Here is a 54,176-nt window from a genome sequence, read left to right as displayed (position 1 = left end):
CGAAGCCGAGGAGCAGCACTACGCCATGCTGGACGAACCAGCCATGGCCGCATAACTTAAACCAAACGGCCTCCGGCAAACCCGGCGCGGTTCAGCTCCTCGTTCGCGGATCTCATCAAGGCCAGCGGCCATGTGCGGCGCGCAAAGGCCGGACATATGACCGCACCGTTCCAATGTATGAAATCGACTGAAAAAGCTCTTGCCATGCGGGCCGTTCCACGTATGGGGGCAAGGTCAGTCGCTCTGGCGAATAAAATGGCGCGCATCGCATGGGCGATCATGACCAGAGCCGGGAGCTATGAAGCAAACCTGGCAACGCAATAAGCAAGACGTTGTTCGAATTGCCCTTGGGCACAAAAGTTAGCGGCGTGACGAAGGAGTGATGTGAAGGCACAAGCGGAATGGACCGTACGAACCGAAGTACCCGTGGCATCGTATAGCGCGGCAAAGCGCGGTAAGTTGATAGGGATCGGTTTGAGCGCAAAACATCAGGGCCAGCGGCCATATCAAACCGCGCTTACAGGCCGGAGACATGACTGCACGCGACCCGCCAAGCTCAAACATCGCCTAAATCACCTTGCCAAGCGGGCGCCATCCAGACACGACACCACCACATTACTTATGGCGTCACGACCTCTATCCTTCAAACCCTAAACGTGGGTGCCACAGATCGCGGTAACCACCACCTTCTTGTGGGTGGTCTGCATTGCCATCTTGCGATGGCTAGGTCGGTGCAAGTTTCATCTGCCATAAACGCGGTAACGCCGTCAGGAGGCTTCCATGACTACGATTGCATCTTCCTTTTATCCCGTTAGCGCTAGCTATACCGGCACGAGCAATTCAAGCCAGCCTAGAAACGATAGTACATTTATCGAGGAGCCGCGAAAGGGAACCGCCGCGGACGCGACATCGGCAAATTCGTATGGTTCCCAATCGGCCGCCGATGCGGGACCATCTGCAGCTATTCTGAATTTCCAGTCGAAGATCGCTGAGGGAGCAGTTCTCGATCGCTCTGCCCTCAAGAGTCTTGGAAATACCTGGGAACTGTCGGATGATGTTTACGGAAATATCGTCAGCGGCATGCAAATGAGCCTTGAAGCGAATTACCGTACAATGCCTGAAGAGCCGGGCTTGTCCAGTGATCCACGCACAGACGCGTATGCAACCGTTGTTGTCGATGGCAAGGTGGTTGCGACGATCGACAATCAGGGTGTCGCCGGAACCGATAACGATGTGTTAGGCGCTAAGCTTAGCGATGCCCTGCTAGGTAGCATAAATGGTACCAATGGTCCGGATCTGGCTCAGGCACGGGCTGAGCAACTTGCGAGATTGCTTGGCGGTAAGATCGTCAAATCCGACAGCGCTATAGCTCAAAGTGCATTTAATTCACTACCTCCATCAGAGGCTGCGATGCCCTCGCTCGACTACGAAGCGATGAAGAAGGATCCTTTGTATGCTCAGGTTGAGACTCTGAAACAAAAAAGGGCTGATTACCTAACTCAGCAAAATTAGCCAGATGCCAGGCGATCTACGTGTATCGGCTACGCGTAGGTTACGCCTTGGTAGTTCCGATCTTATTTACTTCACTAGGGGAGGCTCATTGAAGAGCCTCCGCTACTCGTTCCTGCCTAACAATTTAGATGTGCCATGGCTCCGCTTATGCTGCCAAAAGCGAGGTCAAATCGTATATTGGACCGGTGCCGTTTGCTACAGCAAGGTTCTCGACGACATAATGTCCGCCAAGGAAAAAGTTCTCGATAACGACGGAGCTGCTGAGTGTTCCGTCAGCTGCGTCTGCCTGTGAGAAAATCCGAAGATTATCCCCGACTCGGTCTAGATTCCAATCGGCATCTGTGTAGCTGACGATAAGAAGATCCGTATCGTAAGTAGTCTCGGCGCGAGCTGAACCGGTATCGGTCACACCATCGTTGATAACGTCAAACCCCTGGGCGTTGAACTGGTATTGATCGTTCCCGGCTCCTCCCCACATTCGATCACTGCCTGCTCCTCCATCCATCACATCACCGCCGGCATCTCCGAAGAAGATATCGTCGCCAGCTTGTCCAAACATCCTGTCGTTGCCCGCTCCGCCGACGAAAGTGTCGTTCCCAGCTCCACCTTCCGCATAATCATTGCCGTCATCACCCCATAACCAGTCATTTCCAGCTTCGCCGTAGAGATTATCGTTTTCGGTTCCTCCGTGCAGAGTATCGTTGCCGTCTCCTCCGTAGAGGTTATCGATTCCAGCTCCGCCGGTCAGCGAGTCGTTTCCGGCGTAACCATAAAGTGTGTCTGCACCGTCTCCACCATCAATGCCATCATTATAGGCGCTGCCACGGATGGTATCATTTCCTGCCAATCCGTTCAGGTTCAGCCAAATCTGGGTGTCTGGCCAACCAGCCGGCGGCGCGTTCGAATAGGTCCGATAGTCCATAGTGTCGTTGCCGGTGGTTCCGCTAAATGTAGGCATGCTACTCTCCTCGGGTTGTCGGCGAACCACTCGCCGGTTTCGGTCGGGCACAGCGGGTCGGAGGTCGGAAAACCAAGCCTGCTGTGTCCGGTTCTTTCTGGCCCCTTACAAAGCCAGGAATCTTTACTCCTCCCGGAACACACGTTGCATGTGGTCACGGATCGGTTTGGTAAAGTACGAAATAACCTTGCGATCACCGGTGCGGATGAACGTCTCGACGGGCATGCCGGGCACCAGCGCCAGATCGCCAAGACGGTGGGCCTCGCTTTCTGGAATGGCAACGCCTGCCCGGTAAAAGCTTGCCCCAGTTGTCTTATCTGTTTCAAGATCTGCGGATACGCGGCTAACCGATCCTTGTAATTCCGGTGTCGTGTTGCGGTTGAAGGCCGTCAGCCGCAAGGTTGCAGGCTGAGCGAGTGCGATCTGGTCGATGTCCTGCGGTGATATTCGCGCTTCAACCGTCAGCGCACCGCCCTGCGGCACGAGTTCCATCAAGGTTTCGGCCGGTGTGATGACGCCGCCAACGGTATGGATTGACAGCAGATGAACCGCACCGGAGATTGGGGCCTTAATCTCCGCATGTCTCAATTTGTCGCGGGCGGTAACCTCATCCTCAGCAAGCGTTGCAAGCTTATTTTCGGTGTCGCGAAGTTCGCCGGCGACTTCCGTTCGCAAGTCCTGATCGACCTGGATGCGCCGAAGCTCCAGTTCCGCGATCTGTCCACGGGCGGATGCGATCAATGCGACCACCTGGCCGCGCTCACCACGCAGCCGCGCCGCATTGCGATCGAGCGTGTTAACTTGGCTGAGGGTCATGGCGCCCATGGCATAAAGCCGTCTCTTCCCCTCCAGCTCTTTTTCGATGAAGCCGATTTCATCATCCTTGGCTTGCTGCTGTGCAGCCAGACCCTTGATCTGTTCACGCAGCTGTTCGACCTGCTCCCCAATCTGGCTTTTTTGACCATCCCGCGATGATCGGCGATCGTCAAACAGCCGTCGCTCGCTGGCCATGGCTGCTTCAGCCGCCACGTCCAGCCGTGCTTTCAAGGCCGCCGGCGTGGCGACATAGTCCAGACCATCCCGCTCCGCCTCAAGCCGAGCTTGTCGCGCGTGGAGCTGCTGAATGTTTTTTTCGGTTGCCGCCAAAGTCGCCCCGACGGCCGTTGTATCGAGTCGGATGATCGTTTCACCTGCCCTGACCATCTGGCCTTCCTGGACCAGTAATTCGGAAACGGTCCCGCCATCCGGATGCTGCACCTTCTTGACGTATCCATCCACGGCCATGGTGCTCGAGGCAACGACGGCGCTGGATAATTCTGTCGTCGCTGCCCATCCCCCAACGCCGGCAAACAGGAATAGAATGATTGCGGTACCGCCGAGCAGATTTCGTGTCAGTGAGCGAGACAGCTTCTTTTGGAGAACGGCGGTCAAGCGCTCTCTCCCTCAACCACGGTCAGCGCAGGGGCCGTCGGGATTCGGGGGCGGCCTTGGTTCTGCTGCAGGCCTCTCAAAACCCTATCTCGCGATCCGAACGCCTTGGCAACGCCATTCTCCATCACCAGCAACATGTCGATCTGCGCAAGCACGCTGTTGCGATGAGCAACGACAATGACAATGCCGCCACGCGCCTTGACGCCCGCGATCGCTTGGGCGAGCGCCCTGTCTCCGTCCATATCGAGGTTGGAGTTGGGCTCATCGAGGACCACGAGGAAAGGATCGCCATAAAGGGCGCGTGCAAGCGCCACACGCTGGCGTTGCCCTGCCGACAGATTAACCCCATTGTCGCCAACTTGCGTTTCGTACCCGTCTGGCAATGCGACGATCATGTCATGCACGCCCGCGGCCTGCGCTGCGGCAATGATGGCATCGTGAGACGCATCGCGATTTAGGCGAGCGATATTGAGGGCAATCGTGCTCGGAAACAGATCCGAGCTTTGCGGCATGTAGCCTATATGACGGCCGCGCAGATCGGACGGCCATTGATCCAGAGCCGCGCCGTCGAGGCATATCTTGCCTCGTGCATGAGGCCATACCCCTGTAATGGCCCTTACTAGAGAGGACTTGCCGGAAGCACTCGGTCCGATAACGCCGATTGCCATACCCGCTTCGGCACGAAAGCTGACATTTTGCACTGTCATTCGCTGACGTTCACCGGGCGGAGCGGCGAAGACCCCTTCGATGGACAACGACTTTGAAGGAGCTGGCAGCGCGGTTCGTTCAGCCTCCGGCGGAAAGAGCTTGAAGACTTCCTCCAGACGTCGCCATGATTGGCGGGCAGCGACCATGGCACGCCAGTTGCCAATCACCTGTTCGATCGGCTGAAGGGCGCGAGCCAGAACCGTCGTTCCCGCGACGATCGCACCACCGCTCAGATCGCCTTCGATCACCAGCCAGGCACCCAGACCGAGAGCTCCCGATTGCACCATTTGCCGTATAGTCCGTGAGAGGCCGGAGGTGAGGCCGGCAATATCGCCTGTCTTGCGCTGCAACTCGGCACTGCGCTCATGCGCTTCATTCCACTGCGCCCCTGCCTGTGACAGCAGACCCATAGCCGCAATGGCTTCGGCATTGCGATGCAGGGCCTCGCCAAAGCGGTTCCGCACCGAGACCGCATCACTGATCTGCCTTGTCCGTCGGCGGGTCACTAGGTCGGTAGAGAGCGTTATGACGACAAGGACGACCATCGCCCCGACGGCAAGCCAGCCGATCAGTGGATGCAGGAAAAAGCAGATGGCAAGATAAACCGGCATCCATGGCAAATCGAAGAGTGCCATCGGGCCAGAGCTGGATAAGAACGATCGGATCTGGTCAGCATCCTGGGCAGGTTTGAGAATATCGTTGGTCATCCTCGTACGAAGTGACGCGCCGGCGATAACAGCAGCCACCCGAGTCGAAATCTTGGCGTCCATCACGCCCGCGATACGGCTCATAACCCGACCGCGAGCCAGTTCCAGAAGCCCCGAAAAGCCATAGAGAGTTGCGATCAAGATCAGGAGTGCAACTAGTGTCTCGACGCTCTTGCTTGGTATGACCCTGTCATAGATCTCCAGCATGAATAAAGGGCCGGATAGTGCCAGGAGATTGATGACACCGGAGAACGTCAGAGTTCCGATGAATGGCATAAGGTATTGTATCGATACAGGATTTTCTATCTGCGACTTGCCCAGATCCATTAATCAGCCCCCGGTAAACGTGGAACGGAGACTGAAGGATTTAGTCAATTGACGCAACCCTGGGGAAAGTTATGGTAGAATCGCACAACTATTTGATTCAACCGAGAAAAGCTCAGAATCTTGCGTGTTCGCAATTTAAAGTTTCATCAAAAATTCATTAATTGCGCTCGGCTTAATGTAAGAGTTGTTTCAATTTGACCTTCAGTGGAGCCTCTGCTCAGATCTTGTTCATTCCGGGTCATATCCAGCGGCCCTGAAGTAGTTTGCGCATTCCGCCGGAGTAAAGCAGGGTAGCAGAGCGCCGACTGCGTCCCACAGGGCGTCGATCTTTCGCTCTGCCCGGCCTCGCAACATGGCTTTCAGTTTGGAGAATGCACTCTCGATGGAGCTAAGGTCTGGGCTATACGGCGACAGGAACATGAGTTTGGCGCCGGCGCGCTCGATGGCATCGCGCGCACCGGATGTCTTATGGGCCGGCAGGTTGGGGTAGTTTAAATGTGTCCGGAAAACCTAAATCGCTCATGAGCATAGGATTTCGCCCCCCCTCCCGCAAACGACCCCTACAAGACTGACAACTTGACATCAATCTCGACGTAAAGCCTATTCTCCCCCCATTAGAGTCCATCAGAACGCTCGGACAACCAGGTCGGAAATAGACCGCGCAGCCTGTTAATTTCGGAGGTGCGGACAAATTCTTGAACTGCTTATGCTGCAATTCCGAGATTCCGGCGGTATTCGGCGGGGCTAATGCCGCCCAGTGAGAGTTTTATGCGATGCTGATTGTACCACTGGATGTAGGAATCTAGCTGCTGCATGAAGTCGTTAGCGGTCGTATTGATCCAGGTGCGATTATAGTACATCTCGTTTTTCAGCCGCCCAAAAAATCCTTCACAGGCGGAGTTATCCGGCGAGCACCCTTTGCGTGACATGGAGCGGGCCAACTGAGCACTTTGCATGCGTGACAACCAGCCAGGCCAGCGATAATGGGCGCCCCGATCAGAGTGCACAACAGGGCGCTCCGAGCTGTCGGCGATTGTTTCGATTGCGGCATCAAGCATCGTGTTCACGAGTTCTGCGTCTGGACGCGTGCTCACAGACCAACTGACTACCAGGCCGTCGAAGCAATCGATTATGGGCGACAGGTACACCTTACCTGCTGGCAGTTGGAATTCAGTGACATCGGTCAGCCATTTCTCGTTCGGCTTCGCTGCGTGGAAATCACGATTGACCAAATTTTCCGGCGCAGGATCTAATTCGCCTTGGTAAGACGTGTATCGACGCCGCCTAGCCGTGGTCACGACGAGTTGCTCCTGCTTCATCAAGCGGCGCACCACCTTTTCGGAGACCTGTTCTCCGCCTCTGGCCAGTGCCGCATGAATGCGTCTGTAGCCGTAGCAGTTTCGGTTGGTCTCGAAGAGCACCACAATGGTCTGGCGAAGATCTGCGTATCGGTCCTCGAGAGAAAGCAAAGACCGATGATAAAAATAGGAGCTGCGGGCGAACTCAAGCCGCGTGAGGAGTTCGGGTAAGGCATATGTGTTTCGCAGGGCATCAACCAGCAGTGTCTTTTCCCGGTTTCCCAGGAGCCGCAGATCGATGCCCAGATCTTTTTTTATGAGTTCGTTAGCCTTCGTAAGCAGGTCATGTTCGAGTTGAAGGCGCTTCACATCACTGCGCAGTGCCTCAAGTTCACGCTCGAGTTCGTCTCGGCTGGCAGTCGGTGGTAACTCGCGATTGCGTGTCATGGATGCAGGGACCTCACGACCAAGTTTCTGGTTCTTCCAGTCGTACAACGTCTGCCGGCTCACGCCTACCTTCTGAGCCACCGAGCGGGCGCTCGCACGCCTGGAGGACAAATCGATCACGGCCGTTCGCTTCTGTTGCTCCGATCTGATGGTACCGCTTGAGTTGCCGGTGTGGACTCGCCGCCTACCGCCTGGCTCATATTCATCAATCCAAGCCGAAAGCTTCTGACGGCTAGGGTAGCCAAGCGCCTTCATGGTCCATGCCAGGCAACGGCCGTGGTCCAGATAGTGCTCAACAGCAGTTCTCTTTTGCTCATCCGAATACCGATGTCTGGTGCGCACGTAGCCTGCCGACAAATCGTTGCCACGTGCGAGTTCGCGATGCCAATGCTTCAGAGCATTCTTCGTCGGATAACCCAACTGACGGATGGCGGCATTCGCCCGTTTGCCGAGCTTGATATAGAGCTGCACGGCCCTCATGCGGTCTTCGTACGAATACATGAACTATCTCCTGTTAGTCCAAGTTTTCGTCCGCACCTCCTCAGAGCCAATTTTGGACGCCGATTGACACTCACTTTGTGTGGAGGTGGAATTTGCGGTGGGCGAAATGCTCGATGCCGTACGGACGAAGGCGAATTTGAGTGAAGTAGCGGCCATGCAGAGATCAAATCAGCCGATTGGAGACGATCAAGCGGGCGTTTTAGCGGAATTGGCAGGAAGCATACTCGGACAACGCATGCTGCCGCTCAATTGACGGGGTTGTTCGTCGGCCCTCAGGCGGATGCTGAGCGGGTCCCGATATGCGCTCCGCAGAGATCGACCGACTAGCTGTCAAGAGAGCAAAGCAACTGCGATGCGCCCGATACTCAATTCGGGTGGTCATTTAATACTTTTTGCCGCGGAATCCATCCGTGCTGAACATAAATCAGCGTGACGTTCGCCGCCCGCAATGCGATAAATTCGAAGATATGTTTACTCGTTCGAGTTTTACTCTTGCATAATAGCAATCTCGATGCATGATCATATGCGAATGTTGTTTCGACACCTTCGGATAGTCTTGTAGAGGGGCAGCGACAATCCGATGAGAAAGCATGTCAGGCTTGCGCGTTTGGTCGCACGGCCTGATACTATCTGCTAATTTCCCTCAGCGCATTTTTAGAATGACGGCAAATCCGCGACCGCGTCAGACCCGTTCGAAGGGCAGGAAGTAGACATGATCGGGGCTCGAACCGAGCGAGTAGTTTTTTCGAGGCCCGACTGACATCAGCATTCTCGATACGCTTGGCGCGGGATAGCCTACCGGACCGCCACCGAACAAAGCCGGCAATAGCAGCATCGATCGCCCCGTCCGGGCGCATCTCAATACAACTCGATTATCGGCGCAGATCAATTTGGGGGGAAGCCATGAGAGTACGCGTTGAAAAAGACGGTATCGTGGTCAATGCGATCGCCGGGTGTCACGTGGTGACGCTTGGCCTCAATATCAGCACCTCGATGAGGCCGGGCCTTCGTGGCTTCGCCGTGCGACGGACCGACCATACGGAGGGCGAGGTCTACTGGATGAAGGGAACCAAGACCTTCAAGTCCGTGGAGCCAAATCCGGCGCCGGGGGAGCAGTTCTCCAGCCTTGAGCACCCGTTCCAGACGTTTCAGTGGGCCGACTATTCCGCCAAGCCGGAACATGACTATAGCTACGAAATCGTCGCGCTCTACGGGGAGCCTTCGGCCCTCGGGTCGAAAGGGTCGGTCATCGTTTCGGTGCGCACCGAGCCGGTCGTCGGAGCGCAGCACGTCATCCTCTTCAATCGCGGCGCGGTGGCGACACAGGAATACGCTCGCCGCTTCCTGAACAAGAAGCCGAAAGATGCAGGCCCGGGCGCCTATCGTTGGCTTTCCCGCGGCCTGCTCGAGGGCATCCTTGCCTTCATCGATCGCGCGACTGACGGCTCCTTTGGGTTGAAGGGAGCATTCTACGAGTTCCAATGGCCTGCTGTCCTTGAGGCCCTGCGCGCGGCCAAGCAGCGCGGTGCGGACGTGTCCATTGTCTTCGATGATATAGAGGGTGAGACCGGTCCATGGGACGATAATGAAAAGGCGGTCAAGACGGCAGGTATAGGGAGCATATGCTTGCCACGTCGCAACGGAAATCTGATGCACAACAAGTTCCTGGTTCTGACAAGGAACGGTGAGCCCGTTGCCCTGATGACGGGCTCCACGAACCTTACCGAGAATGGGATTTTTGGCCATGCAAACTGTGTCCATATCGTCGAGGACACGGATGTCGCGAAAAAGTACCTCACCTACTTTGACATGCTCAAGACAGATCCGGAAACCAAGGCTCCATCGACATACAAATCATGGACAATCGAGGAGACGCCGGCCCCGGTCGTTCTTGATGCGCAGGGGATCACAACGGTGTTTTCGCCCCGCGCCAAGCTCGATGCACTGGACTGGTATGCAGATCTCGGGAGAGGTGCCAAAGGCGGACTGTTCATGACCTTCGCCTTCGGTATGAACGAGCGGTTTCGGCAGGTTTTTGGTCAGGAAGACGGCGTCTTGCGCATGGCCCTCATGGAAAAGGAGTGGACCGGCCGCAACAAGGAGGCGCAGATCGCCGGCATTCGCGCCTTGCAGCGCTTGCCCAATGTTGTGATCGCTGTTGGCAACCGCATCCCGCTCTCGGGTTTCGACCAATGGCTCGGCGAATTGGAGCGCATCACTTCTAAGGTCAACATCCACTGGATTCACACGAAGTTCCTGCTTGCGGATCCGCTGTCCAGCGATCCTATCGTCATTTCCGGCTCCGCCAATTTCAGCGGCAGCAGTACGACTGATAACGATGAGAACATGCTGGTGATCCGGGGTAATACCCGGGTCGCGGACATCTATTTCGGGGAATTCATGCGACTGCATTCGCACTATGCCTTCCGCCAGGCTGTCGGCATCTTCCTTGCCAAGAATCCGGATAAGACGCCCGATGATTTCACTGTGCGCTTCCTCGAGGAAGGCGGAGACTGGACGCGTGACTATTTCGATCCGCAACACTCCAGTGGGCGATTTGCGCGAAGGGTTTATTTCTCAGGCGGTGGGAATTTTGGCGCGTCTGCTTCGGAAGACTCCGCGACGCCGGCGTCCGAAGTCCCATTCGCGGTCGAACGCGGTAAGAGAACTGCAGCCAATATCCTGTTGGGACCGCTTGGCGGACCTGCACCGACATATCGACGGGACGAGAGATCATCGACCGAGCGTCACCGAAGGCAGGAATGGAGCGATGACGATCTCTCCGGCCTGCCTGGAGATCCCAGCACGCCTTTTCCGGATGATGTTCGGCATCCCTATGACCATGGAGAGGCGAGTGAATCCATATCGGGACTGCCGGGAGATACCACGACGCCCGTTCCCGATGATGATTCCAGTGAAAACAACCAGGGCCGATAGCAGGGGAGGCCATCGTGGCGCCGAAAGATATTCAGTTTTCACAGCCTGCCCGCGACAACCTGCTTCGTGGCGTCGACATTCTCGCTGACGCCGTGAAGGTCACACTCGGCCCGAAGGGTCGCAACGTCGTTATCGACAAGTCCTTCGGCGCTCCGCGCATCACCAAGGACGGCGTCACCGTCGCCAAGGAAATCGAACTCGAAGACAAGTTCGAAAACATGGGCGCCCAGATGGTCCGCGAAGTTGCTTCGAAGACCAACGACATCGCCGGCGATGGCACGACGACTGCAACCGTTCTCGCCCAGGCCATCGTTCGCGAAGGTGCCAAGGCAGTTGCAGCCGGCATGAACCCGATGGACCTGAAGCGCGGCATCGATCTCGCCGTTGCAGACGCTCTCAAGGATCTCCAGGCGAGCGCGAAGAAGGTCCATACCTCGGCAGAGGTGGCGCAGATCGGGACAATCGCGGCGAACGGCGACAGGCAGATCGGTCTCGATATTGCTGAAGCCATGCAGAAGGTCGGCAACGAAGGCGTCATCACGGTTGAAGAAGCCAAGACCGCCGAAACCGAACTCGAAGTCGTCGAAGGCATGCAGTTCGACCGCGGCTACCTCAGCCCCTACTTCGTGACCAACCCGGAAAAGATGGTGGTCGACCTCGAAGCTCCCTTCATCCTGCTCCACGAGAAGAAGCTTTCGAACCTGCAGGCCATGCTTCCGGTTCTCGAAGCCGTCGTTCAGACCAGCAAGCCGCTCCTCATCATCGCTGAAGACGTCGAAGGCGAAGCTCTTGCAACGCTCGTCGTCAACAAGCTGCGCGCCGGCCTGAAGATTGCTGCCGTCAAGGCTCCGGGCTTCGGCGATCGCCGCAAGGCCATGCTGGAAGACATCGCCATCCTCACGGGCGGCACTGTCATCTCCGAAGACCTCGGCATCAAGCTCGAGTCGGTCACCCTCGACATGCTCGGCCGTTCCAAGAAGGTTTCGATCTCCAAGGAAAACACCACGATCGTCGACGGCGCTGGCCAGAAGTCCGACATCGAAGGCCGCGTTGCCCAGATCAAGGCTCAGATCGAAGAAACCTCTTCCGATTACGACCGCGAAAAGCTGCAGGAACGTCTTGCCAAGCTCGCTGGCGGCGTTGCCGTGATCCGCGTTGGCGGCTCGACGGAAGTTGAAGTGAAGGAAAAGAAGGACCGCATCGACGACGCTCTCAACGCGACGCGCGCTGCTGTTCAGGAAGGCATCGTACCGGGCGGTGGTATCGCTCTCCTGCGTTCCTCCACGAAGATCACCGCCAAGGGTGAGAACCAGGATCAGGAAGCCGGCATCAACATCGTTCGCCGCGCTCTGCAGGCTCCTTGCCGCCAGATCGCTGAAAACGCTGGTGACGAAGCCTCCATCGTTGTCGGCAAGATCCTCGACAAGAACGAAGACAACTACGGCTACAACGCTCAGACGTCTGAATATGGCGACATGATCGCCATGGGCATCGTCGACCCGGTCAAGGTCGTTCGCACGGCTCTGCAGAATGCAGCTTCAGTCGCGGGCCTGCTGCTCAGCACCGAGGTCACCTTGGTCGAGGGCGTGCCGGGAAAGTCTCGAAGCGTGCTTTTGGACGAGCCGTCGACCTCATTGCACTCCGTCCGATCTCCCTACCTAGGTGCCTCGCTGTCCGGTCTTCCGGGCGACCCAACCACGCCTGTTCCAGACAGTGATGACGAGAATGGGTCTTCTAACGGTCGGACGTCAGGCGTGACAACACCTCGATCCGAGCAAAGCGAAACCTAGGATTCGGCGGAAAAGGTTACCATTCGATGTTTGGATCACTGACACAACTGGCAAGTCGACCCTTCATGGTTGGGTTTGTGCTACCTGTCCTGATTGCCTGCGTAATCGGATACTATCTTTTCTCCGATGTGGAATTCGTAGCTACCCTCAAGCCCTTCGTGATGCAGTCGGAATCGTGGGACAAGCTCGCCTACCTTGCTGTCACGGTTTGGGCGATTGCTCTATTTCTGTCGATGACCAGCAATGCGCAGTATCGGCTTCTGGAGGGGTATTCCTGGCCCGTCAATCGCTTTCAGCACTGGAAAGAAAAGGAAAGACGGCGCTATTGCGAAGACGAGGCGCGGGTGGCGGCATACAAAGCGAAACGCAAGAAGGCCACACCAGAGGAGGTGGCGGGCGTAGACGCCGGGCACACCAAATCCTTCGCAAAGCTCCGCCAGGAGTTTCCGCGGAAAGACAGTGCCCTTATGCCGACGCGCTTCGGAAATCAAATCCGGGCTTTTGAGTACTACTCCTCGACGGTCTATGGCGCTGATGCGGTGATGCTTTGGTTCTCGCTGAGCGCCGTCTTGCCCAAGGACTATCAGGAAGCACTCAACAATGCCCGCTCAAATGTCGATTTTCTCGTCAACATTATCTTCCTGTTTGTCGGGCTTGCGATCCTGGCGGCTGCCCGTATCGGTGACTTCATCTATCTGGAGACCACCCCAATTGATGGAGCGTTCCTGCTGAAGCACGTCTGGCTGTTTGTCGGCTTTGTCACATTGCTGGTGGCGGCCCGATGCGCCTATCTGTTTTCGCTGAGTGTACTGTTCCCGTGGGGAGAGCTGGTGAAGGGCGCGTTCGACAATTACCTCCCTGCCCTCGCAAAGCAATGGGGTTATGACGTGCCGAAAACCTGGGCAGAACGGAAAACTTTCTGGACGCAGGTATCCCAGCAACTGACGTACCATGAACCCCTCAAGCCAGAGAATTGGCTGCCCAAGCCTTTCCGTGAGCACCCACGCTCGTTTCGTATCCGCACTTGAAGCTGAATGTGTCGTTTTGCATTTAACCGGGTTCTTCCTCAATTCTTTAGAAGGGGCACACCTCCGTCACAAAGGGTCCACAATGGCGGTCTTGAAGGGATAATAACGCGCGACCCCGTTCGGATAGTGTGGCACATCGTTCAACTATGGAACAAATGAGCGCGTCTGCGACCATGGCCGGGCTCATCAGCTGCAGCCAGCGGTCGTCGCGCTAGAACCAATCGCGCGACAACACCTAAGCAATGTCTCCTGCTTCAAAGCATCACCACCTTCAATTTAAATCGCGCACATCTCCCACGCTGAAGAGACCTCGCTGCGAGCGGCCTGCCAGGCCGCTCCAATCGGTCGCAGCAATATCTATTCTGCCGCCACCACATGCCTGCTCTTTAGCACTGCGATCGAAAGGAGGAACACGATAGCCGAGCAGGTAGCGATGATGACCACCATCGGTCTTGCCGTACCGTCCATAAACATACCGCTGACGCCAACCACCAGCGCCGATGTCATGAACTGGACCGTGCCCATCATCGCCGAGGCCGTGCCAGCGATACGACCATGGTGCTCCAGTGCCAGTACCGCCGCATTCGGCACGATCATTCCAAGGAAAGCGTAGCCCGCAAACAGGAAGGCCGCCATGATGTCGAGGCGATCGACTCCACCGGCCATTATGACAGCCAGCGCCAGCATCGTCAGCGCGTAACCAGAAACCGCACCGCGAATGACCTTGCGCAAACCAATCCGGCGGGCAAGCCAGCCGTTCATCTGCGACATGCCGATGAAGCCAATCGCATTCATGGAAAAGACCAGGCTGTAAAAGGTCGGAGAGAGCCCGTAATGGCCGATTAGTACGAAGGAAGAGTTGGCGACATAGATCATGTAGCTTGACATGCCGAAGGAGGCCATCAGCACCAGACCGAGATAGTACGGGTCCTTAAGGAGTGTTCCATAGGCTTTTAATGCCCCGCCGAGGCTGCTTTCACTGCGAGCCGCAACCGGACGGGTCTCCTCAAGGAAAAAGCGGCCCGCGACGAAGCCGACAACACCGGCGAAGACCATGACCCAAAAGATCAGTCGCCAGTTCCCGAACGCTGTCACGATGCTGCCCGCAAGCGGCGCCAGAATGGGTGAGATACTGAAGACCAGCATAAGCCGCGACATCAGTTGCGCGGCGGCGGCACCCGTATGCAGGTCGCGCACGATGGCGCGGGCAATCACGACGCCGGCACAGGCGCCGGTGCCCTGAATGAAACGGAAGGCGACCAGCCAGCTAATATCGGTAGAGAGCGCGCAGCCGATCGCGCCGAGGATGTAGAGCACCAGACCGACATACAGAGGCCGCTTGCGGCCAAACATGTCCGACAGGGGACCATAGATAATCTGCGACACAGCCATGGCGGCGAAGAAGGAGATCAGGCTTGCCTGAACTGCATGGCTGTCAGCGTGAAGATCCAGACTGATCGTCGGCAGCGCGGGTAGATACATGTCGAGGGCAAAGAGACCGACGGCTGAAAGAAGGCCAAGGACGATGGCATGGTGGGAGCCGCCGGCCCCGGGGGATGAAACGGAATCCTTGCTCTGCACGGCAAAAACCTTTCCCGCACACCATTCCCCGGACGAAGCAAAGCCTCATACAAAAAGCATGTGACGGGGATTGAGTGGGCGATTATAGATGGGACAGCGGAAAGACGACGATGGTTCCAACGCATAGCCCGTCATTCCTGTAAAATATTTTGGACAGCATTGTCCAATTGGTCAAGCCCTATATGGTAGTGTCATGAAAACTTCGCCCGCAGCGGTTTCTTCCGAGACAGAGAGTTGCCCACCCGCCACCAGCAAACGTCAGGCAATCCTGAACGCGGCCGCAGACGTTTTTGCCGAGGACGGGTTTGCAGCAGCGAGCATCGATGCCATCGCAGCAAGAGCCGGCGTGTCACGTCAGACGGTGTACAATCAACTCGGCGACAAGGATAATCTATTCAAGGTTGTGGTCGCGGAGATCACCGAGAAGTCGAGCGCCGGCTTCTTCCGGGTGCTGGATACATTTCCCGTGGCGCCCGTCGACCTGGAAAAAGAACTGACCGAATTTTCAGCGCTTCTCCTGCGCAAGGCGGTCTGCGATCCGAATGGTCGCTGGCTACGCAAGCTCCTCGAGACCGAAGGCGGCAGATTTCCCGAACTATTCGAAACCTGGAAGGAATATGGACCGGGAAAGAAATACCCTGCCATTGCAGCTCGCTTGGCGCAGCTTGCGCTGGCTGGCCATCTCGACATAGAGGATCCGGCACTTGCCGCGCGCCAGTACATGGCGCTGCTCGCAACAGATCTGCGGATCAACCAACAGATCGGACGTGCAACTCCGGATGAAGAGGTCGACCGCATGGCAGGAGAGGCAACGAAGACCTTTCTACGCGCATTCGGCAAGCGCTGATGGCATCGCGGCCGTAACTGTAATAGAAAATATGACGCTCTCGCAGGCAAACTTCTCGTCTCTGCTGCGCGCTAGATATGACCCCTGGTTACGGGCATAACTGCGTCCGATCGAAGACATTCAGCGGAATGTACTGGTTATCGATGGTAGATCGACAGAGCTCGCAAATCACCCTGTCCGTCGCCTTGGGTGACCTTAAACGCCTGGTTTTCCGGCCTTTCGAGCAGATTTCGGCGAGGTTCGGTGGAACGGTCTCGCTCTGCAGGACACTCACAGCAGCCCTCTCCTGCCGAGCGAATGGAAATTTCTCGACAATCTTTCTCTCAGGCGACACCTCTTGCCCCTCCCCTCCTCTAAACGCCTTAGTTTCCGGCATTTCCGCCAAAGATGGCCATCAGAGCGCGTTTCCCACTGGCTGCGGCCGGATGCCCTTTCGGCGTCGCTTTTCGAGTCTGGCGGGGCTGCATTTAGGCCATAAAACAGGCTTGCAACTGAACGTTTGCTAGCACCTTCTGCATTTGTACAGACCGCTTACGAGACATATAGTGTGTCGATATATTGCGATTCTATCGACATGATTTGACGACATATCCGCTCGGCATGTCGATCACACGAGGATGTGGAAACAAAGGTCGCTAGTCGCATCAAATGCTGCCATAACCGCTTCGGCAACTGGCAATTCTAAGAGCAGTTATTCGACCCACTTTGATGGGTTGAATAATTTAAAGAAATGCATTATTTGAACCATTCAAAGGGTCAATTAATGCGCCTAACGCTCCAAATCCATTTCAATGGTGAGTGGCATCGCGCCGCGACGCTAGAACTGAAGGACGACGCGGCCGGCTTTCAGGGTGCGTCCATCGTCGATTACGATCTCGACTATTTCGTCACCGTGGCGTCGGCGGAATTCGCGGCCGGAACAACGGTCCGCGACCATCGTGCCTTGTCCGTCCGTTATCCCGTTGATCTCGAAAATAGATATAGCAGCAGCTGGCCGCCCTTCCTCTTGGATCTTATGCCACAGGGGCATGCAAGGCGAAAGCTTGCCGAGCACCTCGGCCTTGCTGAAGGCTCGCGCGTTTCCGATCTGCCGCTGCTGCTGCGATCGGCAGCGGGCGGCATAGGCAATATCCGCATCAAAGAAGCGGCGGACGCCGAAGCGGAACGGCTGCGCGGTGTTGAGCGCCAAGGGGTTACAGAAGCGGAAATCCTTGATCGCTCGGATCGGTTCATGGAAGTCGCCGATCGCTTTGGAATGCTTGCCTCCGGCTCAAGCGGCCTGCAAGGCGAATGGCCGAAGGTCTCGATGACCCAGGCGAGTGACGGGTTATATTACCCCGACAGCTTCGTGACCGATGATGAGGCCGTGCGCCACATCATCGTCAAGCTGGTCCGCAGCAACGAGCCTGTGGACCGCCTGATTCTCGAAGGCGAAGCCCTCTACTCGCGGATCGCTCAAGGGATCGGTCTAAATGTCAGCGAACCATCGACCTATGCCGAAGGCGTCCTGATCATTCCCCGTCTCGATCGGAAGACTAAAGAAGGCGGCGGAACCGTGCGGCTGGGTCAAGAAAGCCTGGTGTCAGCGATCGGCGTTGCCGATTTCGGCCATGTCGGCACGCATGAGGCCTATATCGACGTTCTGCGCCAATATTCAGCCGATCCCTTCGCGGACGTTGTGGAATACCTGAAGCGCGACATCGCCAATCTGGCGCTCGGTAATCCCGACAATCACGGCCGGAATTCGGCACTCAGCAAGCATCAGGACGGCACGATCCGCCTGTCTCCGCTCTTTGATTTCGCACCAATGCGGCTCGCCAAAGAGGGGATCGTTCGCTCCACCCGTTGGGCCATGATGCGTGACGGAGGTCGCGATCATCTTCCCGATTGGAAGCGGATTTGCACTGAACTGATGCCAAATCCGGAAGAGCAGAAAGTTCTCGCGGCTGCGCTTTCCGCGTTTGCCGAACATCTGCGTCAGGGTCCGGCCATGGCGAAGAATATGGCTGCGGCCCCGGAGGTTCTGGAGCGTGCAATGGGACGCTGCATTGAGATAGCAGACAGCGTTCTGGCGGCGTGCCACTGATGACGAAGGACCGCTAATGGCTCGATGGAAGAAACCGACGAAAGATGAGATTCTGGAAAACCGGCGAACACTGGCGGAACGTGCTCGAACTGGGGACCTGAGGCTGCCCGGTGCTGTGGCGGAGATCCGTAAAGGGTTCGGCATGACGCAGGAGGAATTTGCCAAGACGCTGTCGCTTACTAGGCGACAAGTTGCGGAGATCGAAGCCGGCACCGCGAACCCAACGCTCGAAACATTGGAAAAGATAGGCCGGTTGTTCGGATTCCGAGTTGGTTTTGTGGCCAAATAGCTCTGCGTGGCGTGAAACGCGGACAACACAGACATTGGAATATTCGGATTTTCAGGGGTCTGTATTGTGGGCACCAGACGGGAATTTGTAACGCAGCTTTTCATTCAGACATTACATCAATCCGGCTCTGCTTGCTCTTTTCAGCGACCGTCGGCCTCCGGTGGCAGCCGAGCGATGAAGCGCCCGGACACCAGACAGCGCCTGATCGGCTAACGGATACATCATTTGTCGCTAAGCGGATTCTCCGGCGCGGCGCTATCATGCCGGTCGGTCCGCCTTCACCTCAGGCGCCGGTCGGACAGTAGCCGCAACCGCGCAGGAAAAATGATGCCGCTTCGCGCGCATGATTTTCCATCTCCGTCTTGACCGGCGTCAGGTCGGCATGAAACAGCGAGGACATCATCATCGGCAGCAAGACCAAGTCGATGAAGCGGCGGGTCGTCGCCGGAAGATTGTCTGGTGCAAAGGCCGGGAGAGATCTGATTTCCTCCGCCTCCGCCAGTTCTGCGACGAGCTTCATCACCGTGGCCGTCCCATGCGCACGGATGGCATAGTGGATGGTAGTTGCCAGCTCCGGATGGCGCGTTGCCTCTCCCATCACGCTACGCATGAGCCCTACGGTCTCGTCCTTGATAGCGCGCTGCACAATCAGGACACCCGCAGTCTGGAAACGTTCCTGAATATTGCCCGAAGTGGCAGAGGCAGCCATCTCGCCGGACTTCTGCACCCAGCGCAAAACCACCTCTCTGAACAAGGTTTCCTTGCTGGTAAAGCGCGTATAGATGCTCGGCTTGCCGGCCCTGGCTACCTCGGCGATTTCGTCAATGCTGGCCCCTTCGTAACCGCGGGCGACGAAAACCTGAAGAGCGGCCTGCAAGATCCTGTCTTCGACTTCTCCAGCCATTTCTCGCGGCGGTCGCCCGCGCCGGGGCATGCCTGCCTTCGGCTCTATATTTTTCAGTTTTGTCGTTTCTCTCGCCAAAACGCGCCTCACCGATTTTTGATTGGCATGGATGGGGTCCCTGCCCTCTCCGCCTCTTGACTAACATCCCGATCAGTTCTAGGTCAATATTTAAATGAAACGTTTCGTTTCAATTTAATGCATCGAGCAAAGAGGTAAAACATGAGCGCGCCTCAAGATGAGACCTTTGGAAAGCTGATCGTGCTGGAGCCTAAAAAAGGCAGTGCGGCGGCAGACAATGAGCAGGATAACATCACGGCAAAACAGGAGCAGGCAGAAGCGCCGCACACCAGCGAGCAAGCCCGCATACGTGAGGATGAACGACAGGCTCCGGACAATTCCGATGAGGAGAAAGCCAAAAGTGGGCGCTCGCGACGCACGACGATGCTTTTGATCGGCGGGACCGCGCTGGCTGTGGCAGCTGCTGCAACCTATGTCTATTGGGATAATGGCTCGCACTACGAAAGCACGGACGATGCCTTTATCGCCGCCCGTCAATATGCCGTTACCTCCAGGGTCGCCGGTTACATTTCTTCCGTTGCGGTTACCGATAACCAGCATGTGACGGCAGGCGAAGTGATCGCCCGGATCGATGACCGCGATTTCCAGACATCTCTGGAACAGGCGCAGGCGCAGGTTGCCGCCGCAGAGGCCAATATCCGGAATACCGAAGCGCAGAAGCAGGTCCAGGAGGCGAATGTGGACCAGGCCAAGGCTCAGATTGAGCAGGCCAAGGCCAACCTCGTCTTTGCCCAACAGCAATATGACCGCTACGAAACGCTGATGAAGAGCGGTTCCGGCACCATTCAGGAAGCACAGCAATATCAGTCGCAATTGCATCAGCAACAGGCTGCCCTGAATACGGACGAAGCCTCTTTGACCGCCGCGCAGCGCCAGCTTGCTGCCTACGATTCTCAGATCGCCAGCGCCCAGGCCACCCAAAAACAGGATCAAGCGCAGCTCGACCAGGCAAAGCTAAATTTCTCCTATACGACCATAACGGCGGCGCAGCCCGGACGGGTCGTGCAGCTTTCGGCTGGCGATGGCCAATATGTCCAGACGGGGTCGAATCTTGCCATGTTCGTGCCGGACAAGCTTTGGGTGACGGCCAATTTCAAAGAAACGCAGCTCGACCATATGCGTCCGGGCCAGCCTGTCACGCTGACCATCGACGCCTATGGGGGACGCTTAATCGATGGCCATATCGCAAGCGTACAGCCGGGATCGGGGACCGCTTTTTCGCTGCTTCCGGCGGAAAATGCCACCGGCAACTACGTAAAAATCGTACAGCGAGTGCCGGTGAAAATCGTGCTTGACGATGTGCCGAGCGATGTGGCGCTGGGACCGGGCATGTCGGTCGTACCAACCGTGCGGACCGATGCAAGCCTATCCCTGTGGGAAAGCTTGAGGAGCCTGCTGTGAGCACGAACGCTGTTGCCAAACCATCGGCAACCCCGTGGATCATCGCCATTGTCGTAGCACTCGCCAGCTTCATGGAAGTGCTTGATACGACGATCGCCAATGTCGCCCTGAATTACATTTCCGGCGGCCTCGGCGTCAGTCAGGACGAGGCATCCTGGGTTGTCACAACCTATCTCGTCTCCAATGCGGTGATCGTGACGGCGACGAGCTATCTCGTGCGCATTCTGGGACGTAAGACCTTTTTCCTTGGCTGCCTGGCATTGTTTACAATTAGTTCGGTCATGTGTGGCTTTGCACCCAACCTGCAATTCCTGCTCTTAGCCCGGGTATTGCAAGGCATCGGCGGCGGCGGGATGGTGCCTGTCGCGCAGTCCATTCTAGCCGACAGCTTTCCGCCCGAAAAACGCGGGCAAGGCTTTGCCCTGTTCGGGGTCGCGGTTGTTGTTGCTCCTGTGGTCGGACCGACCCTGGGCGGTTGGCTTTCCGATAATTTTTCCTGGCACTGGTGCTTCCTGATCAACGGGCCGGTCGGCATTCTGACGCTGGCAGCCGTTGCCATGCTGATCAAGGAGCCCGAAGGCAGCGCCGAGGAGCGCGTGCGGCTGCGGAAGGAAAAGATTGGCTTCGACTGGATCGGCTTCGGCCTTGTTGCGACCTTTCTCGGAGCGCTGGAGCTGATGCTTGATCGTGGCCTTGAAGACGATTGGTTTGGATCGAACTTCATCATCATGGCCGCCGCGATCTGCGCTTTGGCCTTTGTTTTAATGGTCCCCTGGGAACTGAAGCACAAGAATCCAGCCGTTGATATCAGGATGCTCGTTAGCCGGCAGTTCGGCACCTGCTTCCTGGTGATGATGGCGACGGGCGCGCTGCTTCTGGCGACAACTCAATATCTGCCGCAGCTGGTTCAAGCAAATCTCGGCTATACGGCAACTTGGGCTGGCCTGATGCTGTCTCCCGGCGGCCTCGTGACGATGATCATGATGTTCGTCGTCGGCGTCCTGTCGTCAAAAGTGCAGCCGAAATATCTGATCGCGGTCGGTGCCGGCTTTGTTGCCTTTTCCATGTATCAGGTAACCAGCGCCTATAGTGGCATCGGCTTCTGGTATCTTGCCGAAGCACGCATGCTGCAAGGAATTGGCCTGCCCTTCATATTCCTGCCGATTACCGCGGCCTCCTATGACGGCATCCCCTCCAGCAAGACAGACCAGGCGTCGGCCTTGCTCAACGCCGCGCGCAACACCGGCGGATCGATTGGCGTGTCGCTGATATCGAACATCATTACCCATCGGGAGCAGTTTCACCAGAGCCGTATGGTCGAGCATGTCATTCCTTCGAACGGCGTCTATCAGGATACGCTCAACCAGGTGACAAATTACTTCACTAGCCAGGGCAGTTCACTGGTGACGGCAAATCAGCAGGCGCTTGCCTGGATCAACGAGCAGGTGCAAAGTCAGGCTTCGTTCCTGGCTTACATCGATGCGTTCTGGGTTTTGACGCTGATTTCCCTGGCCGCAATTCCGCTGGCCCTTACCCTACGCAACGTAACACTCGGCAAAAAGGCATCCATGGGACATTAGAGCCTATCGAAAACCAGCAGCCCCAACTTTGTTCAGATGTGTTCCGGTTCTTCAGAGGAGCATTTAGGAGACGGAGAAAGCCACCGCCTCAATGCCCATCCGGTGCGACAGCTTCCTTCGGGATAGTGTCGGTCAGATTCTTCCGGTGGAAGATGAAAAGACCGGCAAGCACGATGATGGCGGCTCCGAGGAAGACCTGGATATCCGGAATGTCGCCGAAGAAGAAGAAACCGAGCGCTATCGCCCAGATAAGCAGCGTATATTGCAGAGGTGCGAGCAGCGACGCGGGCGCAAGTTTCAGCGATCGCGTTATCAGCATATGGGCGCTGCCGGCGACAACGCCGAGCGCCAACATGGCCGCAAAATCGAGCGTCGAGGCGGAACGCCAGTTGCCGATGCTGAGTACCAGTCCTGCGACAAGTGCGCCGACAGTCTGCCAGGCGACGAGCGTCGCATCGTTCGTCTGTCGCAGCCGCCGGCCAAGCACAAGTGTCATCGCGAACGCGAGGCTGCCGCAAAGGCCGAAAAGCGACGGCCAGGAGAACATTGCCGTCGAAGGTTTAAGCGCGATCAGTACGCCGGCAAAACCGACGAAGACGGCCAGCCACCGCCGCCAACCGATCCTCTCGCCAAGGAAGAAATGCGAGATCGCGGCGACATAGATAGGACCGGCCATGTAGAAGGTCATGACATCTGCAAGCGGCAGATAGGCGACAGCCGCATAGAAGAGACCAACGTCGGTGGTCGTCATCACTATGCGCAGAAGCTGCAACGGCGGCCGCTCGATGCGGAACAGTGCATCGCTTCCCTGCCGCGCGATCATGGGCGCGAGAATGACAAAGGAGCCGAGCGAGCGTATCACCAGAATTTGGCCGACGGAAAAGCTCGCGACCAACCACTTGCCCATGGCATCGTTCAGTGAAAACAGAAAATCGCCGAGAAGCATCAAAAGCACGCCGGCAAGCACGAGATTACCGTCCGTGCCGGCTTTGCGAACATCCATGATGCTTCTCCCGACGATTCTCATGTTTCTTTCACATGGCTGTAGCCGCTTTTGCCCCTACCCCGCAAGGCGGCCGCGAGCGGGTCGCCTGGCTCGCGGCCTATATCCCGATCAGCCATTTTGAGGCGCAGACCATCTGTTTGCGGGATCAGGTCACGCCTGTTACCTTTTGCCTTGATGAGCACTTGGTGCTTCGCAAAGCGAAGAAGGGTGACAAGAGCGGCAGAGGCCGACCAGTTCGATCGTTTATCCGATCATGCGGGAAGAAATGCGCTTGGTTGGTCGCAAGTTGAGATCTATGCCCTCGCGTCCAACGACCAAAATGCATCCTGTGTTTTTGTGGTTGCATAACCCGTTGCCAATATTATTCGTTAGCCAAGCAAGAGAGCAGTGATGACGCAGCAGCCGGGAAATCCGTCAAAGTCAACCATAGAAGATCAGAACGACGCCGACCGGCAGCCCCGCGTCTCGCTCGAATTGCTCCAAGCTCAGCTTCTGTCGCTCACCGAGCGATACGAATGGCTCGAGGCGATGATCAACTACGTGCCCGACTTCATCTACGCCAAGGACAGAGACGGCCGTTTCCTCTTTGCCAACCGTGCGATCGTCCTCAACAACGGCTTCACGCATGTCGACGAATTGATCGGCCTTACCGATGCCGAAATTCACCCGGTGGCCGACGCTCATAAGATTGACGAAGTCGAACGGCGGGTCATGGAGAAGGGTGAGCCCGATCTCGGCGTGGAGGAACGACGGCTGAAGGGCGAAGGCTGGCTGATGATGTCGCGTGTGCCGTTGCGGGACCGGAATGGCAATATCATCGGCGTCGTCGGAGCCTCCCGCGATATCTCGGCCCGCAAGCGCGCAGAGGAGTTGATGAGCGCGCAAACGAAGCTTCTCCATGACGTTGCGCGAGGCGTCGACCTCGGTTCGTTTCTCAAGGATGCCCAAGCCCTGCTTGAGCGCCTCCTCAACGGAAGACGGGTCAGCTTCATTCTGGACGGCCAGCAACGCGAGACCCAGGCGAATGAAGTGATTGAGTTTCCCATTTTCTCGCGAGATGGAGGCAAGCACGGGACATTGACAGCATCGAAGACCGAGAATGACGAAAGCGGCCTCGTGGAATTCCTCGCAGGCATCGCTCAAACCGTCGGCATCGCGATCGATCGGCATCGTGACATCGCTCACATCGCCTATCTTGCCGAGCATGATGCGCTGACCGGGTTGCCAAATCGCACGCTCCTTAATCGAAAGGTCGTCGTTCTCCTGGAAAAAGCATCGCAGGCGGGGAAATCCTTGGCCGTAGCCTTTGTGGATCTTGATAATTTCAAGCTGGTGAATGACAGCCTTGGACATGCCGCCGGAGACGAATTGCTCAAGGTGGTTGCCCAGAGGATATCGGCGCAAATTAAAAGCAGCGGCATCGTGTCGAGGATCGGCGGCGATGAGTTCATCATTGTTCTGGAAGAGAACCAGAACCCTTTCCATGAAAGACTCAAGGCTATTCTCGAAGGCATATCCGAGCCGCTGACCATCGATGGCGTCGAAATTCGAGTCAGTTGCAGCATCGGCGTAGCGTGCTCCAGAAAGCACGGCGATACCGCGTCGGAGCTATTCGCAAACGCCGATATGGCGCTTTATCGCGTGAAGGAATCCGGTCGCAACGGTATTCAGCTGTTCACGCCCGCAATGGGGGAAGAAGCCCGCAGCAAGCTGAGCCGTATTGAGGAGCTGCGGCGGGCGGTGGAGCGGAACGAGTTCGTGCTTCACTATCAACCGCAGAAGAATATCAGTAGCGGTCAAGTGATCGGCGTCGAAGCGCTCGTACGATGGCAGCATCCTGTCGAAGGCTTGCTATTGCCGGGAACGTTCATCCCGCTGGCCGAAGAAACGGGGCTGGTGGTCTTGATCGGCGATATGGTTTTGCGCGAGGCTTGCCGCCAAGCTCGGGCCTGGCAGGACCAGGGTCTGCCACCATTGCGTATAGCGGTGAATGTATCCGCCAGACAGTTTCTCGAGAATTCGCTGATAGACCAGGTTGCATCGGCGCTTCAGGCTGCCGGCCTCGATCCACAATGGCTCGAGCTGGAACTGACCGAAAGCTTGATCATGCGGGATGTGGAGGGGGCCATAGAGCGCATGCATGCATTGAAAGAGCTCGGTGTCAGCATCGCGATCGACGATTTCGGCACGGGATATTCGAGCCTAAGTACCCTCAGACGCTTCCCCCTCTCCCGGTTGAAGATCGACAGGTCGTTCATTGCGGACATTCCCGAGAAAGCTGGCGACATGGCGATCACCTCCGCCATCGTGTCACTTGGCAGAACTCTCGAATTGGAGGTCGTCGCCGAGGGTGTGGAGACCGAGGAGCAAGCCCAATTCCTCGAGGGGGCCGGATGCGAAATGTTTCAGGGCTTTTTGTTTGCAAAACCCCTTCCCGCTTCCGAGGTCGGAAACCTTATTGCCAAGCTGGTTGCCCAAACCGGATAGCCCAACCGCCGCACCTTACGCACCAGCGTAACCGCTCCTCTTCGGCTGTCCGAGTTCAAGGCAACGTCACGATTTCGATCCAGTTCGCGCCGGCGTCGACCGGATACCTGCCGACGGAACCGAGCGTGCCGCTCGTCTGGTCGATGGCATAAACAGACAGTTTGTCGGATTTCTCACCGGATGCCACAAGGAATCGGCCCGACGGATCTACGCGAATGCCACGCGGTTGCTGCTCGGTCGGGTAATTCGTGACATAGGTCAGCGTCCCGTCCCCACCAGCCACATGGAAGAGCGCAATTTTGCTGGTGGTTCGCTCGGTCGTATACAGGAATTTACCGTTGGGCGTGATGCCGATGTCGGCAGCCCAAACCTTCGGTTTGCCGTCATCCACTGGGGCCGCGGCGGGCGTGATTGCATTGAATGGTGGAGGAGCCGGTGGGGTGGCGCCCGGAGACAACCCCGCGTCGTCAGGCACGGACGCCACACTTTCGATTTCGCTCAACGTACCCCTGCCGGGATCGAGAGCGTAGTGGATGACGTGGCCGGTCAATTCGGTCAGGACATAAACGGACTTATTGTCCGGAGACAGAATGATATGACGCGGACCGTATCCCGGCCTGGTCGCGACGTGCGGCGGATCGTTCGCCTCCAGCATGCCGGCCTCCGGATCGAGGACGAACTGCTGCACGACATCGGAACCGAGATTGGTTGCGAAGACGAATTTGCCGGTCCGATCGCTGACGATCGAATGGGCATTGCGGCCGGTGAGGACCGTCTGTCGCGCGCCGTCGGTGACAAGCCCGTCCCTGTTAATAGGCAGTACGGCGATCTTGTTGCCGCCATAGGAGGCGGTGAAAAGCAACCTGCCCGATGGGTCGGTGGAGACGTAAGCCATACTATCGGGCAAAGCAGCAACAGCTTCGTGCGTCAGCTTGCCGGTTTCCGGGTTGATCGCCAGCGTCAGCACCCGATATGGTTGCGAGCGAATGACGGCATAGAGATGCTTCCTGTCGGGGCTGACGGTCATCGGCATGATCATCTTGCCCGCATCGAAAGTCGAAACCTGCGTGAGCGCGCCTGTCGTTTCATCCATACTGTATATGTCGATCGTCCCCGCCGTCGTTGCGGCGACATAGACGAACGTCCGGGTAGCTGCACGGAACGAAGCTTCAATCATTGGTCACCTCACCCGAGCGTTGACTGCCGGCCCGGCTTGACGATCAGACGAGCCTTCTAGCAAAAATTATCCAGCTGCGGCGACGATCTTTTCCAGCACGGTCATTTCTTCCGCCGTCAGATCGGTCAAAGGTGGTCTCACTGGACCTGGATCCTTGCCGAGCACGCGCAGGCCCGCCTTGATGATCGAGACTGCATAACCTTTCCTGCGATTGCGCAGGGTGACCAACGGGAAGAAGAAGCCTTTGAGGATATTGTCCACCGTTGTCTGCTCGCCGGCACGCAACGCTGCATAGAAGCGCTGTGCCAAGGCGGGCACGAAATTGAAGACGGCGGAAGAATAGGTCGTTACTCCAGCGCCGAAATAGGCCTGAGCATAGACTTCGTGGGTCGGCATACCGCCTACATAGACCAGGCGGTCCTTGAGCAGCGTCGTGATCTCGATCACCTTGTCGACGTCACCCACGCCATCCTTGAAGCCGATGAGGTTCGGACATTCGTCGGCAAGGCGCGCCAGGCTCTCGGCGTTGAGCACGGCATTGTCGCGATTGTAGACAATGACGCCGATGCCGACGGCCTGGCAGACGGCCTTCACATGGGCAATCAGACCTGCCTGCTCCGCAAACATCAGATAGGGCGGCAGCAGCAGCAGACCGTCCGCGCCGGCTTTTTCCGCGGCCCTGGCGATTTCGACGGCAAGCGACGTTCCGTAGCCGGTTCCCGAAATGATCGGCGTATTGCCTGCCGCGGCCTTGGCGGCACGAACGACCTGAGGGATTTCGGCAGGGTTGAGGGAGAAGAACTCGCCGGTGCCACCGGCTGCAAAAAGTGCCGCTGCATCGTAGCCTGCCAGCCACTCGACGTGACTGCGATATTTGGCTTCGTCGAATGTCAGATCCTGATTAAAATGCGTGACGGGGAACGACAGAAGACCGCTGCCAACTGCCTTTTTTAGGTCATTCGGGTTCATCGTGAAATCCTTTTGTCGATCGATGGAGCGACGATGCTTCAGGCGTGTTCGAGCGTCTGGACGAGAGCGGCGATGTACCCGTAGCAGAAGGCGAAGGCGACGCCTGTGGGATCGCGGCCGCTGATCGTCGGCACATGGTCCGGCATCAGCATGTATTGATAGCCGACCTCCTTATAGATCCGGGCCGAGCGAATCATGTCCATATCACCCTCGTCCGGGAAGGTTTCCATGAAGGACAGCTTGCCGCCCCTGATGTTGCGGAAGTGGACGTTGAGGATTTTGCCGCGCGTGCCGAACCAACGGATGATGTCGTCGATCTCCGCGCGCGGATTGTCGAGCATTTCGCCGATCGAGCCCTGGCAGAAGTTCAGCCCGTGATAAGGGCTTTCGCGCATAAGCACGAATTTCTTCAGGCCCTCCACCGTGCCGAGGACGCGCGTGACGCCGCGGTAACCTGGCGGCGTATAGGGATCATGCGGATGGCAGGCGAGACGGACGCGATTGCTTTCCGCCACAGGAACGACGCGCTCCAGGAAATAGTCGATCCGCTCCCAGTTCTCGTCTTCCGACAGCACACCGGCCAGGCCGGGGGTTGCCTGGTGGTCCGCCTTGTCCCAGCGGAAGCTCGCATTCATCGAGCCACCTCGCCCCGCCTCCTCGGGCGTGCGCGGGATGCCGATGAGATTGAGATTGTATTTCGCCGATGGGATGCCAGCGGCCGCAATATCTTCGATCAGCTTGCAAACCGCGTCGATCTGCCGGTCGCGATCGGGTCCGGCAAGTAGGATATCGGGATAAGAAGCCTTCTCGATCGGCTGGGACGGCAGAGGCAGCTGGATCATGTCCAGGATCAGCCCGAAGCTTTCGATCTTGTCGCGGTGACGTTCGAGATCGGGCAGCGTCCAACTGTCAGGTCTTCCCGGCGGATCCGCGCAGATATGCTTCAGCCCTAGTTGCCTGAAAACCCGGTAGTCATCATCGTCCCGTGCCTCGACCTGCGTCCCTGCATACACCTGGTGTATCTCCCATGAGATTCATATCATATGACATAATATGACTTTTGTCGGGAGTCGAGCCCTATTGCGGTTGCTGTTCTGCAAGGAAGCGATACCGTCGCTGGCTCGCCATCATGTGAGCACGCATCGCTTGCCGCGCACGCTCCGGATCCTGATCTGCGATCGCCGCCAAAATCTCGACATGCTCCGCATGAACCTTTTCCAGATAGGCGCGATCATTCGCCTCCGGCAATGTCGGAAACTGCCCGCGCGGGATGGTGCGAGTACCGAAATGCCTGAGCACATCCACGTAGAATCGGTTGTTGGTGGCGATGGCGACGGCCATGTGGAATTCGTAATCCGCTTCGACGGTCGGGAGCCCCTGCTCTATCAGGGCAGCCATTTTCCGATTGGCCGCAGCGATTGCCGCCTCCTGTTCGGCGGTCCTGCGATAGGCCGCAATGGCGGCCGCCTCACCCTCTGTGGCCATGCGAAACTCCAGCAATTCCAGCGTTTCCGGGATGCTTCTGATCTCCACAGGCGTCAGCATTGATCCTGAGGGTATCATCATTTCGGCAACAAACACGCCCTTGCCCTGAACAGGCCTGACGAGCCCGGCAGAGCGCAGATCGGCAATCGCCTCGCGCACGACGGTCCGGCTGACGCCATATGTTGCCTCCAGCTGCGGCTCCGTCGGAAGCTTATCGCCCGCCTGAAGCTTGCCCGTCTCGATCTGGACGCGCAGCTGGTCGATGACCCGTTGCGCCAGTCTTTGCCGGCCTCGGCCGATTATCGTCATTCCTTGGTCCCCAAATCTGTCATGGCAAGTCGATCTGTTTCGTCCATAGGCCGGATCAATCCAGAAATTCATATTATGACATGTGGATACCATAGGGAAGCAGGTATCGGAGAGCGCGTTATCCCGAAAACAAAATCAGCATATTGACATTTGTCGATAGCCTATCGAATATTGTCAATATTGGTGCTTGGCGGTGGCAATCGGTGTTAGCCGACCTTGATCCGGCATCGGGAGTGCGGAGGAGAAAGTGGATTTCCTGCTTGAAGTGGAAGGACTGAAGAAGTCCTTTGGCGGCGTTGCTGCGCTGCGCGACGGGCGCTTTCAGTTGCGAACGGGGTCTGTCCACGCATTGTGCGGCGGTAACGGCGCTGGCAAATCGACCTTTCTTAAGATCCTGATGGGCATTCACAAGCGTGACGCCGGCTCCATCCGCCGCCGCGGCAAAGAGGTTGATTACGCCAGTCCAGCGGAAGCCCTTTCCGCCGGGATCGCCATCATCGAGCAGGAGCTCAGTCCGATCCCGCACATGACGGTTGCGGAGAACATCTATCTCGGCCGCGAGCCGTCTGCCCGTTTCGGCGGCATCGATTTCAAATCGATGAACCGCAATGCACAGGCGCTGCTCGAACGCCTGCAGTTCAATATCCGCGCCACGCAATTCATGATGAACCTCTCGGTCGCCCAGGTTCAATTGGTCGAGATTGCCAAGGCGCTCAGCCACGATGCCGAAGTCATCTTCATGGACGAGCCCACCTCGGCCATCGGCGAGAAGGAAGCGCAGCAGCTGTTCTCGACCATCGAGCGGCTGAAGGCCGAGGGCAAAGGCATCGTCTATGTCTCGCACCGGCTATCGGAAATCTTCCAGATCGCCGATTCCTACACGGCCTTCCGCGATGGCTCCTATGTCGGCAGCGGTGCGCTCGCCGATATCGACAGACCCGGCCTCATCCGCATGATCGTCGGCCGCGAACTCGGCGAAGAATACATCAAGACCAATGTGCCAACGGATGTGCCCGGGCTGGACGTCTCGGGACTTAGGGCCGACGGCAAGATCGACAACATCTCCTTTGTTGCACATAAGGGCGAGATCTTTGGCATTTACGGCCTGATGGGGTCGGGCCGTACCGAGATCTTCAACTGCATCTTCGGCCTCGATACGGCAAGCGGCGGCGAGCTCAAGCTCGGCGGACAACCGATCACCGTGCGCAAGCCAGCGGAGGCCATGCGACACGGCATCGCCTTCGTGACCGAAGACCGCAAGCTGACGGGGCTCAATCTCACCGATAGCGTGCGCAACAACATCTGCTTGGCGAGCCTGCCGGAAATGAGCCCGCATTTTTCGATGGATCGCCAAGCCGAAGCGGCCGCCAGCCTCGATATGATCAAGCGTTTCGGCATCAAGGCCGCGCACGACAGTATGTCTGTCTCCGGCCTTTCGGGCGGTAACCAGCAGAAGGTCGTGCTTGGCAAGTGGTTCCTGCGCAAGCCGAAGGTGCTGCTTCTGGACGAGCCGACGCGCGGCGTCGATGTCGGCGCCAAGCGCGAAATCTATCGCATCATCTGCGACTTCGCCGCCCAAGGCGGCACGGTCATCATGATTTCATCCGAAATAGACGAGGTTCTCGGCATGTCCGATCGCATCCTGGTGATGCGCCAGGGACGCTCTGCCGGAATTCTCAAAAGGGAGGAGGCCGACGCGCAAACGCTCGTACACCTGTCGACGTGAAGGCGACAGACGACGAAGCCCAAAAACAGCGCCCGGCAACAAGAGGTATTTGCAATGTCCGCCACTGAAGACAATCAGTCCAATTCCTGGTTCGGCTCCGACCGGCGCCGATTGATCATCCAGGAATATGGGATTTTCCTCGCCTTCCTGCTGCTCGCCGCCATTCTTTCGGTCTCGAACGAATACTTCCTGACACCTGGCAACATCTCGAATGTGCTGCTGCAGACGTCGATAAACGGCGTGCTGGCAATCGGCATGACATTCGTTATTCTCACACGCGGTATCGACCTTTCCGTTGGCTCCGTCGTTGCGCTGACCGGTATCGTCAGCGCGAGCTTCGCAACGACCTCGGCAACGGCCGGCATTCTCGGTGCGCCCTATCCGCCTTATGTGGCCCTTACCGTCGGAGTGCTGGTCGGCCTGGCGTGCGGCGCCTTGGTCGGGGTCATCGTTTCGCGCTTCGCCGTTCCCGCCTTCGTCGCAACGCTCGGTATGCTCTCGGCAGCACGTGGTCTGACGCTGATCTATGGCGGCGGCAAACCGGTTCCGGCGCTAACGCCTGATTTCCGCTGGATCGGCACCGGCAGCGTCTTGTCCGTTCCGATGCCCGTCATTCTGCTTGCCATCGTCTTTGCCATCGCATGGTGGGTTCTCAATCGCACGCGCTTTGGCCGCTATATCTATGCCGTTGGCGGTAATCCGCACGCCGCCACCACGTCAGGCATCAATGTCAGCAAGCTGCGCTTCCTCGTCTACGTCATTTCCGGCGGCCTTTCCGGACTGGCGGGCATGCTGCTTGCCGCACGTACCGGCTCGGCTTTGCCCCAGGCCGGTATCGCTTACGAACTCGATGCGATCGCCGCCGTCGTCATCGGCGGAACCAGCCTTTCCGGCGGCGTCGGGCGCATCACCGGCACTCTGATCGGCGCGTTGATCATCGGTGTGATGAACAACGGCCTCGATCTGATGGGGATCCAATCCTACTACCAGCAGGTCCTCAAGGGCGCCCTCATCGTCGGCGCCGTGATGCTCGACCAAAAGCGAAATCTGGGCGGCTGAACCCCAAGACATCCAGGTGCTGCGCACTCGGAAACCAAACGGCGCGCCACGACGGCCGCCGGACTTTCAACGGAGGAGAATTATAATGAAGAAATTACTAATTGCTCTTGCAGCGGCCACTGCACTTCTGGCCTCGCCGGCCCTCGCCCAGGACAAGAAGCTGAAGATCGGCGCGGCGCCCTACGGCCTGAATGCGGAATTCATGCAGATCTGGTCGGCAGCACTCAAGGAACATCCCGCCGTCAAGAACGGCGATGTTGATCTTACCATCTTCGATGGCCGCTATGATGCTCTCGTCCAGCAGGAGCAGGTGAACACGATGATCACGCAGAAGTTTGACGCGATCATCTTCGCGCCGATCGATATCGAAGCCGCCGCAACCGCCGTTCAGGCCGCACACGACGCCGGAATTCCGGTCGTCGGCTCCAACACCCGCGTGGACTCCGATCTGCTGACCGCCTATGTCGGCTCTGACGACACCGTTTCCGGCTACATAGAAGCGAAAACAGTGCTCGACAAGATCGGCTGCAAGGGCAATGTCGTCATTCTTGAAGGTCCGGTCGGCCAGTCCGCGCAGATCTCGCGCCTCCAGGGCAATAAGAAAGCTCTTGCCGAGTGCCCGAATGTGAAGGTTCTGGAAGACCAGACCGCCAACTGGTCGCGTGCCGAAGCCCAGACGCTGATGGAAAACTGGCTGACATCACATCCAGGCCAGATCAACGGCGTCATTGGCCAGAACGATGAGATGGCGCTCGGCGCGATCGAGGCGATCAAGGCTGCGAAGCTCAACGTCAAGGACTTCGCCATTGCCGGTATCGACGGCATCACCGATGCACTCCATGCCGTCAAGCAGGGTACAATGACCTCCATCCTGCAGGATGCCAGTGCACAGGCACAGGGCGCGCTCGATCTTGCGATCTTCGCCGCCAAGAAGGGCAACTATAAGCCGGAATCGAAGATCTGGTCGCAGTATCCCGCCATGCCGTTCAACGATGGCAAGGACAAGAACTACAATGTCCCCTGGACCCCGGTGACGGCTGACAACGTCGACAAGCTGCTCGAAACCCGCAAGTAAGATCAATGCAGGTGGGGCGAAGATTTCGCCCCACCCAATCCCCAGCTAGAGGCTTGAACAAGATGACCGAGACACCTCCCGACATTGATTTGAACTTCCCATTGTCAGGCAAAATTGCCCTTGTCACGGGCGGCGGATCCGGCATCGGCGCCGCAGTCGCGGCAGCATTTGCATCCAAGGGCGCAAAAGTCGCCGTTCTCGATATCAATGTCGATATGGCCACGACAAAGGCAAGTGAGATTGGTGGCGGTGCTGCACCATTTGCCTGCGATGTCTCCGATCCCGCTTCGGTCAACAAGGCCATCAGCGATGTGATCTCGCATTTCGGCGGCATCGATGTCGCTATCAACAGTGCCGGCGTCGTGTTTCTCGCACCAGCTGAGGATTTGCCGCTAGACTATTGGGATAAAACGATAAACATCAATCTCAAAGGAACCTTCCTCGTCACGCAGGCGGTCGGCCGCGCCATGATTGCCGCCGGTAAGGGCGGCAAGATCGTCAACCTCGCTTCGCAGGCGGGCACGGTCGCCATCGAGGAACACGTCGCTTACTGCGCCTCCAAGTTCGGCGTCATCGGCATGTCCAAGACCTTTGCAGCCGAATGGGGCAAGCACGGCATCTGCGTCAACACCATTTCCCCGACCATCGTTCTGACCGAGCTCGGCAAGAAGGCCTGGGCCGGCGAAAAGGGCGAGGCTGCAAAGAAACGCATCCCCACCGGTCGCTTCGCATATCCGCAGGAGATTGCAGCCGCGGCTGTTTTCCTCTCCTCGGCCGGTGCGGACATGATCAACGGCGCCGATCTTCTGATCGATGGCGGCTACACAATTCTTTGAGCGCAAGCGCTCGACAATTCGACAGGAGAGACCATGCAGCGGTTCATCAACAACCCCGATGAAGTCGTTGAAGACACTGTAAAAGGCTTCATCAAGGCGCATTCGGATATCGTTCGTCTGGCCGAAAACCCACGCGTCGTCATCGCCAAGAATGCTCCCCACGCCGGAAAAGTCGGGGTGATCACCGGCGGCGGCTCGGGGCATGAACCGGCCTTTATCGGCTACACGGGCAAGAACATGCTGGATGCGGTCGCGGTCGGCGAACTCTTCTCTTCGCCGACGGCCAAGAGCTTCCATGATGCCATTCGTGAAGCCAATGGCGGCCGCGGCGTGATCTGCCTCTACGGCAACTACGCGGGCGACAACATGAACGTCAAGATGGCAATCAAGCTCGCCGCCAAGGAGGGTATCGAGGTCGCAACTGTGGTCGCAAATGATGACGTCTGCTCCGCTCCGCCGGAGGAACGCGAGAAACGCCGCGGTGTGGCCGGCGAGATCTTCATGTGGAAGATCGGCGGCGCCAAGGCGGCGACTGGCGCAAGCCTCGAAGAGGTACGCGTCGCCGCTCAGAAGGCGATCGACAGCTGCCGCTCCGTCGGCATCGGACTTGGTCCCTGCACCCTGCCCGCTGTTGGTCATCCGAATTTCCAGATCGAGCCCGGCACGATGGAAGTGGGCATCGGCCATCATGGCGAGCCAGGCGTTCGCGTTGAGCCCCTGAAGACCGCCGCTGAAATTGCCGAGACGATGTGCCAGATCGTTCTCGACGATCACGACCTGGCCGCTGGCACGGAAGTCGCCGTCCTCGTATCCGGCCTCGGGGCTACACCGGTCAACGAGCTCTACATCCTGAACGACACGATCGAGGCGAAGATCTCCGAGCGCGGTCTGAAGATCTACAAGACTTATGTCGGCAACTATTTCACCTCGCTTGAAATGGTCGGCGCGACACTGACCGTCATGGCGCTCGACCCGGAGCTGAAAAAGCTTCTGGATGTCGAAATTCAATGCACGACGCTGCTCTGAGGGGAACGCAATCATGCAGACATTCAACAACGCAACGGCGGGCGACATCGTGCTCGCGATGGCTGACCGCATCGTCGAAAACCGCGCCTATCTGAGCGAGATCGACGGCAAGATCGGCGATGGCGATCACGGCGTGAACATGGCCAAGGGTTTCGGCATGGCGTCGGAGCGCCTAAAGGGCAAAAACCTCTCGCTCGCCGCTTCGCTCGACACGCTGGGCACGATCCTAATGACGGAGATCGGCGGATCGATGGGTCCGCTCTATGGCGTCATGTTCACCGAGTTCGCCGAGAAACTGGAAGGTGTCGAAGCGATCGACAGCGCCACCTATAGCCGGATGCTGCATGCCGGCCTGGAAGGCATCCAGGCGATCGGCTCGGCAAAGCTTGGCGACAAAACGCTGCTGGATACGCTAATTCCGGCAATCGAAGCCTTTGACGCTGCGGATGCCGCCGGCAAATCCTTTGCTGAATCGCTCGATGCCTTGGTAGCGGCGGCCGAGGCCGGGCGCGACTCCACGCTCAACTTGGTCGCCAAGATCGGCCGGGCCAGCCGGTTGGGCGAGCGCTCGCTCGGGGTGCTTGATGCCGGTGCAACATCCTGCGCCATCATCCTGAAGGCGCTTTCCTTGGGCGCTCGTTCGAGGCTGCAATAGATAGGGACATTTGATCTCCCAAGGCTGCGCGATCCCATGACCCTGCATGGGGCCGCGCGCCGCCCCTGTCCGAAGAAGCATTTGCAAACATACGCCATTGCTTTCATGTTCGGGCGGAAAAAGGGAATTGTGAATCATCATGACAGGCAAGGCATCTTCGGTCAGCAAAACGGGTGGAAGCAAAGCGGGCGTGCCGGACGCGCTCGACGCTATGCCGCTGCGCTATGGCGATGATCCTTATGTATGGGCCTGCTGGCTCTATTATGAAGACGGCAAGACCCAGGGCGATATCGCCGAGATCATGGGCATTTCGCGGGCAACCGTGAACAGCTACCTGGCCGACGCACGCAGCCGCGGCATCGTCAATATCTCGCTCGAACCCTCGCGCCTGAGTTCGCTCTCCATCGCACAGGAGCTCAAACGCCATTTCGGGCTGCATGACTGTCTCGTGGTGCCGAGCGACGATGGAACACGCCCGTTGATCGATCGCCTCGGGACAGCAGGCGCGCAGGCCATCGCCAGACTGCTGAAATCCGGCGACACGCTCGCCCTTGCCTGGGGCCGCACGGTTCTGGCAATCGCCGAACAGTCCAATGTTCCAAACCTGCAGGATGTCACGATCGTTCAGGCGACCGGCGGCACGCGGGCGCGTTTCGCCTATACGCCGGAGCTCTGTGCCGCGGCCTTCGCGAATGCCGTTGGCGGCAAGCTGATCAATATTACGGCTCCGGCGATTGTCTCGACGACGGAGGTCCGCGATATCCTGCTGCGCGAGCCGTTGATCGAAGATCAGTTTTCGATCCTTTCCAAAGCCAACAAGGCCCTCTTCGGCATATCGTCGTTGCGGCCGAATTCGACGATCCACACGAGCGGCTTCTTCGAATCCGTCTCGCTTCAGGATTATCTGGCCAAGAATGCGGTCGGCGTCGTCGCTGGCCGCTTCATCGATCCGAAAGGCCAGCCGGTCGCTGGTCCGCTCGATGACAGAACCATCGGCATATCCCTCGACATGCTCAAATCGATCGGGCTGCGCATCGCGGTCGCTGGCGGCTTCGATAAGGTGCCAGCCATTCTTGCCGCATTGCGTGGCGGCTATATCAATGTGCTCATCACCGACGCGGCCACCGGTCGCGGCATTCTGAATGCGGATGGGGTGACGGAGTTCGACCCGAAGGCAACCCAGCGCCCGAAAGCGGATAACAGCGTTGCGCTGCCCAGCAGCTATCGTACGCATATCAAGAAGTTCCTGAACAATCCCGATGATGTCGTCGACGAGATGCTGGATGGTGTCGTCAAGGCGCATGCGTCCTATCTCGCGCCGATCAAGGGATCGAACCGGGCACTGGTCGCGCGCAACGGCCCTCGGCCGCAAAAGGTCGGCCTGGTCATCGGCGGCGGCACGGGCCATGAACCTGGCTTTCTCGGCTATGTCGGCAAGGGTCTCGCCGACGCCGTCGCCATCGGCAATATCTTCTCGTCGCCCCCGCCGACGCCTATCCTCGAATGCGCCAAGGCGGCTTCCGGCGGAAAAGGCGTGCTCTTCGTCTACGGCAATTATGCCGGCGACGTCATGAACTTCGAGATGGCTGCGGAAATGGCGCAGGAACAGCAGATCGACGTTCGGACCGTATTGACGACGGACGACATCGCGTCGTCCCCTATCGAAGACAGGGAGGGTCGCCGCGGCGTTGCGGGCAATTTCTTCATCTTCAAAATTGCAGGTGCGGCCTGCGACAGGGGCCTCTCGCTCGACGCCTGCGAGGCCATAACGCGCAAGGCCAATGACCGGACCTTCACCATGGGTGTTGCGCTGGAGCCCTGCTCGCTGCCGCAGACGCGACGCCAAAATTTCGAGATTGGGCCAGACGATATCGAGTTCGGTATGGGCATTCATGGAGAGCGCGGCGTCACCCGCGAAAGAATGATGAGTGCGGACGAGATCACGGACCGGGTCATGGACCGTATTTTCTCCGAGATGAAGCCTGCCGCCGGCGACCGGGTCGCTGTGCTGATTAACTCCTTCGGCGCGACGCCGCTGATGGAGCTCTACATCCTGTTCCGGCGCGTCGCGCAGCGGCTGAGCGCCAAGGACATCAAGATCGAGGCGAACTGGGTGGGACACTACTGCACGTCGCTCGATATGGTCGGCGCATCCATATCCATTTTGCATCTCGATCAGGAGCTGACGGAATTGCTGTACCACCCATGCGATACCTTCGCTCTGAGGGTCGGATGATCGAATAAGAATGTTGCCCAGCAAGCCCTAGGGACTGCTGGGATCGGGAGGAAGACGATGTCAGAAAAAGCCGCGCGATGCCTGAGCGGCATGTTTCAGCGCATATCCATCGCGATCAATGCCGGGAAGGATCACCTCTCGGAATTGGACGGAGCGATAGGAGACGCCGACCACGGAATCACCATGTCCCTCGGCTTTATGGCCGTGAACGCCGAACTGACGAAGCTCGACCTCGCGCAGGCGTTACCCTCCGAGATCTTCGCCGTCGCCGCCTCGGCCTTTCTGGATGCCGTCGGCGCTTCGACCGGACCGCTTTACGCGACAGGTTTCCGCAGGGCTTCGCAAGCGCTGAAATCGGATGAATCGCTCTCGCCGGCCTGCCAGGCGATGATCGTCGACGAAATGAGGGCCGGCATTCAGCAGCGCGGCAAGGGACAACGTGGCGATAAGACGATGCTCGACGCCTGGATCCCCGCCGCCGAAGCCGCCATCAACGCGAGCGCGCGCGAACTCGCCGTTGCCGGCATGTGGAACGCCATCCTGGAAGCCGCCGAAGCCGGCGCGAACTCGACAAGCTCCATGGTCGCGGCCCGCGGGCGGGCGGCGCGGCTAGGCGAGCGATCTTTGGGACATATCGATCCAGGTGCGGCTTCGGCCGTGATCATCTTGCGGGCAATGCGGGATGCGTTTGTGGAAGCGCGACTGAACAACAGCTAACGTTTGCTTAGTATACAATGAACTGGCCTTGTGGAAAAACGCCGGCGAACCCACACGGAAAGTGCCCACGGAGATAATATAACGAAAGAGAGGAAAAAAATGCTGGCTCCACCAGATCGGAATATTCAGCCTCCATACACAAATGGAATATATCCCATCTGACACACCTCAAAAATGCATCAGGAAGCCTATGTGATACCGAAATATGTTCCGACTTGTCTTTCACTAGGGCATCAGAAAAAGGCTTCACGGTTTTTAAAATTGCATTCCATTGATTTAGCCGCTCCCTACTTTTCTCTCCGATTCGCTCCCGCAATTGATTGGCAGCTTCCAAAGTAAGATTTCCCCAGTCAGACGTCGAACAAGATTTTATGGCCTCGTTCCATGAGTTTACATATCCGACGTGATTCTGATCTTGACTGCCAACGCTCACAAACCATTCAACGGAATCCAGCTTATCTAACGTCGCGATTGTACGAGGATTGGGCTCCGACAAGAGTTTTCTCCAAAGTCATCTGGACAAATTTACAAGCACCTGCCGCCGGCGTTCTTGCGGTGGGCTGATCTGAGTTACATCCTGGATCACATTGGGATCAAAATTCGGGTCTGTCCGCAATTCCGCGAAAAGATCCACCATTCTTTCTGCTCCGCTTCGCGGCGGTGATTGCAACTCAAGATGACTAAGTCGCCACGTCGCTTCCGAAGAGCTTCCGAATTCGCTCGACGTCACTAGAGGTGCTGCAGAAAGCTACCTTGGCCCTATCGGGCGCACCACGACCGACTGTCCATATCCTTGCATGTCGATCAGATTATATTCCATGGCCTGCGCGACGATAGCAAAATGCTCAGGCGCCTTCAGGCGCTTGAGGTGAGCAATATCCGCAATTCCTCCAAGGGCTAAAGCGGGCACGAAACCATAACATTCACCAATTTCGAGAGACCCTAGCTTCTTGGCTGCCCGCTTGAATAGGGGCTTACCGGCGTCGTCTTCAAAATCCAGCGCCTGATCCGATAGCCAAAATGGTACCGAGACCGCATTGACTGCCATCGGTCCTGCATGCTGACCCTTGACAAAGTTCTTGTGTGTCAAACGCCCTTCATAAATACTGATATTGCCATACCCGTACTCTTCCATCCAGAAGAAGATGACACCAAAAGCGGAGTATGCGAAAGCATGGCAATTGTCGTGCGAAAAATCCCTGTCAGCGCCCAAGATAAGAGCAAGAACTCCCCTCATATCGTCGGGATGGCATGATTGAATGAGGCCGTCACGCAAAACCGACCGACCAATATTGAAGCAAAAATCGGCAACTTGGTTTGGAAAAAATCCCCGGAGCGCTAAATGCTCCTGGTCCGTAAACGGGATCTTCAAAACCGGATTCCCATATTTATGCAGTATATCTTCATAAATCTTATTCATACAAACGCTGCTTCAGCCGATTTTCCTCACAACTTTCGATACACCGTAGCCCTCAACATCAACAAGATTAAAATCATTTGTCTGCGCTACGATGGCAAAGTGCTCGGGTGACCTAAGACGCTTCAGATATTGAAGCTCTGGAGACCCGCCAAGTGCCAAGGCGGGCACGAAGCCATAGCACTCCCCTATCTGGAGTGACCCTAGTTTCTTAACGGCGCGCTTGAAAAGCGGTTTATCGTTCACATCGTAAAAGTCTGCATCCGCACCGAATGGCGTTATGAAGGTACGATCGGTATTGGCATCTCTCGACAGGTTTTTCGTAAGCAAGCGACACGTCACGCTCCCCGCGATGATGCCAACTATCGTCAGCCCGTAATCCCTGTGCCAACAAAAAATCTCGCCAAAAGCGCTGTAGGCGTATGCGTGGCAATTTTGATGGGAGAAAGTCTCATCGCCACCAAAAATCAGAGTTAATACCCACTTCTGATCATCAGGATGGCAGATCTGGATTAGTCCATCTCGAAAAACTGCGCGGCCAAAGGCGCTCATAAATGCGAGTAGATCATCCGCAAATTTCCCAGCGAGTTGATGCATTTCCTCTTTAGAGAAAGCTACATGTAATTGGGGGCACCGAAATCCTCTATATACTCTGCAGCCTCCCTCGATAGCTTCATCTCAACACTTCCTCAGTTCGAAATTCTTTTTTTTTGCCTAAATTCTTGGCGTCATTTCACGTAGTCTTCCAGCGATTGTGATCCGCGATCTCTCCGCTGCGAATCGAGGGGTCCGAGGAAACTTCAGAAGAATCACAATGGATGACCAGATTTAGCAATCTCATATTGAGCTCTGATACGTATCAAGCAGCACTGGCGAAAGGTAAGCTGCCGACGCTCAACTAGCCAATCGGCCGCACCGCCTGCAGCCCGCCTGAAACAGGTTTGGTAAGATAGAAGCGCTGTAACTGGGCAAGGAAGGTGAAATGCTCAAGTGCCTTCACTCGCTTAATGTGCTCTACGCTTTGCGCTGGGCCGAAAGCGCCGGCAATCGCTAAAGCAGGAAAGAAACCATAGCATTCGCTTGTCTCGTTTGCGCCGTAGGCGCGTTGGCTTGCTGCAAACATCGGAGTACCAGCAACATCCAGGAAATCCGCCTCTTCTTCATCCGGAATCATGCCCGACGCAATATGCTCTGCACTCGCTTGGGGCGGCCAGTTTTCCGATGTTGTAAGAGCTCTGCAATAAATGACATTCAGGGGCAACTCTATCCGAAAATTGTAGAGCTTGTCTGACCAACAACAAAGAACACCGAAAGCAGTGTAGCCGAAGACGTGGCAATCCCGATGGTGAAAATCGTCGTCGGCACCGAATACCAGCGCAGTGACCGCCCGCATCTCCTCCGGATTGCACATGGTAAATAGACCATTGTGAAAAGAGCAGAAGCCCTTTTCCTTGATAAAATCGACCACTACCTGCGGCAGCATCCGATGCAACTCCGAAAGTTCCGCGTTCGATGCGCGCCGGATTTGTCTGACTGGACCATACTCGTCCAAGGCATATTGAAAATTTTCATGAATTGCCGGCATGATCTATTTACACCTCTTCAACTCGACATGCATCTTTCGGCAGTTTGACGCTGCGACGCGTACGTTCCGCCGCCTCTCCGAATGGTTCAGGGTGTCCTTTCTGAGCTACCTACTGCCCAAGTGAAAATTTAAGCCACCACTTCGCGCACCAGATCGTTTGGTGTCTCTTGGACACAGCGCCCTGGAGGCCGACGTCGACCGTGATCATATTGCGTGATAACGGGATACGTTTGCAGAAGGCTAAGCTGGTGACCGAGTGGTAGTTGAGGCTCCCAAAACGCCGTTAAACCCGACAGTGCCGGTTAATCCATATTGCAATCACTCCAGCCCCAGGGTGTGTCCGTTCCTCTCGGGTCCTTGACCATAACTCAGAATGACCGGCTCGCCACGTCGCTTCGGAAGAGCTTCCGAACTCGCTCGACGTCAATGGAGGTGCTGCAGAAAGCTACCGCGGCCCTATCGGGCGCACGACGACCGACTGTCCATATCCTCGCACGTCGATCAGATTGTATTTTCGCGTAGCGTCGACATCCCGCAGTTCGGTATAATCCTCGACAAATCCGCTCGACAAGCTTTGTGGATAATAGTCCCATTTGTTCTTCGGCACAGGAATTAAATCCCAAGCTTCTTGAGCAGCCCCCAAAGATCCTCCCAAATCCCCCTGCTGAAAAAGCTCAGCTGACTTCTGAGGGATGCTGTCAATCTCTTTGGTAGTCGCGGGGTCGATTTTATCTTTACGGATTGCTATTGATAATTTTCCCCACCACTAGGCTCGCTTGCTGATCTCATCCAGGAAGAAGGTGCCAAAACTTTCCGCCAAACGTTCACCCGGATTCGTCACCGAGACAGCCGGCGCCCATTCAACGACGGGATACTCGTTTTGTGAGTTCACGACGGAACTATCGAGACAGAAAATGGGACCATAACCGCTGCTCATGATGGTGATATACGTCTTGGGATAGCCTGCAAACTTACGATCCTCCAAAGTCCGCCAAACCATGCTGGGAACAGAACTGCCAGGTATCTTGTTTGCGACGATTCCATAAAATTCGGCATCATCAAACGAGCCGACGCCCAGGGTGACAAGGAACCTACGATAACTGGGCGGCATGCGAATACCCAACATCCGCTCTGCGGCGTCGACATTGTCTTCAGGGACCGGACCAAAAAAATCAGAGCTGGAGGGAGTGTTTTGCACGATTGCAAGTGCGTCTTCAAAATCGGTTATCGCCGTCATTTCTCGCTCCTAGAAGTCATTTGCTCTCGTCCGCCAATAATCGGACTTCCATTGATTGAAAGGCCCACGATCCATTGAAGGAGGCGCACTGCTGTATCTATGCCAATTGCCGGCAGCATCACGATACATTTTATCATATTGATTTGAATACATATGTAGCACGCGATCATTTTCAGAATGGAAAGTGCTCTTCACCTCGGCCATCGCACCTGGTTCATCCTGTGTCAGATGGTGTAAATTAATTTCCTTTCCGTCGTCGCCAAGAGGAGCGAGTCCTTTTTCCATACGTTGTTTGTTAGTTCGACCTAAATCATCAACTTTGTTTGGATCAATTAAATCGTCGCGCTGATAGACTCTCCGCCCATTTACGTCCTTTCGTAGCCAGCGACTGAGGCGGGTACTCCTAGCTCCCTGCTCACCGCTAACCTTTGCTGTACTCTCTGCAGCCCCTTCAGCCTCCTTCGCTACAGTTCCAGCCTCTGCTCTCGCCAAATCATCAGTCGCCGAAGCGGCAGTTCGAGCAGCAGTCTGGCCTGTCTGTCTCAGTACGCTGCCTGCGCCGGCAACGCCCCCAAGGACCACCTGACCGCCGCTAGCAATCGTCTTCGCGGTCTGTACCTGCTCTGGTGTTCCGCCTAAAGCCGAAACCACAGCGCCGGTAGCTTGAACCGTTGCGGTCTCCTGTGGCTTGCCGTACCACATCTGACGTAGGCCAGTTGAAACATTGTCGGAAGCATTGACCAGACCAGCTACACCGACTGCTTGTCCGGCAACGCCAAGTGGCGCACCAACGACGGTGGCATCGGCGGCCGTTCCCCCCACGATAAGAGCGCTTGAGCCAATCGCTTCAAATGCTCCGCCAACGGCCTGAACTGCTCCCATGGTTCTTGGGTGCTCTTCCACCCACTGTCCTACAGCCTTTCCAGCATCGCTAGCCGTCTGGCTCGTCCAATCCCAAGCCTTTTCGTACCAAGCCCTGTCGTCCTTGTCGCTGCCGTCGGGTGCCTTCTTCGCATCTGTCGATTGGACATAGACATATTCCCCATCGGTATTGCCGTTATTCAGCGTGCAGCGATCGTTGTGGCGCTGAACCCAGATACCATTTGCCCGCACGATTCCCGAGGATGTAACCGGTTCGACGACATCCCCAACCGTATTGGATTTGCACCCCAATCCCACGCCAGGTTCATCGCCATAACAGCGTGAAAACTTGGAGTCCTGGCGCTTGATAACCATGCCATTCGAACGGACATCAGGCGAATAGTTCAGATTGTCTGAAGCTTTGCCCCAAGACATGTAAGGAACCGGTTTATCGGGTGATTTGCACACGTCCGGCGACAGGCAAACGGCGATGGCTTTGCTATCATCGGGAATAAGTTCGGGCGGTGCGGGATCGGCCGCGGCGGGGCGTGTCTGCTCCACAGGCTTGGCCGCCTCCTTCTTGGGAGGTGGCCAGGGCCCGTCATATTTGAGCATAGGGCTGTTGCCGTCCGGCGTCTTTGTAAGCAACGTGCCAGACATCGGCGGGCCGATGATTTTGGTATCGGGAGGGAGGCCATAAAGAGCGGCAAAGTCCCCATCATAAATTGGGTCTGGAAATTGCCTCTCGCCCATCACGCCGCTCCTTGGACGGAAATTGCGAAGGCAAGACGCGGCAGGCCGCGGCGCTCCGGCCAGGGGAAACCAATTCGCCACGTCAGGAAAACACGCCCGACACCGGGCCGCATGTCGAAGTGGACACCGTCGAGCACCATGGGACCCCGCGCCGGCCCCATGCCCCGATCGATCGTAACCTCAAGCTGGATGTTGGGGAGACGACCGCGAAACATCCCCAGTCCCGGTAAAAGGTGATCTAGTTCGAAAGGCTCGTCACCCCGTAGCCAGGGATCCGCCACCAGGTCGGGATGCGCCGCCTGCCAGAAGGAAAAATCGAAGTCGCGCGGAAGCAGCGGATGCCGATCGTTCAGCCAGGCGTCGTCATAGGTACCGGCTTTCTGGACCCGATCCTCCCAGAATGGCGAAAGCGGACCAAGGCCCGCCGGCGCTGGCCTATCACTCACAGAGCGAATGGGCGCATCCGCGTCCTCGATCTGCGGCGCCGGCCATTCTGGTCTTTCGAGGAATTGATCCTCGTTGACAAGTCCAACCCCCACCGGATTCCGTTCGAATGCCTCGCCGTCCTCGAGCCGCCCACCGAATGCAAACCGCCAATCGATTGGGACATGGGTCACGACGTCGCCCGCGGTCAACTCCCAGCCGTCGAGGGCATCCTCTTTCTTCTTGTCGACCAGCCCGCGCCAGGTCTTGCGGGTCTTCGCACGCCAGAAACGTGGTCCGTGGACGCGCAGTCGTTTCTGAACGGGACCGACTTTGAGGCCGCATATCCACGAAGAAGCTGCCACACCGTCCGGAGCAAAGGCGGCACCGATGAAGGTTACGTCCGTGCCCGGCTTGAACGGTGCCAGATCCGTGCAGGCCATTTGCGGCGTCTGGTGCGGATCGCCGTCATAAGCATCCGACATGACCAATGGCCGTTGGACATTATCCATGACCAGCGGACCGCCATTCGCCAGCTTGAACGTGCCTCTGGCGACAACGACGCCAAGCAGATCGCCCGTCAGGTTGTACTGGCGAAAAGCGAGTGCCGGAAAAGGCGTGCGGTTATCGACCGACATCAGCGCCTCAGCCCTGCGCCGTCGTATCCGACGATGTCGGCGATGCCTCAGCAAAGCCGCCACCTGGCTTATTGAGATCGACGACCTTGCCGTTGATCTGTGTCGGTCCGGACGCCGTGAAGTTGAAATGCGTCCCCAGGATGATGACCGTGCCGTCCTGACGCATGATGAACTTCGAAGCACCGCATTCGATGACGAACTCTTCGCCGACGATCACCTTCTTGAATTTACCGACCTTTTCGAGCGATGTCTGACCGACATTCGTGACCTTGCTCACACCGATCTGTTCAACCCGGGCGACACCGACAGTATCCGACTTGAAAGAGCCGACAATGGTATTCATGATCCCCGGTAACGGGAAAAGATCCGACGCGGCGCTTCCAACACCACTTCCCGATCCCGCCAGCGCCGTACCTGCATCGGCACGCGGACTGGGGCCAGAGACGACACCTTCACGGCTGCCAAGGCCGCCGGCACTTAAGAAGCCAAGGGCAGAGGATGCCAGCGTACCGGCAAATGCGGCAAGGCCGGCTCCGCCTCCGCCGGCGATCTGACCTGCCTGGGAAAGTAGCCCGGCCGTCTGTCCCGAAAGCCCTTGCACCGCTCCCATCAAGGCCACCGCCATCGGGCCTGTACCACCGACCACCGTATTAACCGATCCGCCGATCTCATGCTTCTGGTTGCCGCTGACCTCGACGGCGCGGTTGCCGCCGATGGAGGCGACTTCGTGGCGGTCGACGCGTTTGGTGCGGTCGTTGCGGATACGTGTCGTCTGGTCCTTCTGCGCATGGAAGAACATGTTCTCGCGGCCGGCATCGTCTTCGAAGGTCATTTCGTTGAAGCCGGTGCCTTTGTGCGTGTTGGAGCGCATGACCATGCGGGTCTTGTTGCCCGGCAGGTCGTAGGGCACGCCATTGCTCGGGTTCGGCACCACGCCCGTCACCAGCGGCCTGTCCGGATCGCCGTCGATGAAGGCGACCATGACTTCCATGCCGATGCGCGGAATAACCTGGCCGCCCCAGGTGCCGCCCGCCCAGGTCTGGGCGACGCGCACCCAACAGGTGTCCGAACCATCCTTCTTTGCCTTTCTGTCCCAAGGATACCAGAGCTTGATGCGGCCATATTGGTCCGGATGGATCTCTTCGCCAGCGGGACCGGCGACGATGGCCACCTGTGTACCTCGGATGCGCGGCCGCTCGGTCTTGCGATGCGGCGTCATCGGCACGCGTGACGGCACCGCCTCGAACTCGTTGGTATATTCCGGCTGATCCATGTTGGTTTCGTAGGAGGGATCGACGGCGACATGGGTCGCGCGGATGATCACGTGCTCCTCGTAGACATGTTCGGGATGGGCAACCTCATAGGGTGTAAACCGCCGGCCCGCCTCCAGTATCCGCGATGTCGAACGCCCGACGACGCGATTGTGGTCGGCCTCGCTCGCCTGCATGCGAAGCTTCTGCGCCCGCTCGGCCTCCGAGACAGAGGCGATGCGGGCGGGATATTCGTAGAGCTCGCGCTTCATCGCCCCCGGCATCTGCACCAGCGAAGGCGTGGTGGTGCCCGGCACGATCTGCGGGGTCTCGAAGTTCCAGTCGGCGCCAGCCCGTTGACCGGGGATATAAGCGTAATGCTTCATCCATTCATTGATATGGTTGCGGTCGGTCGAGCCCTGTGCAAGACGCACCCTGCCCTCGCCTTGCGCTGATGGCGACGGTCCGGCCCATGAGTTCGCGCCATCCGCGACATGCAGCCGGTGGCTGCCATTCTCATGGGAAAACCAGTAGAACAGGCCGTCCTCTTCAAAACGGCGGGTCAGATAGTCCAGATCGGTCTCGCTCCATTGCACCGAATAATGCTGTGGCGGCGGTGTCGTGACCACGCCGGAGAGGTCTGGTGCCGGAATGCCATGCTCGGAAAACAGCGTTTCGACGATGTCGATGCTGGTCTTGTCCATCCATATGCGGCAGTCCGAGCGCTGCGACAGCAGCCACATTTGCGGCTTCAAGACCATTGAATAGGAGCGCAGCCCGCGCGTGATTGGAGGCCCCTCCTGAAGAGAGGTCACCAGACCGTTGAAGGGACGGCGAACGCCGTCGCCGCCATCTTCGGACTGTTGGACTTCGATTGAGATATCCACCAGGCGGCCGATCAAATCCTCCGGCTGGATGACTTCCCGCTTGGCGCGCACGGAAAGCCGGATATCGAAAAGCGAGGATACGCCTTCCGTTATCGTCACCCGCTCCGGCAGGAGCTGGTCCGTACCAAGCGGCGAGACGACCCTTAGATTTCGGGTCGCCTGGATGAAATCATTGGCCGAAGGCTGGTCGTTCATCTGTGCGTCATCCTACCCGTGAGCTCGCTGCACCCGCCTTGCCGGCGCTACCGAGCACTTGCTTGCGGCCGCCGACGAGATAGGCCATCTGAAACAGCGTGCCGTTCGGCAAGGTCTCGTGCATGCCGGGGCCGTAAAGCACTTCCGGCGTCAGGATCTTGCCGATCTCGGCACGTGAAGCGACCGTGCCGAGCAGATAGGCACCTCGTGCCATATAGGCCCGGGTCTCGCCGTCGGTGACGGAATAGTTGAACTGGGCAACGAACACGGAATGATGGTTGGTGTCCATCTCCCGGATGATGTTGGCTTCGTTGTTGCGCAGCCATCGCTGCAGCCAGTGCGTCAGCGACATTTCATTGGCTTTTTCGGAAAACATCCGAAAGAGAGATGCAGCGGCACCCATGGCCTGGTTCCGGGCGGCGAATTCGCGCGGACCACTGGGATAGGAGAAGTAATCATAGGAAGGACCGCGGCCTGCACGCCTCATTGGCGGAAGGTCGGTCTGCCTCACCGGCTCCATTTGCAGCGCCGGTGATGAAACGGAAAAATCTACCATGGCGACCTCGATGAAAAACGTTGTCAAAAACGTGCAAATCGCAGCCGCAGCGGCGATTTAGCATCGAACACGGTTCCGGCGCGTCTAATCGCAACGCGCCGGAAAACGGTGCTATCGTTAGGCAGCCTTGGTCGTTGCCAGGTCGTAGGAAGCGATCATCGGCGACTGCGGCGACTGCGAGTCGTCGTAAGGCGTGTACTTCACTTCCATCTTGGTGAAGTTGAGCTTGATCGTTTCGACCGGGCGATCGCCATTGGAATCGACCGAATAGCTGGCGATCAGCGTATTGGTGAGCGTGTATTCGATATAGGTATCGCCCGGGTTGCCGGTCGTTACCAGATGGATCACGGCCTGCTTGCCGGTGCGGCCCGAGCATGCTTCCTGGAACAGCTTGGTCGACGAGGAATCGCTGACCTTGGTCAGGATCACTTCCGAAACGGTGGGCTCGGAAGCTTCGCGGTTCGCTGCCGAACCGGCCGACGTTTTCATGTTGCGTGAAACGTTCCAGTGGATGACTTCGATATCCATCCACTTCTTGTGCTGTTCGTGGGTGGCATCGCCCTGAATTCCGTCGATTTGCAGATAAATCGGCATGCTCTCAGCTCTCCTGTTGGGATTGAATTCGCCTTGTCGCTGCAAGGCGGGTTACCTTTCCGTCTAATGCCGCATCCGGACATGGTTCTCGTCCGGGGCTGCCTCATTCGCCGTGCCGCCTGTTTCGCGGCCAGCGAATTCACTGTCGTCCACCGGATTTTCCTCGATGAGGAACCGGTGATCGCCAAAACTGATGGTGATGCCGGCGACCTTGCGTCCCGCCGCAACGGCATCGAGAAAGAAGGTCGACAGTTCGGGCAGAAGATCGCGTCCGATCATGGTCTCGATGGCGCGGGCGCCCATTTCGCTCGCCTTGGCGCGGGCGACCAGCGCCTCTCGGGCCTCTGCCGACAGCGACACCGATGTTCCGTACGATGCCGCGACGCGATCGCGAATGCGACCGATCTGGATGTCGACGATGCCGCTCAGCGTCGCGCCATTCAGCGGCAGGAAGGGCAGAACCGTTGTGCGGCCGACGAAAGCGGGCTTGAAATGTTTCTGCAGTTCTGGAAGCAGCAGGGCTTCCAGCGCTTCGCCCTCGGGCATCGTCTCCGGATCGGAGGCAAGGGCTGCCAGCAATTCCGAGCCGGTATTGGCAGTCATGACGATAGTGGTGTTCTTGAAATCGATATCGCGGCCTTCACCGTCGCGGAGCGTTCCCTTGTCGAACACCTGGTAGAACACTTCCTGGACGCCGGAATGGGCCTTATCGATCTCGTCCAGCAGCAAGACGCCATAGGGGCGGCGGCGCACGGCTTCGGTAAGCACCCCGCCCTCGCCATAGCCGACATAGCCGGGCGGCGATCCGAGCAGCAGCGAAACCTTATGCTCTTCCTTGAACTCCGACATGTTGATGATCGTCAGATATTGGCTGCCGCCATAAAGAAGATCGGCCAGCGATAGCGCCGTTTCGGTCTTGCCGATTCCCGACATGCCGACGAGCAGGAAGACGGCGGGTGGGCGGCGCGGATCGGAAAGTCCGGCACGGGCGGAGCGCATGGCGGCCGAAATCCGCTCGATCACGGCATCCTGGCCGAGGACGCGCTCCTTGAGCCTGGCATCCAGCGTCTTGACCGTCTCGACCTGATCCGACAGAAGCTTGCCGACCGGAATACCGGTCCAGCGCGCGACGATGCCGGCGATGACTTCCTTGTCGACAACCCGGGGAACCAGGGGCATCTCTCCCGCAAAGTCGGCGAGATTGCGTTCCGCCTGCGCCAGCGCCGCACGAATGGTTTCCGGGGACGAGCCATGGGGCGGGAAAAGCGCGACATTGTCGCCGCGCACAGGTGTCCCGTCTTCGCTCGTCTGCGCGTCGGTATCTTTCAGCAAGGCTTCAATTCGGTCGGCTTCCTTCGATAGCCGGATCTCCTCGTTAAGCTTGGTCTGCAGCCGCTCGATCTCGGCGATCACTTCACGTTTCTCGTTCTCGATGATGGCCAGGCGGGCGGTGAGTTCAGGCGCCGGCGGCTCGGCAGAGAGTGCCTCGGCCTCGGCTTCCAGCATCTCCTGCTCGTAGCGCAGGCCTTTCAATGCCTCGGGGACAGTTTGTCGAGCCAGAGATACGGCAGCAGCAGCCGTATCGATGAGGCTGATCGCTTTATCGGGCAATTGTCGCGCAGGGATGTAGCGCGCCGAAAGGCGAACGGCGGCGGCCAGCGCCTCGTCGCGAATGCGAACCTTGTGATGAGCCTTGAAGCTGTCGACGACGCCTCGCAGCATGCGGATAGCCGTCTCCTCATCGGGCTCGAGCACCTGAACAACCTGGAAACGTCGAGTCAGCGCCGCATCCTTCTCGATGTGGCGCTTGTATTCGCTCCAGGTCGTTGCCGCGATCGTTCTCAGCTCCCCGCGCGCCAGTGCCGGCTTCAGGATGTTGGCGGCGTCGCCCTGCCCGGCCTGACCGCCGGCGCCGATCAGGCCATGGGCCTCGTCGATGAACAGAATGATCGGCTCCGCTGAAGCCCGCACCGCGGCAACGACACCGTGCAGGCGGCGTTCGAACTCCCCCTTCACGCCCGCGCCGGCCTGGAGCAGGCTGAGATCCAGCAGCAGAATTCGAACCGGCTTCAGCATATCCGGCACGCTTCCGGCGGCAATCTCAAGTGCCAGCGCCTCGGCGACCGCCGTCTTGCCGACGCCGGCCTCGCCGACCAGGATCGGATTGTTCTGTCTGCGTCGCATCAGGATGTCGATGACCTGACGGAGTTCGCGGTCGCGTCCGATGACGGGATCTATGCGGCCAAGCTTGGCATCGGCCGTCATGTCACGGGTGTAAAGGCGCAGAAATTCGTTCTCGCCGGCACTAGGAATCGGCTCGGAATGTGGCGTCGATGAAGCTGCACCAGCGGTCGACGATACAGCACTTAACCGCTTTTCGAGCGCGTTGCGGTCGAGATTTCGCAGCGAAGGCGCCATGCCGCGGGCCATGATTCGCAGCGATTGATCGTCGGTCAGCGCGGTGAGGAGGTCGGCCAGGGCGATGCTGTTCCGGCCACATTGAAGCGAGGCAACAAGCCAAGCTTCTCGCATCAGCGCAAGCAGGTGTTGGGATAGCACCAGTGCTGTCCCGCCGTCCCGCGGCAGCTCCGCGACGGCGGTATCAAGCTCGGCTCGCAGAGCGTGTGAAGATACGTTAAGCCCTTCAAAAAACGAGCAAACTTTAGATACGTCGAGCAACGCACGTATCCAATGTGCGACATCCACGTTGGCATGCCGATCGCGCGCAGCGAGAGACGCTGCAGCCTCAAGACCCACACGCAATTCGGGCTCAAGCGTTCTGATCAGACGATTGAGATCGATGTTGAACACGTGGAAATTTCCTCCTTAGGTTTCTAAACTAAGTGCATCCTCCATGCCGCGAGAACAACTAGGGCGGTTATCCAATTGTGTCCAGCCCGCAAACATTAATTTTTGCGAAGCCCTCCTATTTGGCATTGTCACAAATCCGTTACAGAATATACACAGTTGACAACGAAATATATCGACATAACTATCTTGCGCTTAGGCGATGTAGTTGGAAATGTGGAGTTAAGCCCCTGCTCAATGTTCGTGAGATAGAGACTCAATTTGACGAAGATGCGCCATGCGGAGAAAACATACGCGTCAATACTTCTATGCGCGAAATATACTATAGAATAAAAGACGCAAGGAACCAGGCTCGAGCTACTGAACGAGGTATATCACCTGGTGAGAATATTAGCCTTTCACCTGCTTGGTCAGACGTCAGCAATCTTGGATTGCAGATTGTTTCTTCAAAAAGTAAGGACCTCGAAGTATTAGCGTGGCTGGCGGAAGCAGAACTACGTCTCCGCGGTTTCGAGGGATTGAAGGATGTCTACCAGGCGATAGCGTCGCTTTTAGACAAGCATTGGGAGAAATTTCATTCGGTCGGCGAGGACGACATAGAAGAGCGTCTTGCGCCCTTGGCGGGGCTGAATGGGGTCGGCGGCGAGGGCACGATCATCCAGGCGATCAGGCTGACAGCGCTCGTGCCCGGCATGAAATTCGGCCAGTTTTCGCTCTGGGATTTCCAGCTTTCGCAACGACCCAACGAGACCAGGCGACGCGAGGAACTGAACCAGGCGGTAATAGAAGCCGGCACTTCGGCGATGAGTGCCCATCTCGAACATGTCAACGGCTGCATCGCCGCCTTCGAGCGGCTCGTCTCCATCCTGAACGAGCGCTGCGGAGCGAAGGCGCCACCAAGCTCCAACACGCACAATGTCCTGCTTGAGGCCGCATCAGCGCTTCGCACGCTTGCCGGCATCGAAGCACAGCCAGTCGAAGCCGAGGTCGTGCCGCGACCGCCGGAAGGGACGAACGAACCGGCTCAGCCGCGTGCACGGCCCTTGAGCGCCGAATCGATTGGCTCACGCGAAGAGGCTTTCGAGCTGTTGCTCGCCGTTGCGCGCTACTTCCGTCGCACCGAGCCGCATTCGCCGATCTCGATGGCGATCGAGACGATGGTGCGGCGTGGGCGTATGGATTTCTCGGAACTATTGGCCGAATTGCTGCCGGAGCAGCAGGCTCGAAACGCCGTGCTGACGGCCGCCGGAATTCAGCCGAAATCCAACAAGAGCGGGTGACCGGTACAACCTGCCACACAACTTTTTGCAACCCGCCCTTTCCAAAATCGAGTTGCGCCACATGTGAAAAGCGAATTTTGCCGCTTGGGATTGAAGGAGAAGCTTATGGCGAGTGTTCATGAAAAACTAGAGCGAGTGCGCAAGCCGAGGGTCCACATCAAGTACGAGGTGGAGACCGAAGGCGCCATGGTCGTGAAGGAACTGCCCTTTGTCGTCGGCGTGCTCGGCGATTTCTCAGGCAATCCGACCCAGCCTCTGAAGCCGTTCGGCGAGCGCAAGTTCGTTCAGATCGACCGGGACAATTTCGACGACGTGATGCGCCGCATGACCCCCGGTCTGAACATCACGGTCGAAAACACGCTCGAAGGCAACGGCTCGGATATTGCCGTCTCGCTGAAGTTCGAGAGCATGACGGATTTCGAACCCGGGTCCGTCGTCAATCAGGTCCCCGCGCTGAAGGCCCTGCTCGACGCCCGCAACCAGCTTCGCGACCTGATGAGCAAGGCGGACCGTTCGGAA

Annotated in this window: 41 protein-coding genes and 2 pseudogenes (1 of these 43 only partly in view); 21 read left to right on the top strand and 22 right to left on the bottom strand. The window is 57.6% G+C overall.

Going from position 1 to position 54,176, the window contains the following annotated elements; genetic code table 11:
* Positions 1-192 precede the first annotated feature (192 nt).
* Both FHT28_RS36390 and FHT28_RS26655 read left to right on the top strand, forming a co-directional pair.
* Positions 193-324, top strand: a pseudogene (locus tag FHT28_RS36390) (IS110 family transposase); the annotation flags it as partial.
* 456 nt (positions 325-780) lie between these two features.
* Positions 781-1,512, top strand: a complete 732-nt coding sequence (locus FHT28_RS26655; protein ID WP_168597846.1) for a hypothetical protein — start codon at positions 781-783, stop codon at positions 1,510-1,512.
* 145 nt (positions 1,513-1,657) lie between these two features.
* On the opposite strand, the gene FHT28_RS26650 is transcribed toward FHT28_RS26655, so the two are convergent.
* The 5 genes and pseudogenes from FHT28_RS26650 to FHT28_RS26630 form a co-directional block, all read right to left on the bottom strand.
* On the bottom strand, positions 1,658-2,470 hold the full coding sequence (locus FHT28_RS26650) for a calcium-binding protein (protein WP_168597845.1): 813 nt from the start codon (positions 2,468-2,470) through the stop codon (positions 1,658-1,660).
* Between the two features lie 123 nt (positions 2,471-2,593).
* Positions 2,594-3,901: an HlyD family type I secretion periplasmic adaptor subunit gene (locus FHT28_RS26645; protein ID WP_168597844.1), complete on the bottom strand. Its 1,308-nt coding sequence runs from the start codon at positions 3,899-3,901 to the stop codon at positions 2,594-2,596.
* On the bottom strand, positions 3,898-5,592 hold the full coding sequence (locus FHT28_RS26640; RefSeq protein ID WP_168597843.1) for a type I secretion system permease/ATPase: 1,695 nt from the start codon (positions 5,590-5,592) through the stop codon (positions 3,898-3,900). The genes FHT28_RS26645 and FHT28_RS26640 overlap by 4 nt, the downstream gene beginning before the upstream one ends.
* A gap of 279 nt (positions 5,593-5,871) precedes the next feature.
* Positions 5,872-6,126: pseudogene (locus FHT28_RS26635) on the bottom strand (transposase); the annotation flags it as partial.
* A gap of 221 nt (positions 6,127-6,347) precedes the next feature.
* Complete coding sequence (locus FHT28_RS26630; RefSeq protein ID WP_168597842.1) at positions 6,348-7,889, bottom strand: IS3 family transposase; 1,542 nt, start codon at positions 7,887-7,889, stop codon at positions 6,348-6,350.
* A gap of 903 nt (positions 7,890-8,792) precedes the next feature.
* Between FHT28_RS26630 and FHT28_RS26625 the strand changes: the two genes are divergently transcribed.
* The 3 genes from FHT28_RS26625 to FHT28_RS26615 are packed head-to-tail and all read left to right on the top strand — an operon-like array spanning position 8,793 to position 13,644.
* Positions 8,793-10,826, top strand: a complete 2,034-nt coding sequence (locus tag FHT28_RS26625) for a phospholipase D-like domain-containing protein (RefSeq protein ID WP_168597841.1) — start codon at positions 8,793-8,795, stop codon at positions 10,824-10,826.
* A 14-nt stretch (positions 10,827-10,840) separates the two neighbouring features.
* A complete protein-coding gene (gene groL, locus FHT28_RS26620; protein ID WP_348645025.1) occupies positions 10,841-12,616 on the top strand; it encodes a chaperonin GroEL in 1,776 nt (591 codons plus the stop codon).
* Positions 12,617-12,642: 26 nt separating this feature from the next.
* Positions 12,643-13,644: a hypothetical protein gene (locus tag FHT28_RS26615; protein WP_168597840.1), complete on the top strand. Its 1,002-nt coding sequence runs from the start codon at positions 12,643-12,645 to the stop codon at positions 13,642-13,644.
* Between the two features lie 357 nt (positions 13,645-14,001).
* On the opposite strand, the gene FHT28_RS26610 is transcribed toward FHT28_RS26615, so the two are convergent.
* Positions 14,002-15,225, bottom strand: a complete 1,224-nt coding sequence (locus FHT28_RS26610) for a multidrug effflux MFS transporter (protein ID WP_168597839.1) — start codon at positions 15,223-15,225, stop codon at positions 14,002-14,004.
* A gap of 193 nt (positions 15,226-15,418) precedes the next feature.
* On the opposite strand from FHT28_RS26610, the gene FHT28_RS26605 reads away from it, so the two are divergent.
* From FHT28_RS26605 to FHT28_RS26595, 3 genes are all read left to right on the top strand, one after another.
* Positions 15,419-16,072 carry a TetR/AcrR family transcriptional regulator C-terminal domain-containing protein gene (locus FHT28_RS26605; protein ID WP_168597838.1) on the top strand — a complete coding sequence of 218 codons (654 nt, stop codon included), beginning with the start codon at positions 15,419-15,421 and terminating at the stop codon, positions 16,070-16,072.
* 763 nt (positions 16,073-16,835) lie between these two features.
* The gene (locus tag FHT28_RS26600; protein WP_168597837.1) at positions 16,836-18,158 is read left to right on the top strand and encodes a HipA domain-containing protein; all 1,323 of its coding nucleotides are present in this window, start codon (positions 16,836-16,838) and stop codon (positions 18,156-18,158) included.
* 16 nt (positions 18,159-18,174) lie between these two features.
* Positions 18,175-18,447, top strand: a complete 273-nt coding sequence (locus tag FHT28_RS26595) for a helix-turn-helix transcriptional regulator (protein WP_168597836.1) — start codon at positions 18,175-18,177, stop codon at positions 18,445-18,447.
* 283 nt (positions 18,448-18,730) lie between these two features.
* Here the strand turns inward: FHT28_RS26595 and FHT28_RS26590 are convergent, their stop codons facing one another.
* Entirely contained in the window at positions 18,731-19,351 is a 621-nt protein-coding gene (locus tag FHT28_RS26590; protein ID WP_051964015.1) for a TetR/AcrR family transcriptional regulator, read from the bottom strand.
* A 219-nt stretch (positions 19,352-19,570) separates the two neighbouring features.
* Here FHT28_RS26590 and FHT28_RS26585 point away from each other — a divergent pair, with 219 nt between their 5' ends.
* Both FHT28_RS26585 and FHT28_RS26580 read left to right on the top strand, forming a co-directional pair.
* Positions 19,571-20,830 carry an HlyD family secretion protein gene (locus FHT28_RS26585; protein ID WP_168597835.1) on the top strand — a complete coding sequence of 420 codons (1,260 nt, stop codon included), beginning with the start codon at positions 19,571-19,573 and terminating at the stop codon, positions 20,828-20,830.
* Positions 20,827-22,410, top strand: a complete 1,584-nt coding sequence (locus tag FHT28_RS26580; protein WP_348645024.1) for a DHA2 family efflux MFS transporter permease subunit — start codon at positions 20,827-20,829, stop codon at positions 22,408-22,410. The genes FHT28_RS26585 and FHT28_RS26580 overlap by 4 nt, the downstream gene beginning before the upstream one ends.
* Positions 22,411-22,498: 88 nt before the next feature.
* On the opposite strand, the gene FHT28_RS26575 is transcribed toward FHT28_RS26580, so the two are convergent.
* Positions 22,499-23,413 (bottom strand): DMT family transporter, encoded by a 915-nt coding sequence (locus FHT28_RS26575; RefSeq protein WP_168597834.1) that lies wholly within the window; start codon positions 23,411-23,413, stop codon positions 22,499-22,501.
* A 531-nt stretch (positions 23,414-23,944) separates the two neighbouring features.
* On the opposite strand from FHT28_RS26575, the gene FHT28_RS26570 reads away from it, so the two are divergent.
* On the top strand, positions 23,945-25,903 hold the full coding sequence (locus tag FHT28_RS26570; RefSeq protein WP_246704959.1) for a GGDEF and EAL domain-containing protein: 1,959 nt from the start codon (positions 23,945-23,947) through the stop codon (positions 25,901-25,903).
* 55 nt (positions 25,904-25,958) lie between these two features.
* On the opposite strand, the gene FHT28_RS26565 is transcribed toward FHT28_RS26570, so the two are convergent.
* The 4 genes from FHT28_RS26565 to FHT28_RS26550 all read right to left on the bottom strand — a co-directional run bounded on the left by FHT28_RS26565 (position 25,959) and on the right by FHT28_RS26550 (position 29,843).
* The gene (locus FHT28_RS26565; protein ID WP_168597832.1) at positions 25,959-27,080 is read right to left on the bottom strand and encodes a lactonase family protein; all 1,122 of its coding nucleotides are present in this window, start codon (positions 27,078-27,080) and stop codon (positions 25,959-25,961) included.
* A gap of 66 nt (positions 27,081-27,146) precedes the next feature.
* Positions 27,147-28,049, bottom strand: coding sequence for a 5-dehydro-4-deoxyglucarate dehydratase (kdgD, locus tag FHT28_RS26560; RefSeq protein WP_168597831.1), 903 nt, complete (start codon positions 28,047-28,049; stop codon positions 27,147-27,149).
* A gap of 38 nt (positions 28,050-28,087) precedes the next feature.
* Positions 28,088-29,062 (bottom strand): mannonate dehydratase, encoded by a 975-nt coding sequence (locus FHT28_RS26555; RefSeq protein ID WP_168597830.1) that lies wholly within the window; start codon positions 29,060-29,062, stop codon positions 28,088-28,090.
* A 64-nt stretch (positions 29,063-29,126) separates the two neighbouring features.
* A complete protein-coding gene (locus FHT28_RS26550) occupies positions 29,127-29,843 on the bottom strand; it encodes a FadR/GntR family transcriptional regulator (RefSeq protein ID WP_168597829.1) in 717 nt (238 codons plus the stop codon).
* 247 nt (positions 29,844-30,090) lie between these two features.
* On the opposite strand from FHT28_RS26550, the gene FHT28_RS26545 reads away from it, so the two are divergent.
* The 8 genes from FHT28_RS26545 (at position 30,091) to dhaL (FHT28_RS26510) (ending at position 39,173) form a co-directional block, all read left to right on the top strand.
* Positions 30,091-31,569: a sugar ABC transporter ATP-binding protein gene (locus FHT28_RS26545; RefSeq protein WP_168597828.1), complete on the top strand. Its 1,479-nt coding sequence runs from the start codon at positions 30,091-30,093 to the stop codon at positions 31,567-31,569.
* Between the two features lie 54 nt (positions 31,570-31,623).
* Positions 31,624-32,628 (top strand): ABC transporter permease, encoded by a 1,005-nt coding sequence (locus FHT28_RS26540; protein WP_168597827.1) that lies wholly within the window; start codon positions 31,624-31,626, stop codon positions 32,626-32,628.
* Positions 32,629-32,713: 85 nt separating this feature from the next.
* Entirely contained in the window at positions 32,714-33,703 is a 990-nt protein-coding gene (locus tag FHT28_RS26535; protein ID WP_168597826.1) for a substrate-binding domain-containing protein, read from the top strand.
* A gap of 62 nt (positions 33,704-33,765) precedes the next feature.
* A complete protein-coding gene (locus FHT28_RS26530; protein ID WP_168597825.1) occupies positions 33,766-34,539 on the top strand; it encodes an SDR family oxidoreductase in 774 nt (257 codons plus the stop codon).
* A 33-nt stretch (positions 34,540-34,572) separates the two neighbouring features.
* A complete protein-coding gene (locus tag FHT28_RS26525) occupies positions 34,573-35,565 on the top strand; it encodes a dihydroxyacetone kinase subunit DhaK (RefSeq protein ID WP_168597824.1) in 993 nt (330 codons plus the stop codon).
* A gap of 13 nt (positions 35,566-35,578) precedes the next feature.
* Complete coding sequence (gene dhaL / locus FHT28_RS26520) at positions 35,579-36,220, top strand: dihydroxyacetone kinase subunit DhaL (RefSeq protein WP_168597823.1); 642 nt, start codon at positions 35,579-35,581, stop codon at positions 36,218-36,220.
* Positions 36,221-36,359: 139 nt separating this feature from the next.
* A complete protein-coding gene (locus FHT28_RS26515; protein ID WP_168597822.1) occupies positions 36,360-38,456 on the top strand; it encodes a bifunctional sugar-binding transcriptional regulator/dihydroxyacetone kinase subunit DhaK in 2,097 nt (698 codons plus the stop codon).
* A 57-nt stretch (positions 38,457-38,513) separates the two neighbouring features.
* Positions 38,514-39,173, top strand: a complete 660-nt coding sequence (gene dhaL / locus FHT28_RS26510; protein WP_037199167.1) for a dihydroxyacetone kinase subunit DhaL — start codon at positions 38,514-38,516, stop codon at positions 39,171-39,173.
* A gap of 748 nt (positions 39,174-39,921) precedes the next feature.
* Here dhaL (FHT28_RS26510) and FHT28_RS26505 read toward each other — a convergent pair.
* The 10 genes from FHT28_RS26505 to tssH form a co-directional block, all read right to left on the bottom strand.
* Positions 39,922-40,593: a T6SS immunity protein Tdi1 domain-containing protein gene (locus tag FHT28_RS26505; protein ID WP_168597821.1), complete on the bottom strand. Its 672-nt coding sequence runs from the start codon at positions 40,591-40,593 to the stop codon at positions 39,922-39,924.
* A gap of 12 nt (positions 40,594-40,605) precedes the next feature.
* A complete protein-coding gene (locus FHT28_RS36905; RefSeq protein WP_348645026.1) occupies positions 40,606-41,259 on the bottom strand; it encodes a T6SS immunity protein Tdi1 domain-containing protein in 654 nt (217 codons plus the stop codon).
* A gap of 229 nt (positions 41,260-41,488) precedes the next feature.
* A complete protein-coding gene (locus tag FHT28_RS26495) occupies positions 41,489-42,175 on the bottom strand; it encodes a GAD-like domain-containing protein (RefSeq protein WP_168597819.1) in 687 nt (228 codons plus the stop codon).
* Between the two features lie 766 nt (positions 42,176-42,941).
* Positions 42,942-43,412, bottom strand: a complete 471-nt coding sequence (locus FHT28_RS26490; RefSeq protein ID WP_168597818.1) for an SMI1/KNR4 family protein — start codon at positions 43,410-43,412, stop codon at positions 42,942-42,944.
* Between the two features lie 9 nt (positions 43,413-43,421).
* Positions 43,422-45,026, bottom strand: a complete 1,605-nt coding sequence (locus FHT28_RS26485) for a PAAR-like domain-containing protein (RefSeq protein ID WP_168597817.1) — start codon at positions 45,024-45,026, stop codon at positions 43,422-43,424.
* Positions 45,026-46,087 carry a DUF2169 domain-containing protein gene (locus FHT28_RS26480; RefSeq protein WP_168597816.1) on the bottom strand — a complete coding sequence of 354 codons (1,062 nt, stop codon included), beginning with the start codon at positions 46,085-46,087 and terminating at the stop codon, positions 45,026-45,028. Before FHT28_RS26480 ends, FHT28_RS26485 begins: the two co-directional genes overlap by 1 nt.
* Before the next feature lie 7 nt (positions 46,088-46,094).
* A complete protein-coding gene (gene tssI / locus FHT28_RS26475; RefSeq protein ID WP_168597815.1) occupies positions 46,095-48,419 on the bottom strand; it encodes a type VI secretion system tip protein TssI/VgrG in 2,325 nt (774 codons plus the stop codon).
* 7 nt (positions 48,420-48,426) lie between these two features.
* Positions 48,427-48,975: a hypothetical protein gene (locus tag FHT28_RS26470; RefSeq protein WP_092574930.1), complete on the bottom strand. Its 549-nt coding sequence runs from the start codon at positions 48,973-48,975 to the stop codon at positions 48,427-48,429.
* 117 nt (positions 48,976-49,092) lie between these two features.
* Positions 49,093-49,569 carry a type VI secretion system tube protein Hcp gene (locus FHT28_RS26465; protein WP_034511314.1) on the bottom strand — a complete coding sequence of 159 codons (477 nt, stop codon included), beginning with the start codon at positions 49,567-49,569 and terminating at the stop codon, positions 49,093-49,095.
* 63 nt (positions 49,570-49,632) lie between these two features.
* Positions 49,633-52,380 carry a type VI secretion system ATPase TssH gene (tssH, locus tag FHT28_RS26460; protein WP_168597814.1) on the bottom strand — a complete coding sequence of 916 codons (2,748 nt, stop codon included), beginning with the start codon at positions 52,378-52,380 and terminating at the stop codon, positions 49,633-49,635.
* A 245-nt stretch (positions 52,381-52,625) separates the two neighbouring features.
* Here tssH and tssA point away from each other — a divergent pair, with 245 nt between their 5' ends.
* Together tssA and tssB are read left to right on the top strand one after the other, a co-directional pair.
* Entirely contained in the window at positions 52,626-53,657 is a 1,032-nt protein-coding gene (gene tssA, locus FHT28_RS26455) for a type VI secretion system protein TssA (protein ID WP_168597852.1), read from the top strand.
* 105 nt (positions 53,658-53,762) lie between these two features.
* Positions 53,763-54,176: the 5' portion of a type VI secretion system contractile sheath small subunit gene (tssB, locus tag FHT28_RS26450; protein WP_034511320.1), read on the top strand. It continues 99 nt past the right edge of the window; the window shows 414 of its 513 coding nt (coding positions 1-414); its start codon is at positions 53,763-53,765; the stop codon falls past the right edge of the window.

It is taken from the genome of Rhizobium sp. SG570 (assembly GCF_012275345.1).
Taxonomy (GTDB): Bacteria; Pseudomonadota; Alphaproteobacteria; order Rhizobiales; family Rhizobiaceae; genus Rhizobium; species Rhizobium lusitanum.
Note: the sequence above shows the minus strand (reverse complement) of the source record. Positions and strands in the feature narration are given on the sequence as shown.

Coding starts and splice junctions, on each gene's coding strand:
- FHT28_RS26525 (WP_168597824.1), top strand. CDS start 34,573: ATGCAGCGGTTCATCAACAACCCCGATGAAGTCGTTGAAGACACTGTA.
- tssI (WP_168597815.1), bottom strand. CDS start 48,419: ATGAACGACCAGCCTTCGGCCAATGATTTCATCCAGGCGACCCGAAAT.
- FHT28_RS26505 (WP_168597821.1), bottom strand. CDS start 40,593: ATGAATAAGATTTATGAAGATATACTGCATAAATATGGGAATCCGGTT.
- FHT28_RS26625 (WP_168597841.1), top strand. CDS start 8,793: ATGAGAGTACGCGTTGAAAAAGACGGTATCGTGGTCAATGCGATCGCC.
- FHT28_RS26585 (WP_168597835.1), top strand. CDS start 19,571: ATGAGCGCGCCTCAAGATGAGACCTTTGGAAAGCTGATCGTGCTGGAG.
- FHT28_RS26630 (WP_168597842.1), bottom strand. CDS start 7,889: ATGTATTCGTACGAAGACCGCATGAGGGCCGTGCAGCTCTATATCAAG.
- FHT28_RS26655 (WP_168597846.1), top strand. CDS start 781: ATGACTACGATTGCATCTTCCTTTTATCCCGTTAGCGCTAGCTATACC.
- FHT28_RS26575 (WP_168597834.1), bottom strand. CDS start 23,413: ATGGATGTTCGCAAAGCCGGCACGGACGGTAATCTCGTGCTTGCCGGC.
- FHT28_RS26530 (WP_168597825.1), top strand. CDS start 33,766: ATGACCGAGACACCTCCCGACATTGATTTGAACTTCCCATTGTCAGGC.
- FHT28_RS26515 (WP_168597822.1), top strand. CDS start 36,360: ATGACAGGCAAGGCATCTTCGGTCAGCAAAACGGGTGGAAGCAAAGCG.
- dhaL (WP_037199167.1), top strand. CDS start 38,514: ATGTCAGAAAAAGCCGCGCGATGCCTGAGCGGCATGTTTCAGCGCATA.
- FHT28_RS26535 (WP_168597826.1), top strand. CDS start 32,714: ATGAAGAAATTACTAATTGCTCTTGCAGCGGCCACTGCACTTCTGGCC.
- FHT28_RS26540 (WP_168597827.1), top strand. CDS start 31,624: ATGTCCGCCACTGAAGACAATCAGTCCAATTCCTGGTTCGGCTCCGAC.
- FHT28_RS26495 (WP_168597819.1), bottom strand. CDS start 42,175: ATGCCGGCAATTCATGAAAATTTTCAATATGCCTTGGACGAGTATGGT.
- FHT28_RS26480 (WP_168597816.1), bottom strand. CDS start 46,087: ATGTCGGTCGATAACCGCACGCCTTTTCCGGCACTCGCTTTTCGCCAG.
- FHT28_RS26485 (WP_168597817.1), bottom strand. CDS start 45,026: ATGGGCGAGAGGCAATTTCCAGACCCAATTTATGATGGGGACTTTGCC.
- FHT28_RS26595 (WP_168597836.1), top strand. CDS start 18,175: ATGGCTCGATGGAAGAAACCGACGAAAGATGAGATTCTGGAAAACCGG.
- FHT28_RS26590 (WP_051964015.1), bottom strand. CDS start 19,351: ATGGCTGGAGAAGTCGAAGACAGGATCTTGCAGGCCGCTCTTCAGGTT.
- FHT28_RS26570 (WP_246704959.1), top strand. CDS start 23,945: ATGATCAACTACGTGCCCGACTTCATCTACGCCAAGGACAGAGACGGC.
- FHT28_RS26465 (WP_034511314.1), bottom strand. CDS start 49,569: ATGCCGATTTATCTGCAAATCGACGGAATTCAGGGCGATGCCACCCAC.
- FHT28_RS26470 (WP_092574930.1), bottom strand. CDS start 48,975: ATGGTAGATTTTTCCGTTTCATCACCGGCGCTGCAAATGGAGCCGGTG.
- FHT28_RS26550 (WP_168597829.1), bottom strand. CDS start 29,843: ATGACGATAATCGGCCGAGGCCGGCAAAGACTGGCGCAACGGGTCATC.
- FHT28_RS26615 (WP_168597840.1), top strand. CDS start 12,643: ATGTTTGGATCACTGACACAACTGGCAAGTCGACCCTTCATGGTTGGG.
- FHT28_RS26605 (WP_168597838.1), top strand. CDS start 15,419: ATGAAAACTTCGCCCGCAGCGGTTTCTTCCGAGACAGAGAGTTGCCCA.
- FHT28_RS26640 (WP_168597843.1), bottom strand. CDS start 5,592: ATGCCATTCATCGGAACTCTGACGTTCTCCGGTGTCATCAATCTCCTG.
- kdgD (WP_168597831.1), bottom strand. CDS start 28,049: ATGAACCCGAATGACCTAAAAAAGGCAGTTGGCAGCGGTCTTCTGTCG.
- FHT28_RS26490 (WP_168597818.1), bottom strand. CDS start 43,412: ATGACGGCGATAACCGATTTTGAAGACGCACTTGCAATCGTGCAAAAC.
- dhaL (WP_168597823.1), top strand. CDS start 35,579: ATGCAGACATTCAACAACGCAACGGCGGGCGACATCGTGCTCGCGATG.
- FHT28_RS26600 (WP_168597837.1), top strand. CDS start 16,836: ATGCGCCTAACGCTCCAAATCCATTTCAATGGTGAGTGGCATCGCGCC.
- FHT28_RS26565 (WP_168597832.1), bottom strand. CDS start 27,080: ATGATTGAAGCTTCGTTCCGTGCAGCTACCCGGACGTTCGTCTATGTC.
- FHT28_RS26650 (WP_168597845.1), bottom strand. CDS start 2,470: ATGCCTACATTTAGCGGAACCACCGGCAACGACACTATGGACTATCGG.